Here is a 57,172-nt window from a genome sequence, read left to right as displayed (position 1 = left end):
GGCGAGCGTCGCCGCGTCGCGCACCACCCGCATGCCGGCCCCGCCGGAACCGGTGTCCGGCTTGATCAGCACCGGATAGCCGGGGACCTTGGACGGCTCGGTGAACGTCGGCAGCACCGGCACCCGGGCCTCGGCCACCAGCTCCTTGGTCTCCCGCTTGCTGCGCAGCACGCCCAGCGTCTTGGCGGGCGCGCCCACCCAGATCATCCCGGCGTCGGCGACGGCGGCCGCGAAGTCGGCGTCCTCGGCGAGCAGGCCGTTGCCCGGGTGGATGGCGTTCGCGCCGGTGCGCTGGGCGGCCGTGATGATCAGGTCGCCGCGCAGATACGCCGCCGCGGGGGTGCCGCCGTCCAGGCGTACGGCGTAGTCGGCCTCGGCCACGTGCGGCGCGTCGGAATCGGCGTCCGAGTAGACGGCGACCGTCTCGATGCCGACCAGGCGGCAGGTGGCGAACACCCGGCGGGCGGTCTCCCCACGGTCTGCCACCAAGAGACGTCGGATCACTGGTCTACCTTTCCGGGTCGGAACACGCCGACGTGCCCGGCGCCCTCGACAACCGCGCTGTGCGCGGCGGAAAGGCACAGACCGAGGACGGTACGGGTGTCGCGGGGGTCGATGACACCGTCGTCGTCACCGCAGGACGGCTCGTCGGCCGGCCAGCTGAACACGAAGCGGGGGTCGCCGGCGCGGCCGGTGTCCAGGGCCAGGTGCGGCACCGAGGACAGGGCCAGCGCCTCGATCTCGGCCGAGCCGAACCGCGTGGCCAGGAACAGCAACGCGGTGTCGGTGGCGTTGGCGAGCTGGATGAAATGGACGGCCTTCTGCGCCTCGGCCGGGCCGTGCGGCGCGCCGGTGCCGGCCAGCACGCCGACCGGGTAGCCGTGCAGCTCGCCCCAACCGGCCACGAGCGCCGGGCCGTGCGCGGGCTTGAACTCGTCGAAGTCGCTGCCGTCCAGGACCCGGGCGAGGATCTCGCGCGGATCGTCGTCCTTGGTCAGCGAGAGCAGATCCTCGGCGTCATACTTGGGTGGCTCGGGCGGGAACGTGCGCGGCCCCGGGCCGCGCTTGCGCCAGTTGAGCCGGCGCAGGCACTGGCGGGCCAGGCGCAGCCCGTCCCGCTCGTCCTCGGCCAGCTGGTCGGCCGGGCCGGTGCCGCCGGCGTGCCCGCGCACGAGGATGGTGTAGTCGGAGAGCTGCGGCAGGTAGGCGTCGTCGCCGCTCACGGGTCCGAACACGACGCAGATGGTGGGTATCCGCTCGGCGGCGAGCCGGCTCAGCTCGCGGGCCAGGCCGCCGGAGCGGCGCCGGCCGGCCTTGGCCTCGCCGGGCGACTCCACCAGGTTGACCAGCGGCAGGCGGTTGGCCGCGGCGATCCGCGCGGCCCGGCGGATCTTCTCGAGCGGGTACGGGTCGACGGTGTTGCGCTCGACGGTCGGGTCAACCGCGATGATCACGCACTCGACGCCCTCGACCACGCCCACGCCGGTGACCACGCCCGCGCCGACCGGGAACTCGGTGCCCCAGGCCGCCTCCGCCGACAGCTCGAGGAACGGGCTGTCCTGGTCGAGGAGCATCTCGACGCGTTCCCGGGGCAGCAGCTTGCCCCGGGCGTGGTGCCGGGTCACCGCCTTCTCGCCGCCGCCGGCCCGCGCCTCGTCCAGCGCCGCCTCGAGCCGGGCGAGCCGCGCCATGGCGACCCCGCGGCACTCCAGGTAGGCGGGGGTCCGCGGGTCGATCGCCGTGTCGAGCACGGTCACGTCGGGACCCCGATGCGGTGTACGCCCCCCACCATGTTCAAAGCCGCGCCCTCTCGTGTTCGCCGGTGCCTCTCGACCACCTCCGTAACGAGCGGCCAAGCGGGTGCGACACGGATTCGAAAGTTACGGCTTTGTCCCCTTTTCAGGGGTAATTCGGGCGTTAGCTAGACGCGCCTTCCTTAGACGCGGGCGCGGCGGGCGAGGCGCTCCGGATCAAGGATGATCACGCTCTTGCCGTCCAGCCGCAGCCAGGCGCGGGAGGCGAAGTCGGCCAGCGCCTTGTTGACCGTCTCGCGCGAGGCGCCGACCAGCTGAGCCAGCTCTTCCTGGGTGAGGTCGTGCGTGACGCGCAACACACCGCCGTCGCGGGTGCCGAAGCGGCCGGCCATCTGGAGCAGGTTTTTCGCCACGCGACCGGGCACGTCCGTGAAGATCAGGTCGGCCAGCGCGTCGTTCGTACGGCGCAGGCGGCGGGCCAGCACGCGCAGCAGCTGCTCGGCGATCTCGGGGCGGTTGTTGAGCCACGGGCGCAGCGACGTCTTCTTGAGGCGGGCCAGGCGGGCGTCGGTCACCGCGGTCGCCGTCGCCGTGCGCGGACCCGGGTCGAACAGCGAGAGCTCGCCGACCATGTCGGACGGGCCCATGATCGAAACCAGGTTCTGCCGGCCGTCCGCGGCGCGGCGTCCCAGCTTGATCTTGCCGGACAGCACGATGTACAGGCTGTCACCGGCCTCGCCCTCGTTGAACAGGACGTCGCCCTTGCGGACCTCGACCGTGTCCATCTCCTTGGCGAGCGCCTCGGCGGCCTCCGGGTCCACGCCCTGGAAGATCCCGCTCCGCGCCAGCACCTCATCCATGCCGCACCTCCGAACACGCGCAACGCCTGCGCTCGATCAGTCTAGGCGCACGCGGGCGGGAATCGGGCAGGCACCCCTTGATCCAGATACTGCAGGGTAACCATTCCGACCGTGACGGGCAGTGTTTATCGTCGCTCACGCATGCGCGACAACAAGCCATTCGACGGAACGTCCGCGGTGCAACCCGAAGGTATCGTCGCCGTCGATGAATTCCCACCCCCCGTCCCACAGCCCGGGCCTTTTCGGGCGACCTGTCCTTACTATCACGATTGTCCTGGCGGTTCTGGCCGGTGTCGGCGCCGGTAGCGTCGCTTTCGCCAACCGTGGAGGCGGCCCTGCGCCGCAATGGCAGCAGCCCGCCGCCGCGCCTTCGCGGGTCCTCGAGGCCACGCCCGCCGCCACCACGTCAACCCCCTCCGACGTGGAAACGATCACGCTCTCGGCGACCGGCGACATCATGATGAGCAACGCGCCGAACAAGATGCCGCCCAACGACGGCGACGGCTTCTTCGACTCGGTGCGGGAAGGCCTCCAGTCGGATCTGGTGATGGGCAACCTCGAACAGCCGCTCACCACCGACACCGGCGCCTCCAAGTGCGGCTCCCCGCCCGAGCCGAACTGCTTCGCCTTCCGCTCGCCGCCCGGCTACTCCAAGCACCTCAAGGACGCCGGCTTCCAGTTGATGAACCTGGCGAACAACCACACCAAGGACTTCGGCTCGCAGGGCGCGACCAACACCCGCGCCGCCCTGGACGACGCCGGCATCAAATACACCGGCAACAAAGACGAGATCACCGTCGTCGAGGTCAAGGGGATCAAGGTCGCGGTCGTGGGCTTCTCCGGGTACGCCGGAGCGAACAACCTCAACGATCTGGAGCACTCCAAGGCCGTCATCCAGGAGGCCAAGCAGCAGGCCGACCTGGTCGTCGTGCAGGTGCACATGGGCGCCGAGGGCGCGACCATGCAGCACGTCAAGCCCGGCAACGAGATCTTCCACGGGGAGAACCGCGGCGATCCGATCAAGTTCAGCCACGCGGTCATCGACGCGGGCGCCGACCTGGTCGTCGGCCACAGCCCGCACGTGCTGCGCGGGATGGAGTTCTACCAGGGCAAGCTGATCGCCTACAGCCTCGGGAACTTCGCGGGCGGCGGCAAGACGCTGTCGAGTCAGGGCGTGCTCAAGTACGGCGGGATCCTGCGGGTCACGCTCGGCAAGGACGGCTCGTACGCGGGTGGGAAGTTCCTTTCGACGTACATGAGCTCTGTCGGCCTCCCGACCCGGGACACCGGGCAGGAGATGGGCCGGAAGCTGGTGTCCCAGCTCAGCGAGGAGGACTTCGGGGACACGGCGGCGGCGCTTGGCAAGGACGGATCGATCAAGCCACCGGCGTAACGATTCCTGTCGTACCCGCGACGTACTCTTTAGCGGTGACTCTGGTGGTGCGGTCGGTCAAGCGATTCGCGGGCGAGACGCCTATCGGGCGCAAGCGGCGCGCCCGCAAGATGGCAAAGGCTCTTGCCGAGACCCATCCCGACGCGCATTGCGAGCTCGACTTCACCACCCCGCTGGAGCTGGCGATCGCCACCATCCTGTCGGCCCAGACCACCGACGTCCGGGTCAACCAGGTGACGCCGACCCTCTTCAAGCGGTATGTGACGGCCGCCGACTACGCCGGGGCCGACCGCGGCCAGCTCGAGGAGCTGCTGCGCCCCACCGGCTTCTTCCGGGCGAAAACCGACTCGCTGATGAAGCTGGGCCAGGTCCTGGTCGAGCAGTACGACGGCGTTCTGCCCAACAAGCTCGACCAGCTGGTCAAGCTCCCCGGCATCGGCCGCAAGACGGCCAACGTGATCCTCGGCAACGCGTTCGGCGTCCCCGGCATCACGGTCGACACCCACTTCCGCCGCCTGACCAACCGCTTCGGCTGGGTCAACGAGGAAGACCCAGTCAAGATCGAGTTCCAGGTCGCCGAGCTGATCGAGAAGCGCGACTGGACCATGCTGTCGCACCGCGTGATCTTCCACGGCCGCCGGGTCTGCCACGCCCGCAAGCCGGCCTGCGGCGCCTGCACCCTGGCCGCGATGTGCCCTTCGTACGGCACCGGCCCGACCGAGGCGGCCGCCGCGGCCAAGCTCCTCAAGGGCCCGCGCGCCCGCGAGCTGGCAGTCGCCGCCGGCGTCGACCCCGACCTGGTCCCGGCCGCCGCCGTGACCGCCCCGGAGGCCCCGTGAGGTCCTCCCGCGGCGCCGGCGCCTTAAGACCCTCGCCGGGCGACGGCGCCTTACGGCCCTTGCTTGGCGTTCGTGCTGTGCGGGCGGCGTTTCTCGCCCCCGCCCTGGCGCTCGCGCTCGTCGTCGCCGGGTGCACTGCCTCGGCGGAGGATTCCAAGACCCCGTCGCCGTTCGCGGCCTGCGCCGCGCTGGTGGGCGGCGCGCCGGCATCGTCGGCCGGGTCGACATCCTCGGGCTCGCCCGCCTCGGCTGCGTCCGCCTCAGGCCCGCCCGCCTCAGCTGCGTCCGCCTCGGCTGGGTCTTCGTCCGGGGCGGGTTCCTCCGTGGTTCCTGATGTGACGCTGCCGTGCTTCACCGGTGGGGAGAAGGTGGCGCTGCGCTCGGTGCGCGGGCCTGCCGTGATCAACCTGTGGGCGTCCTGGTGCGGTCCCTGCCGCCAGGAGCTGCCGGTCATGCAGCAGCTGGCCGACAAGGCGGCCGGCAAAGTCGCCGTGGTCGGTGTTGACACCGGGGATGGGCGCGAGGCCGGCGCCTCGTTCGCCGCGGCCAAGGGCGTGACGTTTCCGACGCTGTTCGACCCCGACAAGAAGCTGCTCAACGCCGTGTCCAAGATCAACTTGCCGGTCACCATCTTCGTGGACGCGGCCGGCACGGCGTACGTGAATATTTTGCCTCTCGACGCCGCGAAACTCACCGACATGGTCCGCGAGCACGCCGGTGTGGCGGTGGCCCTGTGAGTCAGGGGCGGGTGCTGGCGCGCCCCGACGATCTGCCGTCCTGGTTCGACCCGCTGCTGACGCGGGTCGCCACGTGCCGTACCGAAGACTTCACGCCCTTGCGCCCGCCGGCCAACGGCGGCCGGCCCAGCGCGGTGCTGGTGCTGCTGGGCGAGGAGACCCCCGGCGAGCCCGACCTGTTGATCCTCCAGCGGGCCGCCACCATGCGAAACCACGCCGGCCAGCCCGCCTTCCCCGGCGGCGGCACCGACCCCGAGGACGCCGACGCCATCGCCACCGCGCTGCGCGAGGCACAGGAAGAGGTCGGGCTCGAGCCGGCCAGCGCCGAAGTGCTGGCCTTGCTGCCCGACCTGTTCATCCCGGTTAGCTCGTTCGTGGTGACGCCGGTGCTGGCCTGGTGGCGTCGCCCGCATCCGGTGTCCCCACGCCAGCCGGCCGAGGTCGCGCACGTGGCCCGACTGCCGATCAATGAACTCGTGGACCCGGAAAACCGTATCCGGGTGCGACACCCCAGCGGTTGGGTCGGGCCCGCCTTCCAGGTCCGCGGATTGCTGGTCTGGGGCTTCACGGCGGGGGTGATCTCGGCATTGCTCGACATGGGTGGCTGGTCGCGGTCGTGGCAGCCGGGTCGCATAGTGGAGTTGCCGGAAGCGTCCGCTCCGGTCCCGGCGGCACGCGGCGGTGCGCCGGACGAGGTTCTGCCATGATCTCCGACTGGCCCGCCGCCTCTACGCTGAGTGAGTGTTCGTGGTCGATGCCATCCTGATCCTGCTCATGCTGGTCTTCGCGATTAGCGGCTACCGCCAGGGCTTCGTCATCGGCGCGCTCTCCTTCGGTGGCTTCTTCAGCGGCGTGCTCATCGGCCTGCAGATCGGTCCGCTGATCGCGGACAAGTTCTCCGACCCGACCGCCCGGCTCGTGGTGTCGCTCGCCTCGATCTTCGCGCTCGCCGTGCTGGGGCAGACCCTGGCCGGCTGGCTCGGCACGCACCTGCGCCGGCAGATCTCCAGCAAGCCGCTCCAGCGCGTGGACGACGCCGGCGGCGCGCTGATCTCGCTCGTCGCGGTGCTGCTGGTGGCATGGCTGATCGCGGTGCCGCTCGGCTCCACCCCGTTCGAGGGGCTCAACCGCGAGGTCCGCAGCAGCGCCATCCTCGGCGGCATCGACAGCCTGATGCCCGAGCAGGCGCAGGCGCTCTCGTCGGCGCTGCGCGAGACGCTCGACACCAACGGCTTCCCGGACGTCTTCGGCGGCCTCGCGCCCACCAAGACCAAGGAGGTCGCGGCGCCCGACCCGGCGCTCAAGGGCTCCCAGATCGTGCAGAAGTCGAAGAAGTCGGTGATCAAGGTGCTCGGCACCGCGCCGAGCTGCTCGCGGCGCATCGAGGGTTCCGGCTTCGTGTATTCGACCGAGCGGGTCATGACGAACGCCCACGTGGTCGCCGGCACGCGGGAGGTCGCGGTCGAGGTCGACGGCGAGCGCCTGCAGGGCAAGGTCGTCGTGTACGACCCGGAGCGCGACCTCGCGGTGGTCTACGTCCCCGGCTTGAAGGCTCCGGTGATGCCGTTCGTCGCGAAGCAGGCCGCGAGCGGCGCCAGCGCGATCGTGCTGGGCTACCCGCAGGACGGACCGTACGACGCCCAGTCGGCCCGGGTCAGCGACGTCAGCCGGATCACCGGCCCCGACATCTACGACTCCGGCGACGTGACCCGCGAGATCTACACGATTCGCTCGCTGGTACGCAGCGGCAACTCCGGCGGCCCGCTGATCACCCCCAACGGCCAGGTCCTGGGCGTCATCTTCGCCGCCGCGGCCGACGACAAGAACACGGGCTTCGCCCTGACCGCGAGCGAGGCGGCCCCGGTGGCCCAGCAGGGCCTGAGCCGAACCCGCGGCGTCTCCACCGACGACTGCGCGTAACGACCCGCCCCGCGTCAACCACGCAGAGTGAGCGTCGCGCCAACCCGGCCGGTGACGGCTGCCCAGGGGCGAGGACGAAGGTCCGCTCGCGCGTCGGTAGTCCCCGCGGACCGGCGCGCAAAGGTCGAAGGCTCTGCTTGATGGCAGGCGCCGGTGTGGCGGGGCGGGCGTGGGCGGCCGCCGGCGCTGAGCGTTGATGAGTTCCGGCCGGTTCCGCGCGGCAAGTCTTCAAGGTCGCGAACGGACGGGCGGAGATTGCGTGCGCGGGGTTGCCGCGGCTGCTGGGCGTTGGTGAGTTGCGGTTGGTTTCGTGCGGGAAGTCATCAAGGTCGCGAGCGAGCGGGCGGGGGTGCGTGCGCGGGGTGGCGGCGGCTGCTGGGCGTTGGTGAGTTGCGGTTGGTTTCGTGCGGGAAGTCATCAAGGTCGCGAGCGAGCGGGCGCGCGGGCGAGCGGGCGCGCGGGCGAGCGGGCGCGCGGGCGAGCGGGCGCGCGGGTGAGGGGCGCGCGGGCGAGGGGTGTGGGCGTGCGCGGGCGGCGGTCGCTGGAGGCGCTCGCGAGTGTGTGCGGGGCGGGGCGGGCTATGTCGTGTAGGCGAAGCGGCGGACTGTCAGCAGGGCCGCTACCGCTGAGATCAGCAGGAGGGCGCCGGCCAGCCACCAGGTGCGGGTTGCGGGTCTCTCGGTGACCGTGGCGGGGGAGGCTGCCTGGCCGGCGGCGACCCGGGGGGCGACCGTTGAGGCGTCGTCGGGGGCGGACTGGGCCTGGCCTGGCACGGGAGCGGAGCCGAAGCGGGCTATGCCCGGGGACGGTGACGTGTCCAGGGGGTTGTCGAAGACTGCCGGCACCGAAGCGGTCAAGGCGCCGGTCGGGTCGACCATGCCGAAGCCGAACGTGGTGTCGCGGCCGCTGGGGCCCTCGTCGTGGGCCGTCCGGATGATGCGGTTGATGACCTCGCCGGCCGGCATCGTGGGCCAGCGGGAGCGGATCAGGGCGGCGGTGCCGGTGACCATGGGGGCGGCGAAGCTGGTGCCCTGCACCTTCCAGTAGCCGCCGCCGGCCTGGGCGCCGACGAGCTGGGTGGCGGGAGCCGTCACCACCGTCTCCTTGCCGGTGATCGAGCCGGACCAGAGCGAGGTGCTGTCCTTCTCCATCCCGGCCACGGCGATCACGCCGGGCTCGCGAGCCGGATACCAGACTTCGGAGTCCGACGACGCGCTGGTGTTGCCGGTGCAGGCGACCACCACGACGTCCTTGGCGAACGCGTAGTCGAGGGCGGCGGCCAGGGTGGCGCTGCTGCCGTTGCCGCCCAGCGACAGGTTGACCACCCGGGCGCCGTGGTCGACCGCCCAGCGCACGCCCTGGGCCACGATGATCGCGTCGTCGTAGCGGTTTTCCTCGTCGAGCACGCGTACGGGAAGGATCTTGGCTTTGGGGGCTATGCCGATGACGCCGGCGGGATCGTCGCCGCGGCCCGCGATGATGGCCGAGACCGTGGTGCCGTGGCCGACCAGGTCGGTGTCGCCGTCGCCCTTGGGATCGACCAGGTCGAGGCCGGGCAGGACCTGGCCGGTCAGGTCGGGGTGGGTGGAGTCGACGCCGGAGTCGATGACGGCGACCGTGACGCCGGCGCCGCTCGAGTAGGTCCAGGCGCCGGCGATGTTCAGGGTCTTCAGATACCACTGGTCGTCGCGGACCGAGTCGCCCACCAGAGGACTGGGCGGCTCGGCGAAAACAGGCGCAGAGACGGGGGCGGGCGCGGCAAGAGCGAGGGCGGGCGTGACGGGCACGGCGAGCGTGAACACCCCGGCGAGCGCGGCCGAGGCCAGCCGGCAACGGCTCAGCAACGGGCACCACCAGGAGCAACGTCGGGGCCGGCGGCGGGTACGCGGCAGTGCGCCCTGGCGGGCCAAGGGCCGGCGCTCGCAGCACTCACGGGTCGCATCGCCTATCCGATCCTGGATGGTCGATGCAGATTACTCCGAAACGGGGCCTTATTGGTGGGGTCCGTCGATGGATATCGCACTGGCAGTGTGTTAAATCGGTCGCTTTCACGCAAAGGGCGGCAGGTGGGCCAGCTGGACCAGGCGAATGCCCTCACGACGGGTGAGGAGGCGGCCACGTCCGGGGGGCATCAGCGTGGGCTTGACCGCGCCGATCAAAGCGCCCTCATCGGACGGACCGGACATCACCATGCCGGGCGCCGACAGTTCGCGCAGCCGCTGGATCACCGGCTCGTAGAGGGCTCGGCTGGCGCCGCCGGCCCGCCTTGTGAGCACCAGGTGCAGGCCGACGTCGCGGGCCTGTGGCAGATATTCGAGCAATGGGGTGAGCGGGTTGGTCGGGCCGGCCACCACCAGGTCGTAGTCGTCGACCAGGACGAACAGCTCGGGGCCGGTCCACCAGGAACGGTCGCGCAGCTGCTGGGCAGTGACGTCGGGGCCGGGCAGGCGGCGCTCCATGTAGCCGGCGACCGACTGCATCAGCTCCAGCGTCTTCTGTGCCTGGATGCCGTACCCGATGCGGTGTTCCGACTCGGGCAGGTCCATCAGGCTGCGCCGGTAGTCGACCAGGATGATCCGGGCCTGCTCGGGGGAGAACCGCCGGATCACCGAGGTCGCGAGCGCCCGCAGGAACGAGCTCTTGCCGCACTCGGCGTCGCCGAAGAGCAGGAAGTGCGGGTCGGAGGCGAAGTCGATCTCGACCGGCTGGAGGTCGGCCTCGGAGATGCCGATCGGCAGGCGCAGCCCGGCGCTGCGGTTGAGGTCGAGCTCGGCGTACGGGACCGAGGACGGCAGCATCCGTACGCGCGGCGCGAGCGGGCCGTGCCAGTTGGTGGCCACCGCCTTGACCAGCGCGTTGGTGTCGGCCATGGTGCTCAGCTCGGGCCGCACGGTGAGCAGGTGGAGGAATTTGTTCTTGTCGGTCGGGTGCTCGACTATGCCGCGGCCGGGCTTCTCCGGCACCGTCATCGCGGCCCGCCGGTTGATCGTGGAGTCGCTCGGGTCGCCGAGGCGCAGCTCCAGACGCGAGCCGAACAGGTCGCGGATCGCCGGGCGGAAGTCCATCCAGCGCGAGGACGACGCGACCACGTGGATGCCGTACGACAGGCCGCGGGTGGCGATGTCGGTGATGACCGGCTCGAGCTCCTCGTATTCCTTGCGCAATGTGGACCAGCCGTCGACCACGAGGAACACGTCGCCGAACGGGTCGGCGTCGGCCGCGCCGCCGGCCGGGTTGGCGCGCCGGCGCCGGTAGGAGGCCATCGAGTCGATGCCCATCGACGCGAACCGGGACTCGCGCTCGGTGAGCAGCGTCGAGATCTCGCCGACCGTGCGCCGCACGCCGACCGTGTCGAGCCGGCCCGAGACGCCGCCGACGTGCGGCAGGTCCCGGACCGAGTTGAGCGAGCCGCCGCCGAAGTCGAGGCAGTAGACCTGCACCTCGGCCGGGGTGTGGGTCAGCGCGAGGCCGCAGATCATCGAGCGCAGCGCGGTGGACTTGCCGGAGAGCGTCGAGCCGACGATCGCCACGTGCCCGGCCGCGCCGGCCAGCTGCAGCCACATCACGTCGCGCAGCTGCTCGCGCGGCTTGTCGACCATCGCGATCGGCACCTGCAGGGCGCCGTGCAGCTCGGGGTTGGCGAACGCGAGTCCGCGGGTGGGGGCGGCGACCACCGGGCCGAGCAGCTCGTCGAGGGCCGGCGACTGGTTGAGCGGCGGCAGCCACACCTGGTGCGCCGGCGGGCCCTGGCCGTTGAGCCGGTCGACCATCACGTCGAGCACGCTCTCGCCGGCCGGGATCTCTTCCGGTTTGGGCTGGACCGGCTTCGCCGGCTTGGGCGCCGGGACGTAGCGGGTCGAATACTCCAGGACCTGCGGGACGGCGTTGGCGCCACCGGCCGCGGCGCGCGCGCCCGCCTTGCGCATCGGGCCCGACACGTACGCGGCCTTGAAGCGCAGCAGCGGCTCGGTGCCGAACTTGAGGTAGCCGTGGCCGGGGGAACGGGGCAGCTCGTACGCGTCGGGCACGCCCAGCACGGCTCGGGACTCCAGTGCCGAGAAGGTCCGCAGACCCACCCTGTACGACAAGTGCGTGTCCAGGCCGCGCAGCCGGCCCTCCTCGAGCCGCTGGCTGGCGAGCAGCAGGTGCACGCCGAGCGACCGGCCCAACCGTCCGATCTGGACGAACAGGTCGATGAAGTCGGGCTTGGCGCTGAGCAGCTCGGAGAACTCGTCGCAGATGACCAGCAGCGACGGCAGCGGTGGCAGCGCCGCGCCGCCGGCTCGGGCCTTCTCGTAGTCGCGCAGGCTGGCGTAGTTGCCGGCCTTGCGGAGCAGCTCCTGGCGCCGGATCATCTCGCCGTCGATCGCGTCGACCATGCGGTCGACCAGGACGAGCTCGTCGGCCAGGTTGGTGATCACGGCGGCGGTGTGCGGCAGGCGGTCCAGCGAGGAGAAGGTCGCGCCGCCCTTGAAGTCGATCAGCACGAAGTTCAGCGACTCGGACGAATGCGTCGCGGCGAGCGCCATCACCAGCGTGCGCAGCAGCTCGGACTTGCCGGAGCCGGTCGCGCCGATCAGCAGGCCGTGCGGGCCCATGCCGTCCTGCGCCGACTCCTTGAGGTCGAGCTCGATCGGGCTGCCGTCGGCGCCCACCCCGATCGGCACCCGCAGCTTGTCGCGGTTGGGGCGCGGCGTCCAGCTCTGCGCCACGCTGAAGGTCTCGGGATCGCCGAGCCCGAGCAGCTCGGACAGGCCCATCTCGGTGGCCAGCGGGGTGTCCGACGACTTCGACATCGCGGCCAGCCGCAGCGGGGACAGCCGTCGCGCGACCGCCTCGGCCTGCTCGACGGTCAGCTCGTCGGGCGTGCCGACCTCGGCCTCGTGGTCCATCGAGTACGTGTTCAGCACCCGGCGGCCGCCCACGTGCGCGGTCTCGAGCACCAGCAGCGACCGGTCGAGCAGGCGCGGCGGCAGCTCGTCGAGGTCGAGCACGGTCACGCCGTCGATGCCGTCGTCGAGCTGGGTGGCGCCCTTGAGGTCGATGCCGTCCAGCACGATCACGACGTGCGGCGAGCTCGCGCCGGCGCCCATCGGGTTGAACCGCGGCCGGTTGCCGATCACGTCCTCGAGGAGGCGCTCGAGGTCGGGGCCGGTGCTCGCGACCAGCCGCACGTGGCCGAGCGCGTCGGTGCGCGACGGGTGCAGGTTGTGGGGAAGCCATTTCACCCACTCCCACTCGGCGCGCCGGTCCGGGCCGGCGCAGATCGCGACGATCATGTCGTCGGGCGCGTGGAACGTGGCGAGCTGGCAGATCACGGCCCGGCTCAGCGCGCGGGCGTCCGGCTCGCCGGTGGGGCCGGCGCCGCGCAGGAAGACCCGCGCGAAGCCGCGCAGCGACGCCGCGACCGGGAGGTCGGGGACCACCGAGTACGCGTCGAGGAAGCGCCGCAGCGCGCCCGCGGTCATCGGCTCGAGCTCGTCGAGCGGCCGGGTCTCCGGCGGGATCAGCGGCGTGGCCAGGGTCTGCGGGCCGACCGCGAGCCGCACGACGCCGAAGTCGGGGTCGGCCGGGCGGCGCTCCCACACCCGATGGCTGCTCGCGGTGGACCAGAGCTGGTGCGGGTCGGGATGGCGGTAGAGCATGCCGACGCGCTGCCTGGTCGCGGTCTCGCGGACCCGGCGGCGCAGCCCGGACAGATGGCGCAAATACTCCCGGCGGGCGGCCATCATCTCGGCCTTCTTGGGTGAGCCGCTCGCGCCCATGCTGGTGGTGAGCATGGCGATCGAGGACACCCCGAAAAGACCACCGATAACGTACGAGTACGCCCCGCCCCGGCCCTGGCCCATCATCATCGCCATGGCCACCGAGCCGCCCAGCATGGGCAGCGCCATCAGGGCCTGCTGCCAGCGACCGCCGGCTGCCTGCGGAATTTCCGGCGGCGGCTCGACGGCGATCTCACCAGTCGGTATCTCCGGCGCCGGGCGCCGGGCCGACCGTTTGATCACCACCGTGCTCATGCCTGGAATGTCTCCTTCGTCCACAAGGGTGTGTGGTCACTCCCCCGTCGCGCGCGCCGTCTTCCGGACATCGCGACGCGCCTATGGTAGGTAAGGTGCGGTTCGTTCCGCAGCCTCCCTCCATCGATGGGAAAAGAAGTCACCGTGAGCGTCGGCCTGGCCCGAGTCACCATCAGCGCGCCGAACCGCCGCGTCGACGTCGCGCTGCCGGAACACGTGCCGCTGGCCGAGCTGCTGCCGGAGGTGCTGCGGCACGCCGGCGAGGGACTCGCCGACGACGGCGAGAAACACGGTGGGTGGGTGCTGCGGCGGACCGATGGCGTCGCGCTGGTCACGTCCCAAGGTCTTTTCCCCCAGGGCGTACGCGACGGGGAAGTGCTCCATCTCGTGCCCGCGCACAACGACTGGCCCGAGCTCGAGTACGACGATGTGGTCGAGGCGATCGCCGAGGGCGCCCGCCGTCGGGGCAGCGCCTGGACGGCGGCCTCCACCCGGACGACGACCCTGGCCGCGGCCGGGGTGCTGCTCGGCGTCGGCCTGATCGCGATCCTGCTCGCCGGTCCGGCGTGGACCGGCGCGGCCGTCGCGGGCCTGGGGGTCGCGATCGTGCTCGCGGTGGCCGGGGTGACCGCCTCCCGGGCGTACAACGACGGCCGGGCCGGCGCGGCGCTCGGCGGCTACGCGATGCCGTACGCGTTCGCCGGTGGCGCGGTGCTGGTGGCCTCCAACGACCGGGTCGGCGCGCTGCCGCTCCTGTCCTGGCTGGGCGACTCCGAGCTGCTCGCCGGTTCGGTGGCGCTGCTGATCGTGGCCGCTCTCGGCGGCGTCGGGGTGGCGGCCTCGCTGCGGCTGTTCACGGCCGGCGTGGTCACCGGGCTGCTCGGCGCGATGGCGGCGCTGGTCAGCATGTTCACGACGGCGGCCGGGGCGGCGGCGGTGCTGATCTCGGTGCTGGTGTGCGGGATCGGGGCGATGCCGCTGCTGGCGATCCGGTTCGGCAAGATGCCGACGCCACCGGTCACCCTGCCGACCGGCAGCGCCGGCGCGGCGGGCTTCACCGGCGCCAGCGCCGCCGGCGCGCTCGACGTGGCGCGGGAGCGGCCCGACCGCGAGACGGTGTTCGCGGCGGTCACCCGCACCGAAGAGCTGCTCGCCGGCATGCTGCTGGGCCACGCGGTGCTCGCCGCCGGCGCGTTCCTGGTGCTGGCGACCTCGGGGTCGCTGTCGTCGCGGATCCTGATCGCCGTGTCGGCCGCCGCTCTGCTGCTGCGGTCCCGGCTCTTCGTGACGCTGCGCCAGCGGGTGCCGCTGGTCGCCGGCGGGCTGGCCGGGGTGTTCGCGCTCGGCGTCGACCTGATGCGATCGGCCGACGCGACCGTGCTGGTGGCGCTGACCGTCGGCGTGCTGCTGCTCGCGATCGTGACCGTGGTCGCGGGCGCGACCTACTCGGCGCGGCCGCCGTCGCCGTACATGGGACGGGCGGCGGACATCGTCGACACCCTGGTGGTGGTCTCGGTGATTCCGGTGGCCTGCGCCGTGGTGGGGCTCTACGACGCGGTCGGAAGCATCAGTCTCTAGCGGGTCCCACCGCGGCCCGGGAGGCAAGCCGCGGCTGGGATCCGGGGGTGACCGTGGCGCGCGGCCACGGGTGCGTCAGTGGTGGTCTTCGCCCTCGACCTCGGCGCGCTTGAACGAGGCGCGGATCTCCTCCTCGGCCTCGACCCGGCCGACCCAGGTCGCGCCCTCGACCGACTTGCCCGGCTCGAGGTCCTTGTAGACCGTGAAGAAGTGCTGGATCTCCATGCGGTCGAACTCGCCCAGGTGGTGGATGTCGCGCAGGTGCTCCTGACGCGGGTCCTCGTAGGGGACGCAGAGGACCTTGTCGTCGCGGCCCTTCTCGTCGCTCATCCGGAACATGCCGATCGCGCGGGCGCGGATCAGGCAGCCCGGGAACGTCGGCTCCTGCACCAGGACCAGGGCGTCGAGCGGGTCGCCGTCCTGGCCGAGAGTGCCCTCGATGAAGCCGTAGTCCGCGGGGTACTGCGTCGCGGTGAAGAGGGTCCGGTCGAGACGGATACGGCCCGTCTTGTGATCGACCTCGTACTTGTTCCGCTGGCCCTTGGGGATCTCAACCAGAACGTCGAAATCCATCGTTATGCTCCCTTGACTCGCCCACCGAAAATGCCGGTCACGACGGGCGGGGAACCGAGGCGGGATATCAGTGCCCACAGGATCCGCGCGCAACGATGTGCCGGATGTCGCTAGTCTCCCCTAAGTCTGGCGCGACGGGCGAGGAGGGGCGCGTGGGGAGGCAAGATTCACACAACGGGCCCGTTTACGACGGCGCGCCCGAGCCCCATCATGCCTCCGGTTACGGTAACCCATCCGTGGCGCCTCCTTCGCGCGAATCGCGTCAAGAACAACGTGTCGGCGCGAATGGGGCGGAAGATCGGCAAATGCAGCCCCAGCACCCGGACACCCATCCCGAAACCATGCGGCCCGATTCGCCGGAGCGCGCTTTCGGAGCCTGGTCCTCGCCGCCGGGAACAACGTATGGGCCTTCGGCGCCGCCGGAGGGTGAGTTGGCAGCTCAGCCCGGCGGTGGCGGCAATGGCGTGAGCAACGACGGCGCCGGGCCGGAAGCGGCGGGTGCCGGTGCTCGGCCTCGTACGTATAAAAAGCTTTTGATTTTGCTTTCCTCGATTTTGATTTTGATTGCCGGCGTTGCCGTCGTCGGGCTGGTGAAGCCGTTCGAGGACGAGACCAGCGTCGTGCCGACCAAGGCGCCGGTCACGCCGGACCCGACGCCCACGCCGGTGCTGGCGGCGGCGTCGGGGGGAGGCAAGGCGCCGGGCGTCGCGCAGGTGAAGGTGGCGCTCGATCCGCTGGTGAGCTCGGCGGCGCTGGGAACGACGGTCAATGTGTCGGTGGTCGATGTGGCGACCGGGCAGCCGCTGTACGAGCGGGACGCCGACGTGCCGAACACGCCCGCGTCGACGACGAAGCTGCTCACCGCGGCGACCGTGCTGGCGGCTCGCGGGCCGGCCTATCGGCTGCGCACGACGGCGGTGGCGGGAAGCGCGCCGGGCGAGGTGGTGCTGGTGGGCGGCGGCGATCCGACGCTGTCGGTGGACGCGAAGGCGCTGTTCCCGGGGGCGGCGCGGCTCGACCAGCTCGCGAGCCAGGTCAAGAAGGCGCTCGGTGGCGCCAAGCCGACGAAGTTGCTGGTGGACACGTCGCTGTTCAGCGGGCCGGAGACAGGCACGGGCTGGTCGCCGGACGACGTCTCGCCGCTGGGGCAGGTGGCCCGGATCCAGCCGCTGATGACCAACGGCGGGCGGGTCAAGCCGATCCACAACGAGCGCGGCGGCGATCCCCGGTTCGCGGATCCGGCGATCGGGGCGGGACGCGCGTTCGCGAAGCTGCTCGGGGCGCCGGTCGCGACGGTCAAGCGAGGCAAAGCGCCCGCGGTTGCGCCGTCGGCCGCTACCGGCGTCGCCCCGGGCACGCGGCTGGGTGAGGTGCAGTCGCCGCCGCTGGTGCAGGTCACCGACTGGATGCTCGAGCAGAGCGACAACACCATCGCGGACGTGCTGGCCCGGCAGGTGGCCTTGGCGGCCGGCAAGCCGGCCACCTTCGACGGCGCGACCGACGCGATCATCGTGAAGCTGCGGGAGCTGGGACTTCCGGGTGACGAGGCCGACCTGTACGACGGCAGCGGGCTCTCCCGGCACAACGGGATCAGCCCGGCCCTGCTCACCCAGCTGCTCACGCTGGCGGCGAGCGGGAAGCAGCCGGCGATCACCGGGATCTTCGGCGGGCTGCCGGTCGCGGGCTGGTCGGGGACGCTAGAGAAGCGTTTCGCCTCGCCGGCGCCGAACCGGGCCGCCTACGGCGTCGTGCGGGCCAAGACGGGCACGCTGAGCGGCGTCAACGCGATGGCCGGCCAGCTGGTCACGAAGGACGGCCGGCTGCTGGTCTTCGCGATCATGGCAAGCGGATCGGCGAACGCGACCGCGGCCAAGGCGGCCCTGGATCGGGTGCCGGCGCGCCTGGTTTCATGTGGGTGCTGAGCCTTTCGCGTCAGGGTTTCACCTGAGTTCGGGCTGGAATTCCGCGGGTACGGTGGGTGCATGGCGCAGTTCGTAGACTGGGATCTGGCCGCCGCGACCGCCGGCGCCCTCTCCAAATCCGGGCCCGCGGTCTCCTACGACGACGCGATGGCGGTGGTGACCGAGCTACGCGCGCTGACCGACGAGGCGGCCGGCCACGTCGCCGCCTACACGGGACTCCAGTCGCAGGTCGAGGTGCCGCCGGTGCGCGTCGTCGACCGCAAGGACTGGGCCGCCGTCAACATCCAGGGCCTCAAGCAGGTGATCATCCCGCTGGTCAGCCGGCTGAGCGGCGACAAGCCGCCGGGCGGCCTCGCCGACGCGATCGGCTCCCGGATCACCGGCGTGCAGGCCGGCACGATCCTGGCCTATCTGTCCGGCCGCGTCCTGGGTCAGTACGAAGTGTTCTCCGGCAACCCCGGCCAACTGCTGCTGAACGCGCCCAACATCGTCGAGGTGGAGCGCAAGCTCGGCGCCGACCCGCGCGACTTCCGGCTCTGGGTCTGCCTGCACGAGGTCACCCACCGCACCCAGTTCACCGCCGTCCCCTGGATGCGGGGGTACTTCCTGGGCGAGGTGCAGGCGTTCGTCGACGCGTCGCAGAGCGGGGAGCACATCCTCGAGCGGCTGCGCCGGGGCGTCGCCACCCTCTCCGACGCGCTGCGCGACCCGGAGAGCCGCTCCTCGGTGATCGACATCGTGCAGACCCCGGCGCAGAAGGCGGTGCTCGACCGGCTGACCGCGCTGATGACGCTGCTCGAGGGGCACGCCGAGTTCGTGATGGACGGGGTCGGCCCCGACGTGATCCCGAGCGTCGAGTCGATCCGCGCCAAGTTCAACCGGCGGCGCGAGAGCGGCAACCCGCTGGAAAAGGCGATCCGCCGGCTGCTCGGCATCGAGGTCAAGATGCGGCAGTACGCGGAGGGCCGCAAGTTCGTGCACGGCGTGGTGGAGCGGGTCGGCATGGAGGGCTTCAACAAGGTCTTCGACTCGCCGCTGACGCTGCCCCGGCTCGACGAGCTGGGCGACCCCGACGCCTGGGTGACCCGGGTGCACGGGTCGCAGCCCGCGATCGGGGGGTAGGTGGCGCGCATCCCGGCGGCGGTCGCGGTCGTGCGGCAGGCCGTGCGTCGGTCGCTCCCGGACGACGGGCTCGTGCTCGTGGCCTGCTCGGGCGGGGCGGACTCGCTGGCGCTCGCGTCGGCTGCCCGATTTGTCCGGCGCGGCGCCGTGGGGCTGGTGACCGTTGATCACGGTCTGCAGGAGGGGTCGGCCGCGCGGGCTTCGTCGGTCGCTTCGTGGGCCCTGGACGCCGGATTTGACCCGGTCGAGGTGGCGACCGTCTCCGTGGCCGGGCTTCCCGGCGGCCCCGAGGCGGCGGCTCGTGAGGCGCGATATGAGGCGCTGTCGGCCGTTGCCTCGCAGGTCGGGGCCGTGGCGGTGCTGCTCGGGCACACCCGGGACGATCAGGCCGAGACGGTGTTGCTGGCGCTCGCCCGGGGGGCGGGGCCGCGGGGGATCGCGGGGATGCCGGCCGTGCGGGGGATTTTCCTGCGGCCGCTGCTGGACGTGGGGCGGGCGGACACCCGCAAGGCCTGCGCGGCTCAGGGGCTGGTGCCGTGGGACGACCCGCACAATGTGGATCCGGCCTATGCGCGATCCCGGGTGCGCGGTGATGCGTTGCCGGCGTTGGTGGAGGCGCTGGGGCCCGCGGTGGTGGGCAACCTCGCTCGGACCGCGGGGCAGATCGCTGCGGACAACACCGCGCTGGACGCGCTCGCCCGGGATGCGCTGCTTTCCGCGTACGATGGCCCGGGCCTTGATATTTCCGTTTTATCGGCATTGGTCGGCGCGATTCGGACGCGGGTGCTGCATGCCTGGGCTCGCGAGCTCGGCGCCTCGGGGTCGGCGCTGTCGCATCGGCACGTCGAGGCGCTCGACGCGCTGATCACGGATTGGCGTGGTCAGGGGCCGGTGCACCTGCCGGGGGCGATTCGGGTGGCCCGGGTGCGGGGAAGACTCGTTCGGGTGGCCTGACCGCCTGTGAGAACTGTCACTCGCCGTGCCTGATTCGCCGGGCTTGGTGGGCGGAAAGGGCATCTTTCCAGCGGTTCTTCAGGAACGGACTACAGACCCGTGCGACGAGCGGCAACCTTCATGCGGCAGTCTTACCGTCATGGCTGACGGCTCCTGGTACGACGCCGACATCGATCACGTGATCATCTCCGAGGAGCAGATCCGCGACAAGATCGCCGAACTGGCGAAGCAGGTCTCCGCCGACCATGACGGCGCCGAGGGCGGCATCCTGCTGGTCTGCGTGCTCAAGGGCGCGGTCATGTTCATGGCCGACTTCGCCCGCGCGCTCGGCAAGCAGGGTCCCTCCGCCGAGATGGAGTTCATGGCGGTCTCCTCCTACGGGCAGGGCACGACCTCGTCGGGCGTCGTGCGCATCCTCAAGGACCTGGATCGCGACATCACCGGGCGGCACGTCGTGGTCGTCGAGGACATCGTCGACTCCGGCCTGACCCTCTCCTGGCTGATGAAATACCTCCAGTCGCGCTCGGCCGCGAGCGTCGAGGTGGTGGCGCTGTTCCGCAAGCCGGACGCGGTGAAGGTCCAGGTGCCGGTGAAGTACGTGGGCTTCGACATCCCCAACGAGTTCGTGGTCGGCTACGGCCTGGACTTCGCCGAGAGGTACCGCGAGCTGCCGTACGTGGGCGTGCTCAAGCCCGAGGTGTACGCCCGTAGCTGAACCACTTTCTCAGCCTCTTCTCAGAATTCGTCTTTATGGGTGGATTTGGCACGAAAGCAGGCTGAACGGACGAGGGCGCAGGGGTGTCCGGCCAGCGGGCTCACGGGTTCGCGGGCGGCACGTACGGTGTACCGTCGAGTGACCGATGGCGCAGTGTCACTAACGCCGTCGGGGCCGCCCGTGGCGGCGACGTTGAAGTGACCAGGACGCCGATCAGGAGGGTCCGGGCGCTCGCCGCCCGACAACAGCATGGAGCGTACGCGTTTCTTCCGCCGCCCGGTGGTCTGGATCATTCTGGTGATCATCGGCGTTATCGCGCTGAGCTCGTTCTTCACCAGTGGTCCGAGCTACCAGCGCGTCGATACATCGGTGGCGCTCGAGCGCCTTTCCCAGCCGGGCATCAAGAAGGTCGTCCAGAAGGACAAGGAGCAGACGCTCCAGATCGACTTGGCCCAGCCGGAGAAGTTCGAGGGCAAGACCACCGACAAGATCGAGACCCAATATCCGTACGAGGTCACGAGCGAGGTCTGGCAGGACGTCCAGGACGCCAAGACCGCCGGCCGGATCACCGGGACCGTCAACACCACGGTCTCCGGCGACAACATCCTCTTCAGCCTGCTGATCAACCTGCTGCCGATCGCCATCCTGGTGGTCCTGCTGCTGCTGTTCATGTCGCAGATGCAGGGTGGCGGCTCCCGGGTGCTGAACTTCGGCAAGTCCAAGGCGAAGATGATCACCAAGGACACGCCGAAGACCACGTTCGCCGACGTGGCCGGCGCCGACGAGGCGGTCGAGGAGCTCCACGAGATCAAGGACTTCCTGCAGAACCCCGCGAAGTACCAGGCTCTCGGCGCCAAGATCCCGAAGGGTGTGCTGCTGTTCGGCCCGCCCGGAACGGGTAAGACGCTGCTGGCCCGCGCGGTTGCCGGCGAGGCGGGTGTCCCGTTCTACTCGATCTCCGGCTCCGACTTCGTCGAGATGTTCGTGGGTGTCGGCGCGAGCCGCGTCCGCGACCTGTTCGAGCAGGCCAAGTCCAACGCCCCGGCGATCGTCTTCGTCGACGAGATCGACGCCGTCGGCCGGCACCGCGGCGCCGGCATGGGCGGCGGTCACGACGAGCGCGAGCAGACGCTCAACCAGCTGCTCGTCGAGATGGACGGCTTCGACACCAAGGGCGGGGTCATCCTGATCGCGGCCACCAACCGGCCCGACATCCTCGACCCGGCGCTGCTGCGCCCGGGCCGCTTCGACCGGCAGATCCCGGTCGACAACCCCGACATGGAGGGTCGCAAGATGATCCTCCGGGTGCACGCCAAGGGCAAGCCGTTCACGCCCGACGTCGACCTCGACTCGGTGGCCCGCCGCACGCCCGGCTTCTCCGGCGCCGACCTGGCCAACGTGATCAACGAGGCGGCCCTGCTCACCGCGCGCAACGAGAAGCGGGCGATCTCCAACGAGTTCCTCGAGGAGTCGATCGACCGGGTCATCGCGGGCCCCGAGCGCCGCACCCGGGCGATGAGCGACAACGAAAAGAAGATCACGGCCTACCACGAGGGCGGTCACGCGCTGGTGGCGTACGCGCTGCCGCACTCCGCCCCGGTGCACAAGGTGACGATCCTGCCGCGCGGCCGCTCGCTGGGCCACACGCTGGTGCTGCCGACCGAGGACAAGTACACCCAGACCCGCGCCGAGATGATCGACACCTTGGCGTACGCGCTGGGTGGCCGGGCCGCCGAGGAGCTCGTCTTCCACGAGCCCACCACCGGCGCCGGCAACGACATCGAGAAGGCGTCCGGCCTGGCCCGCGCCATGGTCACCCAGTACGGCATGAGCTCCAAGCTCGGCGCCGTGAAGTACGGGACCAGCGGGGACGAGCCGTTCCTGGGCCGCAGCATGGGCCACGAGCGGGACTACTCCGACTCGGTCGCGGCCGACATCGACTCCGAGGTGCGGGCGCTCATCGAGCTCGCGCACGACGAGGCGTGGGAGATCCTGGTCGAGTACCGCGACGTCCTCGACAGCATGGTCCTCGAGCTGATGGAGAAGGAAACCATCACCCGCGAGGACATGGACAGGATCTGTGCCCGTGTCGTCAAGCGGCCGCCGATGTCGCCGTTCAACGGCTTCGGCAAGCGGCTGCCCTCCGAGGCGCCCCCGGTGCTCACCCCCGCCGAGCGGGACAAGCTCAAGGCGCAGGCCGAGGCGGACGGGCAGATCGCGGTCGGCCCGAACCCGAACGGCACGGTGGAAGGCAGCAACTGATCAGCGACGACGATCCTCTCGACTATCTCGCCGCGCGCCTGGTCGACGGCAAGCTCACCGGCGCACCGGTGGAGCAGGCCGTCGACCTGGCCCGGATAGAGAAGGCGGTCCGCGAGATCCTCATCGCGATCGGTGAGGATCCGGACCGTGACGGGCTGGAACGCACGCCCGCCCGGGTCGCCCGCGCCTACGCCGAGCTCTTCGCCGGCCTGCGGGTCGACCCGGCGCAGGTGCTCACCACCACGTTCGAGGCCGACCACGAGGAGTTCGTGCTCGTCCGCGACATCGAGGTGATGAGCATGTGCGAGCATCACCTGCTGCCGTTCAAGGGCGTCGCGCACGTCGGATACATCCCGGGCACGCACGGCCGCATCACCGGCCTGTCCAAGCTGGCCCGGCTGGTCGAGGTCTACGCCCGCCGGCCCCAGGTGCAGGAAAGGCTCACCTCGCAGATCGCCGACCTGCTGCTGGAAAAGCTGGAGGCGCGCGGGGTGATCGTGGTGCTCGAGTGCGAGCACCTCTGCATGGAGATGCGCGGCATCCGCAAGGTCGGCGCCCGCACGGTGACCAGCGCGGTGCGCGGGGCCTTCCAGACCGACGGCAAGGTCCGCGCCGAGGCGATGGCGCTGATCAACGCCCGTTAGGCTTGGGCATGATCGAGAAGCTCAACCCGCCGGGCGTCCACGAAACGGCCGGTTACAGCCACATCACCATCTCATCGGCAGGGCGGCTCGCCCACCTGGCCGGCCAGTGCCCGCTGGATCTCGCCGGCAACGTGGTCGGTGAGCCCGGCGACTATGACGCGCAGACCGACCAGGTCATCGCCAACTGCCTGGCGGTGCTGGCCGCGGCCGGCGCGGCACCCGGCGACGTGGTGCGCTCGGTCATCTACGTGGTGAGCCCGGATAGCGGGGTGCTCGCCGGTGTCTGGCAGCGGCTCAACGCCTCGCCACTCGCGCCCGCCTTCACCACGGCCAGCACGCTGGTCGGGGTGGCGTCGCTCGGCTATCAGGGCCAGCTGATCGAACTCGACCTGACGGCGGCGCTCTAGATCACCGTGCGGAAGGCGTCGGCGGCGTCCATCGCGGCACGGGTCAGCTGGGCGGCCTCGTCGAGTCGCATGCGGGCCTGCTCCAGCTGAGCGATCGCCGACGCCACCGACGGGTGGAACGAGCCGACGGCGGTCATCCGCAGCAGCGCCAGGGAGTCTTCCAGCTGGTTGGTGACCTGCTGCATGCCGGTCACGGCCCGGCCGGCGCCGTCGACCGACGCGGCTACGTGGGCCTTGACCTCTTCGACGCTGGCCATCGGTCTCCTCTATCTGAAGAAGGCCAAGAGTCCTACACCCATACAGGTGAGGAGGACCGGGGTGAGGCAGATGACGGCGCCGAGGATCGGGGTGCGGTCGACCTTGACCCCGCCGCCGCCGTAGACGAAGCCGATCGTCACCCAGCCGAGGCCGAACGCCAGCACCGGCATGCTCAGGCCGCAGAGCAGGGCATAAGTCGGCACCGAGCCTTGCGGGGCGACCAGGTAGAGGACGATCTGCACGATCAGCACCGCGGCGGCGAACGGGCCGTAGATCAGCAGGTTGCGCGCCCACGGGCGCAGCGGGGCGGCCTTCGAGGTGTCGAGCAGGGTGGCGTCCGCGGCGTCGGCGGTCCGCCGGGCCTGCTGCAGCGCGGCCAGCACGGCGGTGGGGCCGCCGGCCATGGCCAGCGACGCCGACTCCAGTTCCGCCGGCCGCGGGGTCAGCTCCATTTCGGGTACGCCGAAGTCGCGCACCAGCCTCGCGTGCTGGGGAGCTAGCCGGGCGCGTACGTCGGCGAACTCTTTGTGTGCGGCCGTGACCGTCGCTTGTTGCTCGCTCGCCGCCGCGCTCGCGGCGCGGCGGACGGCGTCCAGGCGCTGGGCCGCGGCCAAATAGTCCGCCCACGGACCCGGCGCCGCCGGCGTTCCCTGCTGAGCCGCTTGGGCCGGGATGCCGCCCGTCGTTTCCTGCTCCTGCTGATCCGTCATAGCTCGTCGCTCTCGGGCTGCAGGAACGGGACCACCGTCACCGTGCGGTCGGCGTGGCGGTCGTGCAGCAGCGCCCTGTTCGGCCGGGGGTGCCAGTCGACCGGGCGGCCCAGCATCAGCGCCACATCGGACTGCGGGCAATTGAGGAAGAGCAGGCCGGCGACGTCCTCACGGCCGGCGCTGCCACCCGTCTCGTCGGTGAATCGGCGCATGCCCCGCCACCAGGACAGCAGGTGCACACCTCGGCCCGGGCCCTCGCGGAGCAGGCGGCGCAGTCCGGGCAGGCTGCCGGGGCTCGCCGCGTCCATGCCGAACACCACCAGGTAGCCCGGACGCTCCAGATCCATCGCCGCGGCCAGGCCCGCCGCGTCGACCAACTCGACCTCCTGCTGCCGGCCGATCTCCCCGGCCAGCGCCTCGGCGAGCCGGTCACCCTCGGCGACCAGCGAGGAGATGACGAAGCGGGTGGTGCGCGGCGGGTGGAACGCGGCCACGCTGCGGGCGGCGGCGTCGAGCACCTCGGAGCCGGACGCCGACGAGCCGAAGATCGCCAGATGCCGGCCCGGGGACGCGTCGAGCGGGAACGCGGCCGTGGACAGGCTCACGTCGATGACGCGGCCGACCAGAGCGGCCGGGCGCGCGGCGCGGCCGGCCAGAGCGGAGCGGTAGGTCGGGTCGTCGGCCAGATGCTGGTGCGCGTAGCCGGCGAAGATGCGCGGCGGGATCGCCTCGGGGTCGCGGGCGCCCCACAGCTTGTGCCGCAGGGCGCTGAGCACCTCGCGGTCGGCGTGCGGGTCGGGGAAACGGACCACCCGCTCGTGCCCGCGAGTGGCGCCGCGCGGGCCGCCCAGGCCGCCCGCCGTGTTCACCACGGCGGTGCCGAGCGGGAGACCGGCGGCCGAGTCGTTGGTCGGCTCCAGCACGTCGCCGCCGCCTGGCAGGGCTATCCGCACCGGGAACTGGCCGAAGATCGAGTCACGCTTGGCGTACAGGGCCTCGACGCCGAGGACGGTCTGGCTGGCCAGGATCAGATGGATGCCGTACGAGCGGCCCTTGCGGGCCAGCGACTCGAGCAGGCCCACCGCCTCGGTGGCGATCGGGTCGTTGCCGGCCAGGAGCACCTGGAACTCGTCGATGACACAGAGGATCCGCGGCAGGGCTTTTTTCGGGGTGCCGGCTGCTTCCTCGGCCACCACTTGGCGCAAGTCGGCGAAGCGGGTCACGCCGGCGTTCTTGTACGCCACCGAGCGGCGGGTCATCTCGGCGTCCAGCTCGCGGAGCACGGCCAGGCCGTACTCCCGGTCGGACTCGACACCGACGGCACGGGCATGCGGCAGCCAGGTGCGGTCGCGCCGGGTCGGCACGAACTCGGCGAACGACACGCCCTCCTTGAAGTCGAGCAGGTACAACGCCATCTCATCCGGGCTGTACCGGGCGCCGAGGCCGTAGAGCACGTTGATCAGATACGCCGTCTTGCCGGCGCCGGAACGACCGCCGACCAGCCAGTGCGGGGTCAGGTCGTTGAAGCGCAGCACCAGCGGGGTGTCGCCGTCATGGCCGACCACCGTACTGAGGCCGTCGGCCGCGTCGCCGCCCCACAGCGCCTCACCCGGCTCGGGCAGGAGGTCGGCCAGGCCCACCTGAGAGGCGGCAGACGAATGCGCGGCCAGCTCGCGGCAGACCTGATCGATCAGATGCGGCGGCGGATCCTCGTCGAAGTAGGCCGGGGCGTTGAGCCAGCGGGCGTCGGGCATCGAGCCGTAGGTAGCGCCGGGCGGGTCGCCCACCACCACATACGGATCTCGGACCGACACCGTGGTGGTGCGCGGCAGCGGCGCCTGGGTCGTCTCGGCGGTCAGCGGCGGCGGCGGCCAGCCGGCCACGATAAGGTGCAGGCCGGAATCGGGCCCCTGCTGGGCGAGGGCCGCGATGCGCCGCAACTCCTCACCCTCGGTCATGTGTGGCAAGCCGGCGATGACAACCAGCATCATGCGGTCCCGCCGGCTGCGGCGCGGCGCGGCGCCACGGCCCGGGCGCAGCCACTTGTCGGCCTCGGCGAGCACATCGAGCAGGCCCTGCCGGTCGGTGACGGGAGGTGACATCAGGCCGGCGTCATAAAGGTCGGCGAACGGGGCGAAAACGGCGCCACCGCCGACGCCATCGACGGCCCGGACGAGAAGGGACCCGGCCGGGGCGGCGGCGAGCAGGCGCAGCAGCAGGCAACGCAGAAGACCGAAGACCCGGGGGTCGGTGGCGTTGGCGTCGACGGTGAGGTGACCGGTGCCGAGCAGCGGCACGATCACCGGGAAGCGAGCGTCATCGAGCGGCTGAGCGACGCCCAGGCGCACGAACTGGGGTGGGTAGACGCCGCCCAGCGGCGTGTTGGCGGACTGGGCGTCCAACGGGGAGCCCAGCCAGCCCGGCGCGAGCAGCCCCGCGGCGGCCCGCAGCTGCTCGGCGAGCGAGTGCTGCTCCATCGGGTCCGTCGCCGGCCGCGCCTCGGACTCCAGCGCCGCAGCGGCGGCGTCCACCGCCGCGGCCGCCTGCCGATGCAGGGCAGCAGCCTGCTGGACCCGCAAAGCTGAATCCGCCACTGCCCTCACCTCCTGTGTGCGGATAAAACTTATCCCAGACCGGGCCCGGCATCGTGCTCCCGGGGGCCAGCGGGTTCCGTGCCGCGGCATTCACGGCCTTGGGTGGTGTGGCACGGTTCGGGTGGCGGGAGGCACTACTGTCGTATGTGTGCAGCCGCAGGAGCCCGTGACCGGAGCACCACCCCCGCCCCCGGCGGCGGTGCCACCCACGCCCGCGGTGCCCCCTGGTCGCAAGCCCCCCAACCGCCGCATGCGCCTGATCCTGGCCATGGTGGGCGGCGTGATGGCGTTGCTCTGCCTGGGCGTGGCAGGCGTCGTGGTTTCCCTCTACGACGAGGCCACCAAGATTGACCGCAGCGAGCCCGATGTGGTCACCGACAGCTTCCTTATCGCCTACCTTGTGAACCGCGACGACAAGACTGCCCAACTCTTCACCTGCAAAAACACTGATCTCACCGAGATTAGTGCCCTTCGCGAGCAGTTGGTGGCACGCGAGAAGCAGTTCAACGTGAAGGTGTCGGTCAGTTGGGGAGCACTGACTCGCCAGGCTGTTGGCTCCGGCCAGGAGGACGTGACCACCCAGCTGACGATCTCCGGGTCCGCGAATGGCCAAATCAGTAGTAGCCGAAACGAGGACTGGCGATTCCACGTAATCGAGGAGAGCGACAGCTGGCGACTTTGCACCGGCACTAAGGTCGGCTAGCCCTTACTCCACCCATAGCAGGTGAACCGGCACCTCGAGAGTTTTCGGCGCCTTTCCGCTCCACGCCCAGCGATACCAATCGAGCTCGCTAGCCACGCGCGCACAGATGTCACCGACGTCGTTGGTGTGCAACTCGGTCACCGCACGGAGGTCTCGACGCTCGCCGCCATCCTCTAGCAGCTCAGCGACCCTCCTGCCAGTGATGACGCCAGCCTCGAGCGCCGCAACAGGCACCTTTCGCGGCGGTTCGTCCAGTGACACGAGACGCGACGTGACGCCCTGATCCGTCGAGAAGCCGGCCATGCCGAACTCCTCGACCCAGACCCGCTCGATCGGCACCAGCGGAGCGAAGACCTCAGTTTGCTCGGCCTCGGCGCGGTACCACTCGGACTCGACCATGACCGGAACGTAGGTGCGGCTGCCCTGTACGACCTTTTCATCGGCCCGCAGGTCGGCCCGCCAGCCGTGGCCCGGCAGCCCGATGATGACTCGCCGCCCACGAAGCTGTCCGCTCATGTTCGCCGGCGTGGGAACAATCGAGCGGGGCGGGTCCAGCGCCCAGTCGGGATGCCCCGCGAACGGATCTGGCACAGCTCCTCCGGTCATCCCTCACCTCCCAGCGGGGCTCCCTGCTGCCGCATGAACGGCACAGGATCGATCGCCCCCGCGCTCGACCGATCATTGTTCAGGTGTACCTCGAAATGAAGGTGCGGCCCGGATGAATTGCCGCTCGTGCCTACTCGGCCGATGATCTCACCCGCCGTGACCTCCTGGCCCTCCTTCACGAACGGCCGCTGCACCATGTGGCAGTACCTGGTCATGACGTTACCGGCGCTCTGAATCTCCACCATCCACCCGCAGCCGCCCTTGCCCGGGTAGCCGTCGACGTTGCAGGTCTGGCGCCCGCTGTGGTCCTCGTCGCACTTCACTTTGGAGACGATGCCGCTCGCTGCCGCCGCAATCGGCGTGTAGCGACCGACGATCAGGTCGACCCCCTGGTGGGTCGGTCGATCGGCGGTGCGGAAGCCCGAACCGACGCTCGCCTTGACCGGGTTGGTCCAGCCAGAGGCCGCAATCTGACCCCCGGACGCGCAGACCATGCTGACCGAGTTGCCGACGGCACCGGCTGCGCCATCGGCGAGCTCGTTCACAATCTGTGTGGCAACGGGCTCATGCTTCGCGTACGCATCGGGATAAGCGCTGATCTGCACCCGCTGGGCCGCCTCGGTGAGCGGCATGTTCTCCCAGCCCTCGACCGCCTTGAGCTTGTTGTAGAACTTGGTGCTCGCGTAGACCGGATCCGTGACCTGCGCCGGAGTGCCCCACCCGGCGCTCGGCCGCTGTTGGAACAGGCCAAGCGAGTCGTGATCGTTCTTGGACCCCAGGTTGCCGAGGTTGGTGAGCCGGGACTCCTGCATTGCCGTGGCTACGGCGATGACCCAGGCTCGCGGTGGCATCTTGAGGTCCGCCCCGACATTGATGATGACGGCGGCATTCCGGATCTGCGCGGCGCCGTACTGCCGTACCCGGGGAAGCTTTGAATCCGGATCGACCGGGCCACCTTTGCCGCAGCCGAGTGCCGCGTTGAGCTTGTTGTTCTGACCGTCGGTGAGCCCACCGAGCAGCACCGCGGTGACGCTTCCGCCGCAGCACAGCAAGGCGAGCGTCGCGACGAGGGCGACCAGGAGGACTATCCGGCGAGGGCGGGGGACACTCATGACCCGTCCCAGTCGATGCCGTCGACGAGCCAATGGCCGTCGGGCGCGACCAGGCGCAGGTTGAGCTTGCCGGAGTCCATCGTGACGATTGCGTTCACGACGGTCCCGCTGACCGGCACGAGCGACGGCCGTCCGATCACCCGGTCGGCGGGGACGCCGGCCGGGTCGACGCCGTTGAGCTCGTCGGCGAGGTTCTTGGTGGAGTTGGGCAGAAGCCGGTTACGCCACGTTGTCGGGGTGACCTTGTTGTGGTTGCACCAGGCTGAGGCGAAGGCGTAGGCGACTTCCTCGGGCTGGGCCCGGCCCGGAACCGTGGACGGGCTCGGCGGCGGGGCCGAGTCGATGACGCTGTCGTCGTCCTTGGGATCGATGCTGATCGCAGCCTCGGGCGATGACGCCACCACCGGCGGCCGCGCATCGTCGCCATCGGCGAAGATCCGGCCGAGGCCAACTACGGCCGCCACGATCGCCACGATGACGATCGCGACGCCGAGCCGGGAACGGAAGATTCGGTTGAGGCCTAGTTCGAGAATTCGGGGCATGCGATCACTTGGCCTCGGAGCGCACCCGCGGCGTGGCCGGCTCCCGGGTCGTGTTCCCGGTCTCTGGCCGGTAGATGGCGTAGGAAGCGGGTTGCTCGGCGACGTCCGGCTCGGTCCAGGTAGTGGCGCGGCGTGTCCGGGCCGGCGCGGCGGAATCGTGGCGCGGCTTGTCCCCGACGGGGGCCGGCGGGTTGTCGTGCACCGACTCGCTGCCGTCCGGGCGGGTCGGCGCGGGAACGAGCTCGCGTCCTCCGGTCCTTGCCGGCTCGAGCTCGCCACGGTTTGCCGCCGAGTGCGCCGGGTCCTCGAGGCGTGCCTCGGGACGAAGGTTGCTCTGATCGACGTAAACGGTCCGGCCGTTCTTGCCCATCGTCGGCTCGCGGGTCCCGCCGCCTTCGACGACGTCAAGCTTGGCCGCTTCCCGCATGTCCCGGAAGAACCTCCGGTGCCACTGTCCGGCCGACGCGATCGCACGCGTGCTGTCCTTGCCGCCCAGCTGCGTGATCCGCCGGTATGGACGCAGCAGCAACCACCCGACCACGCCACAAAGCCACACAAGCACGACCTGCAGCCAGCCAGGCAGGCTCGGCGTATTCATAATCAAGTCGACTGCGAACAGGTAGACGGCCGCGCCTGTTCCGAAGATTGCGATGTTGAAGATGGCGGCGACGACGGCATTGCCCAGTCGCCGGATTCCTGCGCTAGCCGGGCGGAGTAGACCCACTGTGCCTAGGATCGGAGCAGCGATTACCGCCCAACGGAAGATCAGGAATCCGAGCAGCACCAGGACCGACGCGGTGAGATCAAACATCGCGAACATGATCGAAGCCAGCACGGAAATGAAACCCGCACCAATGCGGTCCATGCCGTTTACGCCCTGCAGGTACTGATACGCCTCAGGGTCTTCTTGCTTGATCTGCTCGGCGACTTTCTCCCACTGGGTGTTCTTCTGCTTGATCAGGGCGTCCCGTGTTTGCGGATTGGCGCGCAGCTTTTCGGCTTCCTGCCACGAGATCGACTTGGCGTCATAGAGAGCGAGGCCGTATTTCTTGGCGGTTTCACTGTCGGCCGAGCCGAGTAGACCGCGAAGGAAGTTCCGGTAGAGAATCGTTTCGGTTGCCGTGTCGCTTGCCCTGACCGCAGGCGGCCGGTTGTCATCGCATGCCCCAGGTGTCGGGTCGTCACACTGACCTGGCGGCGTGTCATGAGCGCGAGGGCCGACGGCATCATGAACAACGCCGAGACTTGTGATGAGGGTCTGGTCTGCCAAGTTGGCAGACCGCACGGGCCATGCCGCGATCGCGGTCACGGCGACCATCACAAGAATGGCCCAGCCCGCAGTCGTCGTCGCTGCGCCCATGTCGGCCTGCCGCGATCGCCAGAGCAGATACAAGCCGACAACGGCCAGGGTGATAACTCCGAAAACGCTGAAGACCTTTTCGTAGACAGCCTTGGTGGCTTGATCTACTAGTGGATCGGCCCAGCCCCAAAGTGTCTGCGGATCCCATGCGCGCTCACGAAGCGCATTCGATGCACCGATAACCGCCGTAGCGATCATGAATTCGCCGTTGGCGACAGTTGTTTCGAACTTGTAGTCCGGATCTATAAGCGTGGATGCGCAGCCACTGTCCAGATCGTATGTGGTGTAGCTGTAGCCGGCGTAGCCGTATTTGCTGTAAAGGCCGTCGTAGCCCAGCCCGTCAGCTGATGCCGGTCGTTCCGCGAACCATCCAGCGAGGCCCGAGTCCGGTGTGCTGGGAGTGGGCGGCAGGAGACACTGAGCGCGGCTCGCGCTGACATCAGTCAGTCGGCTTACGCACGCCTTGAAGTCGGCTTGCCACTCCTCGGTGCTGCAAGCGCCCCCAGGCGCCTTCAACACCCCACCACCCACCGCAGCCCCCGCAGGCGCAGGCGCCGCCACCGCCCAAACGATCGACGCCACCACCGTGACGAACATCGTCATGGCCAGCGCCAACGCCCGCCGCACCATTCTCAATCCTCCATGTCCGACGCAGACATCGGAATCGCCGCCGGCGGTGCCTTCGTCGCCGCAGGCGTGGTGTCCAGGTGCTCCAGCAGGCCCTCGACGTACGACACGTCCACGCGCACCTTCTGCACGCGCCCGTCCACGTCGCGCATCACGAACTCGCGGAACCCGAGACGGTTCGACGATGAGGTGTCGACCTGGGACAGCGAGGCCAGCGTCGCCTCGTACCCGTCGTGGACCGGCACCCGCAGGAGGCGTAGCGCCTCCGACGCGATTTCCTGGTCCTCCGCGATGCGACCCACGAAGACCGTGGAGACGAGGTTTTGCACGTCCAAGCCGAGGATGTCGCGCGGGTTCTGCGACGCCACGAGCGCCGCCAAGTTCCACTTCCGGGAGTCGCGGGCGAGTCGTACCAGGAAGGAGCGGCCGGACCGCCAGCCCTCCATGAAGTGCGCCTCGTCGAGGCCGACCATCTTGCGGGACGACATCGAGCCGCCGTAGCAGCGCCGCACCGCGAGCCGGTGGGCCGTGTGCAGCATCGGCAGCGCCAGTGCTTCTTCCGCCGACCAGTACTCCCGCTCGATCTTCAGGTCGGGCAGGCGCAGGCCGGCCATCGTGATGACCGTCAGCGCCGCGTCGGCGCCCAGCAGGTGCTGCGGCGGCGAGCCGAAGAACAACAGCGCCAGCGGCATCTCGGCGGTGTCGAGCAGCAGGTTGGCGAGTTCCTGTCCGTCGTGGTCGAGGCCCTGCAGGGTGCGGACCACGTCGTCGAGGGTGGACGACTCCTCGGCGGGTACCTGCCGGACCGCGTGCCGGAGCAGTGTCGCCGTCGAGGCTTCCTTGGCGACCTGCGGCGGCACCAGCATCGAGCAGATGTCCTGCACCAGCATGCGGCGCTCGGCGCGGGCGTTGGAGACGGCGATCTCGAACTCGCGGTCGCCGCCGGGGCCGGTCGGGAACTCGGAGCGCACCGGGGTCGGGATCAGCGCGTAGGGCGCCAGGGTTCCCTGTTCCGATCCGGTCAAGTTCAAGACCCGGGAGTACGGCCGCAGCTCCGGCATCTGGCACAGCCGGGCGAGCGGGCCGGACGGGTCGAGCAGGGTCACCTGGACGCCACGGCGGGCGTTCAGGTACCCGAGCGCGCCCATCAGCGTCGACTTGCCACCGCCGGGCTCGGCCACGAACACCCCGAGGCCGGAGCGCTCCCGCACCTCCATCGGGAAGTGCAGGTCGAGGAAGACCGGACGGCGGCAGGTCCCCGAAGTACGCCCGATCAGGTCGCCACGTCGGTCGCCGACGGTCGATGCCGCTTGCGGCAGCGCCGCGGCCAGCAGCTTGACCGGCATGCGTCGGACGTAGCCGGTGTTGGCGATCGGCTCGCCGGGGATGAACTCGCGGGCCAGCTGGTCCTGGTTCTTCGGGTGCTGCAGCGAGATCCGCAGCTCGCGCGAGTACAGCTGGATCAGCCGGCGGGCCCGCTCGAGGCATTCCTCGCGGGTGGCGCCGCTGACCGCGATCCGGTGCCAGCCGTGCGCCCGGGCCGACTCGACCGGCAGGCCGGTGGTCATCTCGTCGCCGATCACCAGCGCTCGCTTGGCCAGGCGCTCCAGCTCGGGCGGGGCGTCGATGCCGTGCTCGGCGTAGTCGAGCTGCTGCGACCGGATCATGCGGAGCCGGTGCTCGAGGTTCTTGAACGAGCTGTTGGAGCCGAGGATGTCGATCCGCGAGGACAGCTCCATCGGCCACGGCAGCCGCTCGTGGAAGTGCAGCCACGGCTCGTGCTTCTCGGGGATCTCGAGCGGCTCCATCCGGCCGACGGAGAGCACGGCGACGTGCCGCTCCTCGCCGGTCATCCGGTTGACCAGCTTGACCGTGGACCCGTACGGCGTCCGGTAGCGCTCGACCTGCTCGGTGAGCGCGAGCAGGTCGCCGGCCTCCCACTGCCCGTTGGTGATCGGCGAGAGCATCGTGGGTGGCGCCATGCCGAGCGCCACCGAGCGGTACATCAGCCATTCCAGCTCGGCGGGGACGACCCGGCGGCCGCGCATGCCGAACGCGTTGAGCACCTCGTCGAACTGCTCGACGGTGCGGCCGAGCTTGCGCCGCTCGCCGTCCGAGGTGCCCTTGCCGAACATGCGCAGGATCCGCTCGCTGAACGTGTCGCCGAGCGAGCGCCGCGCGAACGTCACCCCGAGGTACGTCTGTCCCTCGGCGTGGTTGACCGAGAGCAGGTGGCGCTGGGCGGCGACGAGGTGGTCGGACCAGGAGGTGGCGCCGCGCACGTCGGGCAGCGGCTTGGCGGTGAACGAGTCGACCGTGCGGGCCCACTCGTCGGCCGGGAAGGGCCGGTTGGTCCGCCGCAGGTGCAGGCGGAAGCCGGCGAGGCCCGCGTACTGCTCGGAGATCGCCGACAGCAGCGCCTCCCGCTCGGCGTCGGGCCGGAACGCCCAGCGCACCTCGGGCAGCGAGTACCAGGCCGTGACCGTGCTCTGCGTGAAGGTCAGGTGCCCGGCGATCTCGCTGATCGCGAGCTCCATGGCCGGGTCGCGGTCGTTGAACTTGAGCTTGTGCGGGCGCAGCTGCGCGGCCTTGACGTCCTTCTTCGAAGGACGAGCGGGAAGGTTTTCCTTCTTCTTGGCCGGGGACTTCTCCTTGCGCTTCGCGGGCGGCTTCGCCGGAGAGGGTACGGGTAGAGCAGCGTCCGGTTCGGTCTGCGCCGGCGGAGCGTACGGCTGCACGGCCGCCGCCGGAGCGGGCCGGGAACCAACCGTCTGCCACAGGGGAGTCGGGGTCTCCGGCGGAGCGATGGCGACCGGCGGTGCCGCCGGCCAGTCGTCGAGGTCGGGCCACTGATCGCCGGCCTGGCCGCCGTTGTCCTGATAGAAGTCGGCCTGGGGACCGACCGGCGCCCGGCTGATCGGCGAGACCGTCTCGGGCACGCCCCAGGCCCCGTCGGGCCCGTCAGCCACACCGGCCGGAGGAACGGACGCAGGCGGAGCAAAACCGGGCGGCGCGGAGGCAGGCGGCGCGGAGGCAGGCGGCGCGGAGGCAGGCGGCGCGGAAGCGGGCGGCGCGGAAGCGGGCGGAGCCGAGGCAGGCGAAGGCGGCGCGGAGGCCTGCGGTGGCGGCGAGGGCGGCAGCGTCTTCAAACTCGCCGCCGTTTCCGGGGAGTCGAAATCGAACCCGAAGTCGAAGTCGGGATCGGACTCCGCCGGCGGAGCGGGCGCCGGCGCGGGCGAGCTCACCGGGGCCGCCGAGACCGGCGTCCCGCCGAACAGGTCGAGGAACGGCGAGTCGATGTCAAGCGTGGTGTCGACGGCTCCGCCGCGCGGCCGGACCGGCTGCGGCGCCTGGAAGACGCCGACCGCGCCATGGCCCGGCGCGGCAACGAGCTCTTCGGGATTCGTATCAGCGGAATCCGCCGCAGAGTAGTGGTCCGAACGCATACCGTTACTCTGCCTGCCCTGCGTGGCTGCGTCCGCGCGGGGTTGCCCGTGCGGTAGTGATCCGGTCATGCGCCAACCCCGAGGGAGCGTGCGGCAAAACTGGTCATACCAACTCCTCCCGAACCCGGATGCGAGTGGCGACAAGTCTCGGATCGCGTTGTTCCACGGCCGGCTCGCGCGTACGGCGCCAGTCGGTGAGCGCGGTGCGGATGACGACCCGGGCCGGCCGGTCGGGGTCGACGTGCCGGAACACGTAGGACGTCGTGACCATGGCGAGGGCGATCTCCCACGCCGGGAACACGTCGAAGTCGAACGTGATCAGGTAGTGCCCGAGCATGAACAGGGGGACCAGCGCGACGAACATGCCGTACTGCGCGTACGGCAGATGGATGGGCAGCGTGTATCCGGGCGGACCCAGATAGACCAAGCGCGCCCGGTAGATGTCGTCGTCGGTACGAAGCCGCATCTCAGCTGAAGATCAGATCGATGAGGTAGTCGCCGACGAAGAACAACGTCGCCGCGCCCGCGATGAACGCGAGACCGACGATGGCGATGGCCGAACTGGTCAGCACCTTCGAGATCTCACCGCGGCTGGCCCGCCCGATGAAGATCACGCCGAGCACCGCGAGAAGGATCGGTGCGATGTTGCTGGCGAAGAAAGTGACGATGCCTTGGGTGTTGATGCCCTTGGGCTCGGGTGCGGCCAGCGTTCCCTGCTGGACGGCTGCCACGACATGCGTGACGAGCTCGGTGGCGATCATTGGTAAACCTCCCCGTGTCCGGTTAGGGGGGTCCGGACACGTCGCAGTTGTGAAGCCGCACGGCGACGCCCATATCGTGCTACTTCCAGCTCACCGCGTCGAGTGAGCTGTTCGGGCACTGCCATGCTCGTCTGCTCTCTTCGGTTCCTTCATGATGCCCAGATCCGAAGAGTACGGCGCGTTTTTCCTGGCTTCAAGCGGCCCATTCGTTACGCAAGGTAAACGCATGCGTGAAAATGAGTCACCAGACATCGTACATACGTGCCACAACCCGCCCGTCCTACCCTCGTTCCGTGACGAGTCAGGCAAGGGATGCGCAGCTCACGGGCGGGGAAACATACCGACGAGATCACCCGGTCGTGATGGGGATCGTCAACGTCACCCCGGACTCCTTCTCGGACGGCGGCCGGTACACCGACGTGGACGCCGCGATAGAACATGGCATGGCGTTGCGCCGCGCCGGGGCGGACATCGTGGACATCGGCGGCGAGTCGACCCGGCCCGGCGCCGAGCGGGTGGACGCCGGGACCGAGACGGCGCGGGTCGTCCCGGTGATCACCGAACTGGCCGCCGCGGGCGTGCCGATCAGCATCGACACCACCCGGGCCGCGGTCGCGGCGGCCGCGCTCGAGGCCGGCGCCACCGTGATCAACGACGTCTCGGGCGGCCTGGCCGACAAGTCGATGGCCTCGGTGGCCCGCGACGCCGGCTGCCCGTGGATTCTCATGCACTGGCGCGGGCACTCCCGTGACATGAACAAACTCGCCGTGTACCACGATGTGGTCGCCGAGGTGCGGGCCGAGCTGCTCGAGCGGGTGGACGACGCGGTCGGCGCCGGCGTCGACCCGGGACAGATCATTCTCGACCCGGGTCTGGGCTTCGCCAAGAACGCCGAGCACAACTGGGAGCTGACCCGCCGGCTGGACGTGTTCATCGACCTCGGCTATCCGGTGTTGTTCGCGGCAAGCAGAAAGACCTACCTGGGCCGGCTGCTGGCCGACGCCGAGGGCCATCCCCGCCCGGTCGACCAACGCGAGGCCGCGACGCTCGCGACCTCGGTGCTGGCGGTGGCGGCCGGCGCCTGGGGCGTACGCGTCCACGACGTCCGCGGCACGGCGGACGCCCTAGCCGTCTGGCGGGCCTCCGGCTCGCCGGAATTGAAGAGGTGAACGTGACCGGGAAGATCACGCTGAGCGGCCTCAAGGCGCGCGGGTTCCACGGCGTCTTCGACTTCGAGCGCCGGGAAGGCCAGGACTTCGTCGTCGACGTCGTCCTCGAGCTCGACCTGAGCAAGGCCGCTGCCAGCGACGACGTGACCGACACCGTGCACTACGGCGAGCTCGCCGAGCGCCTGATCGCGGTGATCACCGGCGAGCCGGTCAACCTCATCGAGACGCTGGCCGACCGGCTGTTGGCGGTCTGCCTGGCCGACGACCGGGTGGCAGCGGCCGAGGTGACCGTCCACAAGCCGCAGGCGCCCATCCCGCACGAGTTCACCGACGTGGCCGTCACTCTGCGCCGGAGCCGGTCGTGACCCGGGCCGTGCTGTCCGTCGGCAGCAACCTGGGCGACCGCTACCGCCACCTCCAGCAGGCGGTCCGCCTGCTCGGCGAGAGCGTGGCCGTGGCGTCCGGCGTCTATGAGACACCACCGTGGGGCGATACCGAGCAACCCTCGTACCTCAATGCCGTGGTCCTTGTCGTTGACCCGAAGGCCGGACCGCATGACTGGCTAGAGCGGGCGCGCGCGTGCGAGGCGGCGGCCGGCCGGGTGCGCGATCCGGAGCGCCGGTTCGGCCCGCGCACGCTCGACGTGGACGTGATCGCGGTCTGGGATGCCGACGACCAGCCGGTGATCATCGACGATCCGGAGCTGACGCTCCCACACCCCCGGGCCCACCAGCGGGCGTTCGTGTTGCGGCCGTGGATCGACATTCAGCCGTACGGGCAATTGCCCGGCCACGGCTGGCTCACCGACCTGCTCAACGATCCCGCCCTCGCCGACGACCTCGCCGGTATGACCCCGCGGCCCGATCTGCCGTTAGAGTCGAGGTTGTGAGCAGCAACCCCCAGGCGCCCAAGTCGGACCCGTCGATGCGGCCGACGAGCATCTCGGTGCTGATCGTCGCGGGCCTGGCCGCGGCCGCGCTCGGCTGGCTGCTGCTCAGCTTCTCCTACTCGTCGCTGCCCGACCTGCCCTGGTCCCCGGTGATAGTGCTGGTCGTGCTCGCGATCGCCGAGGGCCTGCTCGCGCAGAACACGAGTGCCCGCATCCAGCGCAAGCCGGGCACGCTGCCGGTCGACCCGCTCGCCGTCGCCCGTTACGTCGCGCTCGCCAAGGCGTCGTCACTCGTCGGGGCGATTTCGGCGGGGTTCTCGGCGGGTCTGGTGGCCTGGCTCGCGATGGAGCCCACCCAGGCCGCGCACGACGACCTGCCGACCGCCGTGGGCGGCCTGGTCTCCGCGCTGGCCCTGATCGGGGCCGCGCTCTGGCTCGAGCGCGCGTGTCGCATTCCCGAGCAGCCGGACGCCAAGGACGAGGACGACTCCGATCGGCCCACCGGCCGGCGGTGATCCCGCCGCTACCCGCCGTCATCGATCCGGCACTATTTCGGCCTTGAACTGAGACCGACCACTATCCGTATGCTTCGGGGCGCGAGCATCGAGGAGGCGCGAGGATGGCGTACGACGAGACGACCTTCCGTCGGACTGAGGAGCAGCCGACCGATCCGGCCGCCTACCGAGCGAACACCCTGGCCGCGGCCGAGCAGCGCCGCCGGGAGGAGCTGGCCGCCGAGGCGGTGGCCGCGGACACCTCGCCCGACGTGCTGCGCCGCGACGACGACGGGCGTGACCGGCTCGGCATCCATCTCGGCTGGGAGGTCGTGCTGCTGCTGGCGGCCGCGGCCTTCGCCTTCCTGCTCTGGCGGCTCGACCCGGGCAGTCTCAAGCGTCCCGCCCTCGACAACCTGCTGGTGAACGGTGCCGCGATCGGGCTGCTCACGCTCGGCGGCGGGCTGACCCTGCGGGCCGGCGTGCCCAACCTCGCGATCGGCCCGATCGCCCTGGCCGCCGCCCTGCACTACGCCGAGCAGGGCGATCAGGGCCTGCTCAAGGCCGCGATCCCGGCGCTGATCTTCGCGGCGGCCGGCGCGATCGTGATCGGCCTGCTCGTCCTCGTGCTGCACGTGCCCGGCTGGGCGGCGACGCTCGCGGCCGCGCTCGGCGTGATCGTCTACGACCAGCTGCGCATCGCCCCGGTTGTCGTGCAGGGCGATTACGACCCCACCGACCAGGCGTTCTTCCTCTTCGGCGGCTTCGCGCTGCTGGCCGTGGTCGGCGGCGCGCTCGGCACGATCACCCCGGTGCGCCGCTGGCTGGGCGGCATGCGCCCGCACGGCGACCCGGCCCGCCGCCGCGGCGCGGTGGTGGCCGCCCCGGTGATCCTCTCGCTGGTGCTCTCGTCGCTGTTCGCGGTGGCCGCCGGCATCCTGATGGCCGCCCAGTCGGCGGGCCCGATCGTCCCCGGCACCGGCCTCGAGTGGAGTGGCATCGCCCTCGGCCTGGCCATGCTCGCCGGCACCAGCGCGTACGGCCGCCGCGGCGGCATCTTCGGCACGCTGTTCGCGGTCGCGGCCCTCACCCTCTTCCTCGACTGGTCGAGCCGCAAGGGCCTGGACATCGCGCTGTTCGCGACCGCGGCCTGCGTCTTCGGCGGCGGCCTGATCGTGACGCGGCTGGTCGAGACGTACGGCCGGCCGCTCTCGCCGGGCAGCGGCGAGGACTGGAACGCGGCCCCGACGAACGGCGTGACGAACTGGACGCCCGACCTGGAGGCCTGGAACTCGGCGACGACCACGCCGGCCCGCACCGACCGCTGGGACGAGGGACCCTGGGGATCCAGCCGGTAGCCGATCCGGCGGTCCTATGCTTGCCGTCATGACCACTCCGAGCTTCGCCGAGCTGGACTCCCTGCCGACCGAGGAGCTGCGCGAGCGCGCCTTCGCCATGGCGCGCAAGCACCACGACATCAAGTTCTTCTGGACCGTCAGCAAGCACCTGCCCGACTCGGATGACGTCGGCGAGCTCGACGGCGCGCCCAACTCGATCGGCCCGATCATCGACGAGTACGTCGCGCTCTGGCGCGAGTTCCGGGGCCGCGGCGGCTATGCGGAGCACGGTTACGGGGAGTCGGAGCCGCTGCTGCGCGCGGCCTTCATCGATTACCTGCAGAAGCATGAATAAAGGGGCATTTACCCCCGTCGTTTGAAAGACCATTCGCGTTGGGAATTACCGACGCATGGCTCTCGGTAACCGGTTCAAATCCGCAGTCGGTGCGGGCACCCTTGCCGCACTCATACTGGTCCTCGTCTTCGGCAGCACATGGTACGTGGACTGGGTATCCGACAACACCAACCCGAACACCGCCGGCGGCTGGTGGCTGCGGCTGCTGGCCTGGCCGCGCTGGTCGTTCAACTCCAACGACTCACTGCGCGAGATCATCGTGGCCGACCTCCGCGCGATCCTGGTGGTCGTGCTCACCGCGCTGTTCCTGTACATGCTGCCCGGCTCCCAGCTGGCCCGGGCGCGGGGCACGATCAGCCAGTTCTTCGCGGGCTGGGCGTCGTTCATCTTCGCGGGCGGCTTCGCGGCGCTGATCACCACGCTCTTCCTCAACAACCCGTCGTTGATCGGCGCGTTCCAGGTGGCCGGCAGCGGCGCCACCTACGGCCTGTTCGTCGGCTGGATCGTCGGCCTGGCCACGCTCGGCGGCTACCGCGGCACGAGAAGCTGACAGCGCGGGCCGGGGAGCAAACCCCCGGCCCATGCGCTCAGACTTTCGCTTCCGCTTCGGGCACTTCAAATATCGACGTACGGGTGATCACGCCCACCACCTGCTCGTCCTCCACGACCAGCACCTCGGTCGCGTCCACCGCGAGCATGGCCGCCAGCGCGTCGTAGAGCGTGCCGTCGGCGCCCACGGTCGGCCGGTCGCCCACCGTGGCGCCCGGCCCGGCCGGGCTCATCGCCTGCTCGAGCGGGGTCACGGCCAGCCGGCGGATGCCGCGGTCGGCGCCCACGAAGTCACTGACCGCCCTCGAGTCGGGCCTGCTCAGCAGCTCGGCCGGCGGCGCGTACTGGAGCAGCCGTCCGCCCTCGGCCAGCACCGCGATCCGGTCGCCGAGCCGCACCGCCTCGTCGATGTCGTGGGTGACCAGCACGATCGTCTTGCGCACCGTGGCCTGCAGCCGCAGGAACTCCTCCTGGAGCCGGCCGCGGGCGATCGGGTCGACCGCCGAGAACGGCTCGTCCATCAGCAGCACCAGCGGGTCCGCGGCGAGCGCCCGGGCCACCCCGACCCGCTGCCGCTGGCCGCCGGAGAGCTCGTGCGGGTACCGCTTGGCGTACCGGGAAGGGTCGAGGCCGACCAGCTCGAGCAGTTCGTCGGCGCGTGAGTTGATCTTCGCCTTGTCCCAGCCGAGCAGGCGCGGGACCGTGCCGATGTTGGTGCGGATGTTCTGGTGCGGGAAGAGGCCCACGTTCTGGATCACGTACCCGATGTGCCGGCGCAGCTCGACCGGGTTCCGCTTGAGGATGTCCTCCCCGTCGATGAGGATCCGGCCGTGCGTCGGCTCGATCAGCCGGTTGATCATGCGGAGGATCGTGGACTTCCCACAACCCGACGGCCCGATCAGCACGGTGAGCTCGCCGGCGTGCACCTCGAGGCCGAAATCGCCGACGGCGACAGTCCCGTCCGGGTACGTCTTGCCGACGTCCTCCAGCGTGATCGAGGCCGCGCTCCGGGCGGGCCCGGATCCGTTGATCGCGGTAGCGTCCACGTATGTCCTTCCTGTCGCGGGCGCCGGCGCCCCCGCCGCTGGCCGCACCCGCCGGTGACGGGCCCGGGAATCCGTGGTTCTCCTGGCAGTACGTCCAGGACAACGCGGACACCATCGTGTCCAAGCTCGGCTTCCACGTCGGGATCACCCTGGAGACCGTGGTGATCGCGCTGCTGGTCGCCGTGCCCCTCGCCGTCCTCGCGTACTGGATCAGACCGTTGACCGGCCCGATTCTCGCACTCTCCGGCGTGCTCTACACGATTCCGTCGCTGGCGCTGCTCGCGCTGCTGGCCCCGCTGCTCGGAGCGACGAGCCGGGTGACGGTATTGATCGCGCTCGTGCTGTACGCCCTGCTGCTGGTCGTTCGTAACGCCTTGACCGGTCTGACCCAGGTCCCGGCCGACGTCAAGGACGCCGCGGCCGGCATGGGATACGGACGATTCGGGCGGCTCTGGCACGTCGAGCTGCCGCTCGCGCTGCCGGGCATCGTGACCGGCCTGCGGCTGGCCACGGTCTCGACCGTGGCGTTGGTCACGATCGGCGCGATCATCGGGCAGGGCGGTCTCGGCGACCTGATCATGGGCGGCTTCTGGAACAACTTCTACAAGGCCGAGATCATGACCGGCACGGTGCTCTGCGTCGGGCTGGCGCTGGTGCTCGACCTCGCCCTGATCGGCCTCGGCCGCGTGCTGACGCCGTGGAGCCGGAGGCGCCTCGCATGAGCTACTTCCGCGACGGCATCGTCTGGCTCAACGACCCGCTCAACTGGACCAACCCGGGAGGTCTGCTCGACCGCCTCCAGGAACACCTGATCATCACGTTCTGGGCGGTGCTGCTCGGCTGCGTGGTCGGGCTGCCGCTGGGCATCTGGCTCGGGCACCGCGGCCGGGGCGGCGGCGCCGTGGTCACCGTGGCCAATCTCACCCGCGCGCTGCCGACGCTGGCCCTGCTCACGATCCTGCCGCTCACCCCGATCGGCTTCGGCAAGCTCCCGGTGATCCTCGCGCTGGCCGTCTTCGCGGTGCCGCCGCTGCTGGCGAACGCGTACACCGGGCTGCGCTCGGTCGACCCGGAGACCAAGGACGCGGCGACCGGCATGGGCCTGTCCGGCGGGCAGTTGTTGCGGCGGGTCGAGCTGCCGCTGGCGGTGCCGTACATCGCCGGCGGCCTGCGTACGGCGGTCGTGCAGGTCGTGGCCACCGCCACACTCGCGACCTTCGTGAACGGCGGCGGCCTCGGAACGATCATCACGGCCGGATTCGGACTGGGCATCAACGTGGGCGGCGCCCAGATTGTGGCCGGCGGCATAGCTGTGGTGCTCCTCGCACTTCTGGCCGAAGCGCTGTTCGCCGGCGTAGAACGCCTGGTCACGCCCCGTCCGCTGCGTTCAATCCGGCGCCGCCGTGTCGCCCGGGCGGCTACGACCGCGTAACGGACCAGCATCTTTCCCTGAAGTTGTCATACCCAGCGGGTAGACCTAGGCACTGCATACATACGGGCATCGCACTTCGGGCTGCCCGTCGGACACGCGGCACGGCCACACGGCCGCGCCGGGACACAGAAGGCGGCAGTATGCGTCGACACCTGCTCCTGATGGCCACGAGCGCCACAGCGGCCATCGTCACTCTCGCCGGCTGTGGCAGCGCCGGCTCCTCCGGCACGGAGGCACCCCCTTCGTCGGCCACCGGCCAGGGTTGCGCCCCGGTCGCGGGCAACGACCTGGTCGTCCTCACCGACGACAAGCACCTGCAGAACACCGACAACGTGATCCCCGCGATCAACAAGAAGGCGTCCTCGCCGCAGCTCATCGCCGCTCTGGACAAGGTCTCCGCGGCGCTGGACACGACCAAGCTGATCGCGCTGAACAAGGCGGTCGACATCGACCGCAAGTCCTCCAAGGACGCGGCCGCCGGGTTCATCTCCTCCAACAACATCACCGCGGGCCTCGAGAAGGGCTCCGGCAACATCACCGTCGGCGCGGCGAACTTCAGCGAGAGCGCCACCCTCGGCGAGATCTACGGCCAGGTCCTGACCGCGGCCGGGTTCAAGGTCAAGGTTCAGCAGATCGGCAACCGCGAGCTGTACGAGCCGGCCCTGGAGAAGGGCGAGATCTCGGTCGTCCCCGAGTACGCGGCCACCCTCGCCACCTTCCTGCAGGGCAAGGTCGACAAGACCGGCAAGGACCCGTCCTCGTCCGACCTGACCACCACGGTGACCAACCTGACCGCCCTCGGCGAGAAGGTCGGCCTGGTCTTCGGCAAGCCGTCCGAGGCGCAGGACCAGAACGCGTTCGCGACCACGACCGCGTTCTCCGACAAGTACGGCGTCAAGACGCTGTCCGACCTGGCCGCCAAGTGCTCCGGCGCGGCGACCGTGCTCGGCGGCCCGGCGGAGTGCCCGCAGCGGCCGAAGTGCCAGCAGGGCCTCGTCGACGTCTACAACTTCCAGGCCGGTAAGTTCTCCAGCCTGGACGCGGGTGGCCCGCTGACCAAGACGGCCCTCAAGCAGGGCACGATCAGCGTCGGCCTGGTCTTCAGCTCGGACGGCGCGCTCGCCGCCGGGTGACCTATTTCACCCAGAATTAACCGTTTGTAGGGTAAGCGCCGGGTTTCCTGCGAAGCCCGGCGCTTGACCGTTCCGATCCTGGCGCACTCTGGGTAACATCGGCGGCCATGCCGGAGAGGGACCCCGAGACTGGAAACAGCTCGCGACTGCTCCGCGGCCTCATCTGGGCGGGCGTGCTGCTCGCCCCCGTGGCCGCGGCGATCGTGCTGCTCGGCGACAGCTCAGGCTCGGTGCGCTTCGCCGTCCTGCTGGTCGCCGTGAGCGTCGTGCTGATCGGCGCCTCGGTGCTCATCCGCAGCGACCCGGTGCTCCAGCGCATGCACGTTGAGGACCGTGTCGCCGAGGAGGTCGAGGCCCTGCGCCGCGACCTGCGAGCCGAGTTCGGCCGTGGCGCCGCTCCGGCTCCCGCCTTCGCCTCCGCCCCGCCCGACGGCTTCGCGCCCGGCCCGGCCCCCGCTTTCGCGCCCGCCCCGGCCTCCGGCCGCGCGTCCAGCCCGGCCCCCGGGTTCGCGCCTGTCCAAGCCAATGGCTTCGCGTCCGCCCCGGCTCCCGGCCGCGCGCCCAGCCCGGCCCCGGGTTACGCGCCCGGCCCCGGCCCTGGCGGCTCAGGCATGGCTTCCGACTTCGACGATGCCGACAATTCCGGATTCTTCGGGGATGAACCGATCTCGCCCGAGGACGACCCGTTCCCAGCAGCACCGCGGCGGGCCCCCGGCTTCGCCGGCGGCGGCCGAGCCAGCGTCCCCGCCCCCGCCGCAGCAGCCAGCGCCGCCGTCCGGCCCGCTGCCGCCTCGGCTTCGGCAGGCATCCCGCAGCCACGGGGCTCGGCATCGGTCCCGGCCTCCGCGCCCCCACGCGCCTCGGCCGCCGTCCGCCCCGGCAGCGTCCCGCCCGGCGGGACCTCTTACGGCCGCGCGGAGTCGCTCGACGGCGACTTCGGCGCGAGCAACGGCTACGCCGACGTCCCCGCCGCCAACGGCTATCCCGCCCCGGGCGGCACCTACGGCTCAGCGAGGGTCAGCGGGCCCAGCTACGAGGAGCCCAACGACTACCCCGCCGACGATTACGGCTACGACCCCGCCAACGGCCACGCGAGCGACGGCTACCCCGAGGTCGACAACGGCTACGGCCCGCCGCCCGGCAACGGCCGCGCATCGGTCAACGGCTACGCCCCAGACGGCCGCGCGCCGGTCAACGGCTACTCCCCGGACGGCGGCGGCTCCGCCCGCGCATCGGTCAACGGCTACGGCGGAGACGGCGGCCGCGCCGCGGTCAACGGCTACGGCCCTTCGAACGGCTATGCCGAGCCCGCCGGCGGCTACGGCTCGTCCCCAGCCAACGGCTCGAGCAACGGCCGGGCCTCCGTGAACGGAGGCGTCCCGGCGAACGACTACGGCGCGGCCCCGACCGGCTACGACGACTACGACCCCACCGGTTACGAGCTCGACGGCGGCTACGACGGCCCCGGCCAGCAGCCCTCCGGCGATCCCCAGTACAAGGCCCGCCGCCACCGCCCGTCGGCCAACGACACCAACGTCGGCACCCTCGCCGACTTCGCGTCCTACCCCGGCTGGGACAACGAGCCGCAGCCCGACGAGCGCTACGTCCAGGGATACGGCCGGCGCTAGCTCACTTGTCGATGTCCCCGACCACGAAGAACATCGACCCGAGAATCGCGATCAGGTCGGGTACGAGACAACCCGGGATCAGCGTCGCCAGCGCCTGTACGTTCGCGTACGAGGCCGTCCGCAGCTTGAGCCGCCAGGGAGTCTTCTCGCCCCGCGACACCAGGTAGTAGCCGTTCACCCCGAGCGGGTTCTCGGTCCACGCGTACGTGTGCCCCTCCGGCGCCTTCACCACCTTGGGCAATCGCACGTTGACCGGCCCCGAGATCTTGTCGACCCGGTCCAGGCACTCTTCGGCGAGGTCCAATGACACGTACGCCTGATCGAGCAGCACCTCGAACCGTGAGTGACAGTCGCCGTTCTTCTTCGTCACGACCGGCACGGTCAGCTGGTCGTACGCCAGGTACGGCTCGTCACGCCGCAGGTCGAAGTCGAGCCCGCTGGCCCGCGCCACCGGCCCCGACGCCCCGTAGGCCGCCGCCTGCGCCGCCGTGAGCACACCGACCCCGACCGTGCGGGCCAGGAAGATGTCGTTGTGCCGGATGACCCGGTCGAGATCGGGGAGCCGCGACCGGACCAGTCCGATCGCCTGCCGCGCGCGACGCGTCCAGCCGGCCGGCACCTCTTCCTTGATGCCGCCGACCCGGTTGAACATGTAGTGCATCCGCCCGCCGGTGGCCTCCTCCATCACCGCCTGGAGGGTCTCCCGCTCGCGGAACGCGTAGAACATCGGCGTGATCGCGCCGATCTCCAGCGGGTAGGAGCCGAGAAACATCAGGTGGTTGAGCACCCGGTTGAGCTCGGCCATCGCGGTGCGCAGCCAGATCGCCCGCTCCGGCACCTCGATGCCCATCAGTCGCTCGACCGCGAGCGCGACGCCCAGCTCGTTGGCGAACGCGGACAGCCAGTCGTGCCGGTTCGCCAGCATGATGATCTGCCGGTAGTCGCGCACCTCGAACAGCTTCTCGGCGCCGCGATGCATGTACCCCACGATCGGCTCGCACGCGACGACCCGCTCGCCGTCGAGGGTGAGCTTGAGCCGCAGCACGCCATGCGTGGACGGATGCTGCGGCCCGATGTTGAGCACCATGTCGGCCGTGTCGAGCCCCGCACCGGTCCCAACCGTCATCTCACGCAGCGCGTCCGTCACAGGAGCATGCTCCCACGTCCGTCCACACCCACCGTATGCAGAAGCCACCAGTGCCCGCCGAGTCCCGCCGGTTCCAGCAGCTCGGCGGCCTCGCCCGCGGCCGAGAGACGCCGGAGATAGGCCGCCGGGTCGCTGCGCGCAAGATCAAGCGGTGGTCGCGCGCCGTCGATCCCCAGCGCTTTCAGCGCCTCACGCTGGCGGGTCATCTCGTACGGCGTCCCGGCCGCCGCCGCAATCGAGTCCATGGCCACGTGCGCGGTCACGTCGCAGCTCCCGTCCGGCACCGGCGCCACCTGCCGACCGTCCCGGAATCCCGTGAGAGTCCCCCACGCCGGCCTCTCGTCCCGGAGATGTCCGTAGTCGACGGCCAGCGCGCACCCCCGCCGCACCCGGCTCACCGCGTCCGCCCAGGCCGTGTCCCGAGGCCACCCGATCTCCACCCGCCCGGCCGAGGGCCACCACCGCCTCAGCCAGAACAGATCCGCCGCGTCCACCGCTTCGCCCAGCGACTCGTCCCCGGTAGCGGGGTCGACCAGCACCTTCCGCAGCCGTCCGTGATCGTCGAGGTCCGCGACGTCCAGTGGCACGTTGTCGAGCCATTCCGTTGCGATCAGCAGCCCGACGATCCCGTCCGGCACCTCCCGGACCCAGGCGATCTCCTCCTCGAGCCGGGAGGGCCGCGGCGCCACCTCGACCGCCGTGAGCCGCGCCCGCCGGGCGAGGTCCTCCGGCAGCATCGCGCGCACCGTGGCCAGCAGCTCACCCCGCCCGGCCCCCACGTCGACCAGGTCAAACGCCTTGGGATGGCCGAGCGCCGCGTCGACCCGCTCGACCAGCCGCACCACCGCCCCCGCAAACAACGCCGACGCATGAGCACTTGTCCGGAAATGTTGTGACGGACCGCTAGCGGCGTCGGTGAAGAACCCTGTGGGCCCGTAAAGCCCCTCGGCCATCGCGTTCCGCCACGTCGTCACGGGGAAAAGATAGGCGGTGCAGTTGACCACACGCTGTTGTCACGGGCGTGTTACCGCAGCGCATACTTCAGCTCGACCGGTACCCCTTCTCGAGGACTGGATCCTGATATGAGCGCAATGTCGCGCGGCCGCACGGGCGCGCGTCCCCTCAGCGTCGGCGTCGTCGGCGCCGGCCGCGTAGGGGCCGTGCTGGGCGCCGCTCTGAATGCCGCGGGCCACCACGTGGTCGCCGCTGCGGCCGTTTCCGCAGCTTCCCGCGATCGCGCGCGCCGGCTCCTGCCCGATGCCGCGATCCTCCCGGCCGACGACGTCGCCCGGGCCGCCGACGATCTCCTGCTGCTGGCCGTCCCCGACGACGCGCTCGGCGCCGTGGTCGCCGGCCTGGCCGCCACCGGCGCGCTGCGCCCCGGCCAGATAGTGGCGCACACCTCCGGCGCTCACGGACTAGCCGTTCTGGGCGATGTGAACGGCATGGCCCTGCACCCCGCGATGACCTTCACGGGCGCCGACGCGGATCTCGACCGGCTCCCCGGCATCGCCTGGGGCGTCACCACCCGCGACCGCGCCTTCGCCACCCGCCTGGTCGCCGACCTGGGCGGCGTGCCCGAGTGGATCGCCGAGCAGTCCCGCCCGCTCTACCACGCGGCGCTGGCCCACGGCGCGAACCACCTGGTCACCCTCGTCAACGAGGCCGCCGACCTGCTACGCGCCGCCGGCGTCGAGGAGCCCCGCCGCGTGCTCGAGCCGCTGCTGCGGGCCGCCCTCGACAACGCCCTGCGCCTAGGCGACGCGGCCCTGACCGGCCCGGTCTCCCGCGGCGACGCCGGCACCGTCGCCAAACACCTCGACCGGATGCCCCCCGAGTCCCTCACCGCGTACCTCGCCCTGGCCCGCCGCACCGCCGACCGCGCGATCGCCTCCGGTCGCCTGCGCCCTCAGGACGCCGCACCCCTGCTCGATGTCCTGTCCCGCGCCGCCCAGCTCGGCGCCGCCCCATCCAAGGCCTCCCCATCCAAGGCCGCCCAGTCCGACGCAGCCCGGTCTCACGCCGCCGTAGGGAGCACGCAGTGACCGAGCCGATTCACACCCAGCTGATCCACACCCGGGCCGAGCTGGCCGCCGCGGTCGGCGCCGCCCCCGACAAGGTCGCCGTGGTGATGACCATGGGCGCCCTGCACGAGGGGCACCGCACGCTCATGCGGGCGGCCCGCGAGCGCTCGAAGTTCGTATTGGTCACGATCTTCGTGAACCCGCTGCAGTTCGGGCCGAACGAGGACTTCGACAAGTACCCGCGCACCCTGGAGGCCGACCTCGAGGCGTGCCGCACCGAGGGTGTGAGCGTCGTCTTCGCGCCGAGCCGCGACGAGATGTACCCCGACGGCGCGCCGTCGATCACGATGAACGCCGGCCCGCTGGGCGAGATCCTCGAGGGCGCCAGCCGCCCCGGCCACTTCGCCGGCATGCTCACCGTCGTCGAGAAGCTGCTGCTGCTCACCCGCGCCGACGTGGCCTTCTTCGGCGAGAAGGACTTCCAGCAGCTCGCGCTGATCCGCCGCATGGCGCGCGACCTGGAGCTCGGCGTCGAGATCCTCGGCGTGCCCACAGTCCGCGAGCCGGACGGCCTGGCCATGTCCAGCCGCAACCGCTTCCTGTTGCCCGACGAGCGAACCGCCGCCCTGGCCCTCTCCCGCGCCCTGCGCGAGGGCGCCACCCACACCGACGGCGACACGGCCCTGGCCGCCGCCACCAAGATCCTCGACGACGAGCCAATGGTCCGCGTCGACTACCTCGCGCTGACCGCTCCAGATCTAGGTCCCGCACCGCAGGAGGGCCCAGCCCGCCTTCTCGTAGCCGCCCGCGTAGGCAGCACCCGCCTGATCGACAACGTCCCGCTCCACCTGAAGGGCCGCTGATGCTCCGCACCATGCTCAAGTCCAAGATCCATCGAGCCACCGTGACCCAGGCGGACCTGCACTACGTAGGCTCGGTGACGGTAGACCTGGACCTCATGGAAGCCGCCGACCTCCTGCCCGGCGAGCAGGTAGCCATCGTCGACGTGACCAACGGCGCCCGCCTGGAGACGTACGTGATCCCCGGCAGCCGAGGCTCCGGCGTCATCGGCATCAACGGCGCCGCCGCCCACCTGATCCACCCCGGCGACCTGGTCATCCTCATAGCCTACGCCCAGATGGACAACGCCGAGGCCCGCACCTACCAGCCCCGAGTAGTCCACGTGAACGCCGACAACCAGATCATCGAACTAGGCGCCGACCCAGCAGCCGCAGCCCCCGGCATGGCCGGCAACCTCCGGAGAGGCGATCTGACACTCCCCGTCTGACCAGGGCATCTCCCGCCGCACGTTTTCCACAATCGCGCCCTGTCCACAGCCGACCCCGCCGCGCCAAACGATCGAGCCCTTCCACCCGCGATAATGACCAGCGGGGGCACCCCAGGGAGGGCGGGGGTCGGCGCGGGAAGCGTTTTCATTTTCGGTGCCGCCGGCCTTCGACGAACCCAGGTGCGCCGTGCGATCGGCCAGGTGCCGTGGCGGGGCCAGCAGCAATGTGTGCGCCAGCCGCGCTGGTTTGGATGGGGTGCCGCCCGTCGCGCTGGTTTGGATGGGGTGCCGCCCGTCGCGCTGGTTCGAATGGGGTGCCGCCCTTCCCGCTGGTTCGAATGGGGGTGCCGTCGGCCGCGCTGGTTGTGAGGTGCGCTGGCATCCCGCTATATGGCGGCGGCTATCGGATGGCGGGACGGCGTCTCGCATGTCGGCGGCCGTCCTGGTAACTGGGCGCGTGGGTCGCATCGTGGGAAGCCACCGGTGTATCCGCCGCAAATAAAGGGATATTTCTGGCAGCGGTCCAGGGCGTGCTGCGAGGGATGAAGAGTTGCCGTGCGCGCCGAACAGCAACTCTTCAAGATCTGCCGGCGGCGGCGCGGGGCGGCGATGGGGTGGCGCTGGGGGGCTACGGCGGTGCGGCGGTGCGGTGGCGGCCGTGCGGCAGTGCGGTGGCGGCCGTGCGGCGGTGCGACGGCGGTGCGGCGGGGGCGGCGGCGGTGCGGCGGTGCGGCGGCGGCGGTGCGGCGGTGCGGCGGCGGTGCGGCGGCGGTGCGGCGGCGGTGCGGCGGGGGCGGCGGCGGTGCGGCGGTGCGGCGGCGGCGGTGCGGCGGCGGTGCGGCGGTGCGGCGGGGCGGCGATGCGGCGGTGCGGCGCCGGCGGTGCGCGGGGCGGCGCAGCGCGCGGACGGCGGAGTGGGGTGGCGCCTTCGGCGGAGTGGTGTGGATGTGCGGAGTCGAAACGATGGGTGCGACCCGGCCGCGTTTCTGGCGGCCCGTGGGGATTGCCGCTCTCTCGTCTTCGCTCGTCGGAGCCGTGCACCTCCGTCATGGCGGCCAGGTCGGGCGCCGATCACCGTGGCTGGCTAGGTCGGCCGTCGGGGCCGTTGCCGTCGCCTTGCGCGAGAGGCGCGCTGCGGCCCTGCGTTGCAGGTGGTCGCGTTGCGCGGCGGGGGCGGCGTGGGTCGGCGGGGAGGCGCTGCCCCGTACTCGATATGGGGTTTCTGTTTTGGGCTTCTGATCGCCATTTGTCGCTATATGATCGGCAAATGCACGTCCGCATGGGGGTCCTGGCTGCGCTGTGCCTGATGCTGCTCGGGGCCTGTGCCATGCCCGGCGGCGTCGATGGTGATCTCACGAACGGGTGGGCGGCCATGGAGCCGGCCGGTGGGTTCGAGCCGACGCCGGGGACCTGCCACTCGGCGAATTTTGACGCCGTGGGCGCGCGCAGCACCTACGAGGAGATCGACTGCGGGCTGCGGCATCGGACGGAGACCGTTTATGTCGGGACGTATGCGTCGCCGGCCGCGGATGCTGACGAGCCGCCCGCCGAAGGGTCTGCGGGGGCCAAGGCCGCCTATCGCACGTGCGACGAGAAGACGACCACCTACCTGGGGGGATCGTGGCGTACGGCGCGTATCTGGATCGGCGTCACCCATCCGACCACGGCGGCCTGGGGTGGCGGGTCGCGCTGGTTTCGGTGTGAGGTGCTGGAGCTCAGCTCGGTCGAGGACGACGGCGCGCTGGTGCAGCGGGTCGGCACGCTGCAGAACGCGCTTGCGGACGGCTCTTCCGACCTGCTGCTGAGCTGCTACGCGGTGGCGATGGACAGCTCGGGGGCGATCGCCGGCATGCCGGGCGTCGCGTGCTCAGCAAAGCACAACGCCGAGTTCGTCGGCATCTGGTACGCCAAGGATCTCGCCTATCCGAAGGACGACAAGGCCTGGCGGGCCTTTCACGACGGCTGCCGGTCGCTGGTCGCGGCCTATGCCGCGATTCCGGACGACAAAGACCTTCAATATCGTACGGGTGTGATCTCGTTGCCCGGCAACGACGATGTGTGGCAGCTGGGCGATTACGGCGTGCGCTGCTATCTCTGGCTGGACGGCGCCGACCTGACCGCGACCCTCAAGGGCAAGGGCGCCAAGAGCCTGCCCGTCCAGTACAAGTAACGCCTGCCACTGTGATGCCGCCCCCGCGTGACTTGCATCGCGGCGGCGGAGTGTACTGAGCAGATGTCAATTCTGGCCGATCTTCCGGGGCTGCCGCGCCGGCTCGCCGCCGCCGAGCCGGGCTGGAGCGAGACCACCGATGTGCTGGTCGTGGGCTCCGGCGTCGCGGGGCTGACCGCCGCACTGCACCTGCGGGAGCAGGGCCTGCACGTCACGGTGGTCACCAAGGTGAACATCGACGACGGTTCCACCCGCTGGGCGCAGGGCGGGATCGCCGCCGTGCTCGATCCGCTCGACACCCCGGCCGCGCACGCCAACGACACCGAGATCGCCGGCGTCGGGCTCTGCGACCCGGCGGCGGTGCGGGTGCTGGTCGAGGAGGGTCCGGCCCGGGTGCGCGAGCTGATGCGGGTGGGCGCCCAGTTCGACCGGCATCCGGATGGCACGCTGATGCTGACCCGCGAGGGCGGCCACCGCGCCGACCGGATCGTGCACGCGGGCGGCGACGCGACCGGCGCCGAGGTGCAGCGCGCGCTGCACGAGGCGGTCCACCGCGACCCGTGGATCAAGCTGGTCGAGCACGCGCTCGTGCTCGACCTGCTGCGCAGCGCCGACGGCCGGGCCTGCGGGCTCACCCTGCACGTGCTCGGCGAGGGCAGCGAGGACGGCGTGGGCGCGATCCTGGCCCGCGCGGTGGTGCTGGCCACCGGCGGAATGGGCCAGATCTACTCGTCGACCACGAACCCGTCGGTCTCCACCGGCGACGGCGTCGCGCTGGCGATGCGGGCCGGCGCGACCGTCACCGACGTCGAGTTCGTGCAGTTCCACCCGACCTCGTTCGTGAGCGCCGCGGTCACCTCGGTGCAGCGGCCGCTGATCTCCGAGGCGCTGCGCGGTGAGGGCGCCCACCTGGTCGACGAGGCCGGCAAGCGGTTCATGGTCGGCCAGCACGAGCTCGCCGAGCTGGCGCCGCGCGACGTGGTGGCCAAGGGCATCCATCGCGTGCTGCTGGCCACCGGCGCGGATCACGTCTACCTCGACGCGCGCCACCTGGGCGCCGAGTTCCTCGAGCACCGGTTCCCGACGATCGTGGCGTCCACCCGGGCGGCCGGCGTCGACCCGGCCACCGACCTCATCCCGGTCGCCCCGGCCGCGCATTACGCCTCCGGCGGCGTCCGCACCGACCTGCACGGCCGCACCACGATCCCGGGCCTGTACGCGTGCGGCGAGGTCGCCTGCACCGGCGTGCACGGCGCCAACCGGCTGGCCAGCAACTCGCTGCTGGAGGGCCTGGTGTTCGCGCGGCGGATCGCCGACGACATCGCCCGTGAGCTGCCGCCGCAGGCCGACCCGGCGGCTTTGGAAAAGGGCCCGACCTGGGTGGCCGATCCGGCGATCCGCGGCGAGATCCAGCGGGCCATGACCCGCGGCGCCGGCGTGCTGCGCTCGGCCGACTCGCTGGCCGGCACCGCCCAGGAGCTGACCCGCCTGGCCGCGCTGTGCACCACCCCGCGTAACGCGGCGTGGGAGGCGACCAACCTGCTGACGGTGGCGTCGGCGCTGGTCGCGTCGGCGTCGACCCGGCGCGAGACGCGGGGCTGCCACTGGCGGGAGGACTTCCCGGTGGCCGAGGACGAGTGGCGCGGTCACCTGCTCGACGGCCTGTCGGGCACGGGCGCGCTGACGCAGAGCTTCGAGGAGATGGCGTGAGTCTCGATCTTGAAGAGGTCCGGCGGATCGTCTACACCGCGCTCGGCGAGGACCTCGGCGATCCGCCGCGCGACGTGACCAGCGAGGCGACCATCCCGGTCGAGCAGGTGGACACGGCCGAGCTGGTGGCCCGGGCCGACGGCGTGGTGGCCGGGCTGGTGGTCGCCGCCGAGGTGTTCGCCGCGACCTCGGCCGGGTCGGCGACCTTCGAGGCAAGGGTCAAAGACGGTGATCGCGTACGCCGGGGCGATGTGCTCGCCGTGGTGACGGGCCGGACCCGGACGCTGCTGACCGCCGAGCGCACCGCGCTGAACCTGCTGTGCCGGATGTCCGGCGTGGCCACGCATACCCGCAAGTGGGCCGACGCGCTGGCCGGGACCAAGGCGACCGTGCTCGACACCCGCAAGACCACGCCGGGCCTGCGGCACCTGGAGAAGTACGCGGTGCGGGCCGGCGGGGGCACCAACAAGCGCATGGGCCTCTACGACGTCGCCATGATCAAGGACAACCACAAGCTGGCGGCCGGGAGCATCACGGCGGCCTATCAGGCTGTTGTCACGAAATTTCCGGACATTCCCGTGCAGGTGGAGGTCACCACGCTGGCCGAGGCGATGGAGGCCGTTTCGGCGGGGGCGACGTTTCTCCTCTGCGACAACATGACACCCGCCTTGCTTGCGTCCGTCGTGGAGGCGGTCGGGGATCGGGCCGAGCTGGAGGCCACGGGTAATCTCACCTTGGCCACTGTGGAGGCCTACGCCGCGACCGGGGTCGACCACCTGTCGGTGGGTGGGCTGACGCACTCGTCGCCGATCCTCGACATCGCCATGGACCTGAGGCCTTAGATGCTGCTCTGTATCGACATCGGTAACACCAACACCGTTCTCGCGACCTTCGACGGCGACAAACTGGTGCACAACTGGCGGGTCAAGACCGACGCCCGCAACACCGCCGACGAGCTGGGCCTGATGTTCCGCGGGCTGCTCGCCGGCGACGCCGTGGAGATCACCGGCGTGGCCGCCTGCTCGACCGTGCCGGCCGCCCTGCGCAGCCTGCGCACGATGCTCGGCCGCTACTACGGCGAGCTGCCCAACGTGGTGGTCGAGCCGGGGGTGAAGACCGGCGTGCAGCTGGCCATCGACAACCCCAAGGAGGTCGGCGCCGACCGGGTGGTCAACACCCTGGCCGCGCACGCCCTCTACGGCGGACCGTCGATCGTGGTCGACTTCGGCACCACCACCAACTTCGACGTGATCAGCGCGAAGGGCGAGTTCCTCGGCGGCGCGTTCGCGCCCGGCATCGAGATCTCCTTCGACGCGCTCGCCGCCCGCGCCGCCCAGCTGCGCAAGGTCGAGCCGGCCCAGCCGCGCTCGGTGATCGGCAAGAACACCGTCGAGTGCCTGCAGTCGGGCATGTACTACGGCTTCGCCGGCCAGGTCGACCGCATCGTCGAGCGGATGATCGAGGAGATCGGGCCGGTCAAGGCCGTCATCGCCACCGGCGGGCTGGCCGGGCTGGTCAAGGACGAGTGCCGCACGCTGACCGTGCACGAGCCGATGATCACGCTGATCGGGCTGCGGATGGTATATGAGCGGAACGTCTGAGAGCCGCTGAGTACGCTTGTTTTTCCTTTCCTGATTTCACAGAGAGTCGTGCCGTGACCGCTCAAAACGTCCCGCCCGCCGACGACGCTCCGCCGACTGATAGTCCAGGCTTGGGTAGCGACACAGATCTTCCCGAGCAGATGCGGGTCCGCCGGGCCAAGCGGGAGCGGTTCCTCGCCGAGGGCGTCCCGCCGTACCCGGTCAACCTGCCCCGCACCGCGACCCTCAAGGAGATCCGGGAGAAGTACGCGGAGCTGGCGACCGACACCGCCAGCGGCGACACCGTCTCGATCACCGGCCGGGTGATCTTCATCCGCAACGGCGGCAAGCTGTGCTTCGCCACCCTGCGCGACGGCGACGGCACCGAGCTGCAAGCCATGCTCTCTTTGGATCGGGTGGGCGCGCAGGCGCTGGCCGACTGGAAGCACCTGATCGACCTCGGCGACCTGGTCGGCATCACCGGCGAGGTGATCACCAGCCGCCGCGGCGAGCTGTCCGTGCTCGCCGACTCCTGGTCGGTGAGCGCCAAGGCGCTGCGCCCGCTGCCGGTCGCGCACAAGCCGCTCTCCGAGGAGACGCGGATCCGCCAGCGGTACGTCGACCTGATCGTGCGCCCGCAGGCCCGCGAGGTCGTCCGCACCCGCGCCACCGTGGTGCGCAGCCTGCGCGACTCGCTGTTCCGCCGCAATTTCATCGAGGTCGAAACGCCAATGTTGCAGTTGCTGCACGGCGGCGCGGCGGCCCGCCCGTTTGTGACGCACAGCAACGCGCTCGACACGGA

52 protein-coding genes (2 of these 52 running past the window's edge) are annotated in these 57,172 nt (G+C 70.7%); 33 read left to right on the top strand and 19 right to left on the bottom strand.

All coding sequences use genetic code 11. The features are described from left to right. The 3 genes from ACQPZX_RS47965 to ACQPZX_RS47955 form a co-directional block, all read right to left on the bottom strand. Positions 1-504, bottom strand: the 5' portion of a protein-coding gene (locus ACQPZX_RS47965; RefSeq protein ID WP_433371684.1) for a biotin carboxylase N-terminal domain-containing protein. Its footprint begins 1,503 nt before the window's first position; 504 of the gene's 2,007 nt are visible here — the first part of the coding sequence; it begins with the start codon at positions 502-504; its stop codon lies off the left edge, out of view. Further along, entirely contained in the window at positions 501-1,757 is a 1,257-nt protein-coding gene (locus tag ACQPZX_RS47960; protein ID WP_433371681.1) for a carboxyl transferase domain-containing protein, read from the bottom strand. The genes ACQPZX_RS47965 and ACQPZX_RS47960 overlap by 4 nt, the downstream gene beginning before the upstream one ends. Before the next feature lie 179 nt (positions 1,758-1,936). After that, on the bottom strand, positions 1,937-2,614 hold the full coding sequence (locus ACQPZX_RS47955) for a Crp/Fnr family transcriptional regulator (RefSeq protein WP_020515203.1): 678 nt from the start codon (positions 2,612-2,614) through the stop codon (positions 1,937-1,939). 205 nt (positions 2,615-2,819) lie between these two features. Between ACQPZX_RS47955 and ACQPZX_RS47950 the strand changes: the two genes are divergently transcribed. The 5 genes from ACQPZX_RS47950 to ACQPZX_RS47930 all read left to right on the top strand — a co-directional run bounded on the left by ACQPZX_RS47950 (position 2,820) and on the right by ACQPZX_RS47930 (position 7,503). Continuing rightward, a complete protein-coding gene (locus tag ACQPZX_RS47950; protein WP_433371678.1) occupies positions 2,820-4,007 on the top strand; it encodes a CapA family protein in 1,188 nt (395 codons plus the stop codon). Positions 4,008-4,048: 41 nt separating this feature from the next. Further along, on the top strand, positions 4,049-4,846 hold the full coding sequence (nth, locus tag ACQPZX_RS47945) for an endonuclease III (protein ID WP_433385960.1): 798 nt from the start codon (positions 4,049-4,051) through the stop codon (positions 4,844-4,846). A gap of 323 nt (positions 4,847-5,169) precedes the next feature. Beyond that, positions 5,170-5,583, top strand: a complete 414-nt coding sequence (locus ACQPZX_RS47940; protein ID WP_433371675.1) for a TlpA family protein disulfide reductase — start codon at positions 5,170-5,172, stop codon at positions 5,581-5,583. Further along, positions 5,580-6,290 (top strand): NUDIX hydrolase, encoded by a 711-nt coding sequence (locus tag ACQPZX_RS47935; protein WP_433371672.1) that lies wholly within the window; start codon positions 5,580-5,582, stop codon positions 6,288-6,290. Before ACQPZX_RS47940 ends, ACQPZX_RS47935 begins: the two co-directional genes overlap by 4 nt. Positions 6,291-6,324: 34 nt before the next feature. Continuing rightward, positions 6,325-7,503, top strand: coding sequence for a MarP family serine protease (locus ACQPZX_RS47930; protein ID WP_433371669.1), 1,179 nt, complete (start codon positions 6,325-6,327; stop codon positions 7,501-7,503). 578 nt (positions 7,504-8,081) lie between these two features. Here ACQPZX_RS47930 and mycP read toward each other — a convergent pair. Both mycP and eccCa read right to left on the bottom strand, forming a co-directional pair. Then, entirely contained in the window at positions 8,082-9,347 is a 1,266-nt protein-coding gene (mycP, locus tag ACQPZX_RS47925; protein ID WP_433371666.1) for a type VII secretion-associated serine protease mycosin, read from the bottom strand. A 204-nt stretch (positions 9,348-9,551) separates the two neighbouring features. Beyond that, on the bottom strand, positions 9,552-13,523 hold the full coding sequence (eccCa, locus tag ACQPZX_RS47920; RefSeq protein ID WP_433371663.1) for a type VII secretion protein EccCa: 3,972 nt from the start codon (positions 13,521-13,523) through the stop codon (positions 9,552-9,554). A gap of 144 nt (positions 13,524-13,667) precedes the next feature. Here eccCa and eccD point away from each other — a divergent pair, with 144 nt between their 5' ends. After that, complete coding sequence (gene eccD, locus ACQPZX_RS47915) at positions 13,668-15,101, top strand: type VII secretion integral membrane protein EccD (protein ID WP_433371660.1); 1,434 nt, start codon at positions 13,668-13,670, stop codon at positions 15,099-15,101. A 75-nt stretch (positions 15,102-15,176) separates the two neighbouring features. Here eccD and ACQPZX_RS47910 read toward each other — a convergent pair whose 3' ends face one another. After that, the gene (locus ACQPZX_RS47910; RefSeq protein ID WP_433371657.1) at positions 15,177-15,674 is read right to left on the bottom strand and encodes an inorganic diphosphatase; all 498 of its coding nucleotides are present in this window, start codon (positions 15,672-15,674) and stop codon (positions 15,177-15,179) included. Positions 15,675-16,234: 560 nt separating this feature from the next. Between ACQPZX_RS47910 and dacB the strand changes: the two genes are divergently transcribed. The 7 genes from dacB to ACQPZX_RS47875 all read left to right on the top strand — a co-directional run bounded on the left by dacB (position 16,235) and on the right by ACQPZX_RS47875 (position 23,700). After that, positions 16,235-17,596: a D-alanyl-D-alanine carboxypeptidase/D-alanyl-D-alanine endopeptidase gene (gene dacB / locus ACQPZX_RS47905; protein WP_433371654.1), complete on the top strand. Its 1,362-nt coding sequence runs from the start codon at positions 16,235-16,237 to the stop codon at positions 17,594-17,596. A 60-nt stretch (positions 17,597-17,656) separates the two neighbouring features. Beyond that, positions 17,657-18,718 (top strand): zinc-dependent metalloprotease, encoded by a 1,062-nt coding sequence (locus tag ACQPZX_RS47900; protein ID WP_433371651.1) that lies wholly within the window; start codon positions 17,657-17,659, stop codon positions 18,716-18,718. Next, positions 18,719-19,672, top strand: a complete 954-nt coding sequence (gene tilS, locus ACQPZX_RS47895) for a tRNA lysidine(34) synthetase TilS (RefSeq protein ID WP_433371648.1) — start codon at positions 18,719-18,721, stop codon at positions 19,670-19,672. Between the two features lie 139 nt (positions 19,673-19,811). Further along, a complete protein-coding gene (gene hpt, locus ACQPZX_RS47890; RefSeq protein WP_433371645.1) occupies positions 19,812-20,387 on the top strand; it encodes a hypoxanthine phosphoribosyltransferase in 576 nt (191 codons plus the stop codon). Between the two features lie 249 nt (positions 20,388-20,636). Next, positions 20,637-22,649, top strand: a complete 2,013-nt coding sequence (gene ftsH, locus ACQPZX_RS47885; protein WP_433371642.1) for an ATP-dependent zinc metalloprotease FtsH — start codon at positions 20,637-20,639, stop codon at positions 22,647-22,649. Beyond that, entirely contained in the window at positions 22,646-23,293 is a 648-nt protein-coding gene (gene folE, locus ACQPZX_RS47880; protein ID WP_433385957.1) for a GTP cyclohydrolase I FolE, read from the top strand. Before ftsH ends, folE begins: the two co-directional genes overlap by 4 nt. Before the next feature lie 8 nt (positions 23,294-23,301). Then, the gene (locus ACQPZX_RS47875; protein ID WP_433371640.1) at positions 23,302-23,700 is read left to right on the top strand and encodes a RidA family protein; all 399 of its coding nucleotides are present in this window, start codon (positions 23,302-23,304) and stop codon (positions 23,698-23,700) included. Here ACQPZX_RS47875 and ACQPZX_RS47870 read toward each other — a convergent pair. The 3 genes from ACQPZX_RS47870 to ACQPZX_RS47860 are packed head-to-tail and all read right to left on the bottom strand — an operon-like array spanning position 23,697 to position 27,271. After that, a complete protein-coding gene (locus ACQPZX_RS47870) occupies positions 23,697-23,957 on the bottom strand; it encodes a hypothetical protein (RefSeq protein WP_433371637.1) in 261 nt (86 codons plus the stop codon). The genes ACQPZX_RS47875 and ACQPZX_RS47870 overlap by 4 nt on opposite strands. 9 nt (positions 23,958-23,966) lie before the next feature. Further along, complete coding sequence (locus tag ACQPZX_RS47865; protein WP_433371634.1) at positions 23,967-24,668, bottom strand: hypothetical protein; 702 nt, start codon at positions 24,666-24,668, stop codon at positions 23,967-23,969. After that, a complete protein-coding gene (locus ACQPZX_RS47860) occupies positions 24,665-27,271 on the bottom strand; it encodes an FtsK/SpoIIIE domain-containing protein (RefSeq protein WP_433371631.1) in 2,607 nt (868 codons plus the stop codon). Before ACQPZX_RS47860 ends, ACQPZX_RS47865 begins: the two co-directional genes overlap by 4 nt. A 241-nt stretch (positions 27,272-27,512) precedes the next feature. On the opposite strand from ACQPZX_RS47860, the gene ACQPZX_RS47855 reads away from it, so the two are divergent. Then, positions 27,513-27,965 (top strand): hypothetical protein, encoded by a 453-nt coding sequence (locus ACQPZX_RS47855; RefSeq protein ID WP_433371628.1) that lies wholly within the window; start codon positions 27,513-27,515, stop codon positions 27,963-27,965. Positions 27,966-27,968: 3 nt separating this feature from the next. Here ACQPZX_RS47855 and ACQPZX_RS47850 read toward each other — a convergent pair whose 3' ends face one another. The 7 genes from ACQPZX_RS47850 to ACQPZX_RS47820 all read right to left on the bottom strand — a co-directional run bounded on the left by ACQPZX_RS47850 (position 27,969) and on the right by ACQPZX_RS47820 (position 36,419). Then, positions 27,969-28,571, bottom strand: a complete 603-nt coding sequence (locus ACQPZX_RS47850; RefSeq protein ID WP_433371625.1) for a hypothetical protein — start codon at positions 28,569-28,571, stop codon at positions 27,969-27,971. Beyond that, positions 28,568-29,683, bottom strand: a complete 1,116-nt coding sequence (locus ACQPZX_RS47845) for a M23 family metallopeptidase (protein ID WP_433371622.1) — start codon at positions 29,681-29,683, stop codon at positions 28,568-28,570. Before ACQPZX_RS47845 ends, ACQPZX_RS47850 begins: the two co-directional genes overlap by 4 nt. Next, entirely contained in the window at positions 29,680-30,225 is a 546-nt protein-coding gene (locus ACQPZX_RS47840; protein WP_433371619.1) for a hypothetical protein, read from the bottom strand. The genes ACQPZX_RS47845 and ACQPZX_RS47840 overlap by 4 nt, the downstream gene beginning before the upstream one ends. Positions 30,226-30,229: 4 nt before the next feature. Continuing rightward, a complete protein-coding gene (locus tag ACQPZX_RS47835) occupies positions 30,230-32,215 on the bottom strand; it encodes an MFS transporter (protein WP_433371616.1) in 1,986 nt (661 codons plus the stop codon). Between the two features lie 2 nt (positions 32,216-32,217). Further along, on the bottom strand, positions 32,218-35,658 hold the full coding sequence (locus ACQPZX_RS47830; RefSeq protein WP_433371613.1) for an ATP-binding protein: 3,441 nt from the start codon (positions 35,656-35,658) through the stop codon (positions 32,218-32,220). A gap of 103 nt (positions 35,659-35,761) precedes the next feature. After that, positions 35,762-36,124 (bottom strand): hypothetical protein, encoded by a 363-nt coding sequence (locus tag ACQPZX_RS47825; protein WP_396037552.1) that lies wholly within the window; start codon positions 36,122-36,124, stop codon positions 35,762-35,764. Between the two features lies 1 nt (position 36,125). Beyond that, on the bottom strand, positions 36,126-36,419 hold the full coding sequence (locus ACQPZX_RS47820; protein WP_433371609.1) for a hypothetical protein: 294 nt from the start codon (positions 36,417-36,419) through the stop codon (positions 36,126-36,128). Between the two features lie 362 nt (positions 36,420-36,781). Between ACQPZX_RS47820 and folP the strand changes: the two genes are divergently transcribed. From folP to ACQPZX_RS47785, 7 genes are all read left to right on the top strand, one after another. Further along, positions 36,782-37,588, top strand: a complete 807-nt coding sequence (gene folP / locus ACQPZX_RS47815) for a dihydropteroate synthase (protein ID WP_433385954.1) — start codon at positions 36,782-36,784, stop codon at positions 37,586-37,588. 2 nt (positions 37,589-37,590) lie between these two features. Then, complete coding sequence (gene folB / locus ACQPZX_RS47810) at positions 37,591-37,953, top strand: dihydroneopterin aldolase (protein ID WP_433371606.1); 363 nt, start codon at positions 37,591-37,593, stop codon at positions 37,951-37,953. Then, entirely contained in the window at positions 37,950-38,477 is a 528-nt protein-coding gene (folK, locus tag ACQPZX_RS47805) for a 2-amino-4-hydroxy-6-hydroxymethyldihydropteridine diphosphokinase (RefSeq protein ID WP_433371603.1), read from the top strand. The genes folB and folK overlap by 4 nt, the downstream gene beginning before the upstream one ends. 35 nt (positions 38,478-38,512) lie before the next feature. Continuing rightward, entirely contained in the window at positions 38,513-38,992 is a 480-nt protein-coding gene (locus ACQPZX_RS47800; protein WP_433385951.1) for a DUF3180 domain-containing protein, read from the top strand. Positions 38,993-39,096: 104 nt separating this feature from the next. After that, positions 39,097-40,329 (top strand): ABC transporter permease, encoded by a 1,233-nt coding sequence (locus ACQPZX_RS47795; protein WP_433371600.1) that lies wholly within the window; start codon positions 39,097-39,099, stop codon positions 40,327-40,329. Positions 40,330-40,357: 28 nt separating this feature from the next. Continuing rightward, on the top strand, positions 40,358-40,663 hold the full coding sequence (locus ACQPZX_RS47790) for a hypothetical protein (RefSeq protein ID WP_433371597.1): 306 nt from the start codon (positions 40,358-40,360) through the stop codon (positions 40,661-40,663). 55 nt (positions 40,664-40,718) lie between these two features. Continuing rightward, on the top strand, positions 40,719-41,213 hold the full coding sequence (locus ACQPZX_RS47785; protein ID WP_433371595.1) for a hypothetical protein: 495 nt from the start codon (positions 40,719-40,721) through the stop codon (positions 41,211-41,213). Between the two features lie 37 nt (positions 41,214-41,250). Here ACQPZX_RS47785 and ACQPZX_RS47780 read toward each other — a convergent pair whose 3' ends face one another. Next, a complete protein-coding gene (locus ACQPZX_RS47780; RefSeq protein ID WP_433371592.1) occupies positions 41,251-42,258 on the bottom strand; it encodes an ABC transporter ATP-binding protein in 1,008 nt (335 codons plus the stop codon). A gap of 2 nt (positions 42,259-42,260) precedes the next feature. On the opposite strand from ACQPZX_RS47780, the gene ACQPZX_RS47775 reads away from it, so the two are divergent. The 4 genes from ACQPZX_RS47775 (at position 42,261) to ACQPZX_RS47760 (ending at position 46,451) form a co-directional block, all read left to right on the top strand. After that, positions 42,261-42,980 (top strand): ABC transporter permease, encoded by a 720-nt coding sequence (locus ACQPZX_RS47775; protein ID WP_433371589.1) that lies wholly within the window; start codon positions 42,261-42,263, stop codon positions 42,978-42,980. Then, entirely contained in the window at positions 42,977-43,690 is a 714-nt protein-coding gene (locus ACQPZX_RS47770) for an ABC transporter permease (RefSeq protein ID WP_433371586.1), read from the top strand. The genes ACQPZX_RS47775 and ACQPZX_RS47770 overlap by 4 nt, the downstream gene beginning before the upstream one ends. Before the next feature lie 140 nt (positions 43,691-43,830). Then, a complete protein-coding gene (locus ACQPZX_RS47765; protein ID WP_433371583.1) occupies positions 43,831-44,823 on the top strand; it encodes a glycine betaine ABC transporter substrate-binding protein in 993 nt (330 codons plus the stop codon). A gap of 107 nt (positions 44,824-44,930) precedes the next feature. Continuing rightward, positions 44,931-46,451: a hypothetical protein gene (locus tag ACQPZX_RS47760; RefSeq protein WP_433371580.1), complete on the top strand. Its 1,521-nt coding sequence runs from the start codon at positions 44,931-44,933 to the stop codon at positions 46,449-46,451. Between the two features lies 1 nt (position 46,452). Here the strand turns inward: ACQPZX_RS47760 and ACQPZX_RS47755 are convergent, their stop codons facing one another. Beyond that, positions 46,453-47,577, bottom strand: a complete 1,125-nt coding sequence (locus ACQPZX_RS47755) for an NADH-quinone oxidoreductase subunit D (protein ID WP_433385948.1) — start codon at positions 47,575-47,577, stop codon at positions 46,453-46,455. 17 nt (positions 47,578-47,594) lie between these two features. Then, complete coding sequence (locus ACQPZX_RS47750; RefSeq protein ID WP_433385945.1) at positions 47,595-48,551, bottom strand: SAM-dependent methyltransferase; 957 nt, start codon at positions 48,549-48,551, stop codon at positions 47,595-47,597. A 129-nt stretch (positions 48,552-48,680) separates the two neighbouring features. Here ACQPZX_RS47750 and ACQPZX_RS47745 point away from each other — a divergent pair, with 129 nt between their 5' ends. The 8 genes from ACQPZX_RS47745 to lysS all read left to right on the top strand — a co-directional run. Further along, positions 48,681-49,643, top strand: coding sequence for a Rossmann-like and DUF2520 domain-containing protein (locus ACQPZX_RS47745; RefSeq protein ID WP_433371577.1), 963 nt, complete (start codon positions 48,681-48,683; stop codon positions 49,641-49,643). Then, positions 49,640-50,485 (top strand): pantoate--beta-alanine ligase, encoded by an 846-nt coding sequence (gene panC, locus ACQPZX_RS47740; protein ID WP_433371574.1) that lies wholly within the window; start codon positions 49,640-49,642, stop codon positions 50,483-50,485. Before ACQPZX_RS47745 ends, panC begins: the two co-directional genes overlap by 4 nt. Further along, complete coding sequence (panD, locus tag ACQPZX_RS47735; RefSeq protein WP_433371571.1) at positions 50,485-50,910, top strand: aspartate 1-decarboxylase; 426 nt, start codon at positions 50,485-50,487, stop codon at positions 50,908-50,910. Before panC ends, panD begins: the two co-directional genes overlap by 1 nt. A 1,267-nt stretch (positions 50,911-52,177) precedes the next feature. Continuing rightward, on the top strand, positions 52,178-53,080 hold the full coding sequence (locus ACQPZX_RS47730) for a septum formation family protein (protein ID WP_433371568.1): 903 nt from the start codon (positions 52,178-52,180) through the stop codon (positions 53,078-53,080). Between the two features lie 63 nt (positions 53,081-53,143). Beyond that, positions 53,144-54,790, top strand: a complete 1,647-nt coding sequence (locus ACQPZX_RS47725) for an L-aspartate oxidase (RefSeq protein WP_433371565.1) — start codon at positions 53,144-53,146, stop codon at positions 54,788-54,790. Next, the gene (gene nadC, locus ACQPZX_RS47720; RefSeq protein ID WP_433371563.1) at positions 54,787-55,632 is read left to right on the top strand and encodes a carboxylating nicotinate-nucleotide diphosphorylase; all 846 of its coding nucleotides are present in this window, start codon (positions 54,787-54,789) and stop codon (positions 55,630-55,632) included. The genes ACQPZX_RS47725 and nadC overlap by 4 nt, the downstream gene beginning before the upstream one ends. Beyond that, entirely contained in the window at positions 55,633-56,391 is a 759-nt protein-coding gene (locus ACQPZX_RS47715) for a type III pantothenate kinase (RefSeq protein WP_433371560.1), read from the top strand. It begins immediately after the preceding gene. A 53-nt stretch (positions 56,392-56,444) separates the two neighbouring features. Further along, positions 56,445-57,172 carry the 5' end (the start) of a lysine--tRNA ligase gene (lysS, locus tag ACQPZX_RS47710; protein WP_433371558.1) on the top strand. The gene runs 814 nt beyond the window's last position, so the window shows 728 of its 1,542 coding nt (coding positions 1-728); its start codon is at positions 56,445-56,447; the stop codon falls past the right edge of the window.

This window comes from Actinoplanes sp. CA-142083 (genome assembly GCF_050942195.1).
Lineage (GTDB): Bacteria > Actinomycetota > Actinomycetes > Mycobacteriales > Micromonosporaceae > Actinoplanes.
Note: the sequence above shows the minus strand (reverse complement) of the source record. Positions and strands in the feature narration are given on the sequence as shown.

Bases quoted from the DNA above. Each gene is read 5' to 3' on its own strand.
- ACQPZX_RS47775 (WP_433371589.1), top strand. From the start codon at position 42,261: ATGTCCTTCCTGTCGCGGGCGCCGGCGCCCCCGCCGCTGGCCGCACCC.
- eccCa (WP_433371663.1), bottom strand. From the start codon at position 13,523: ATGAGCACGGTGGTGATCAAACGGTCGGCCCGGCGCCCGGCGCCGGAG.
- ACQPZX_RS47795 (WP_433371600.1), top strand. From the start codon at position 39,097: ATGGCGTACGACGAGACGACCTTCCGTCGGACTGAGGAGCAGCCGACC.
- ACQPZX_RS47745 (WP_433371577.1), top strand. From the start codon at position 48,681: ATGAGCGCAATGTCGCGCGGCCGCACGGGCGCGCGTCCCCTCAGCGTC.
- ACQPZX_RS47715 (WP_433371560.1), top strand. From the start codon at position 55,633: ATGCTGCTCTGTATCGACATCGGTAACACCAACACCGTTCTCGCGACC.
- ACQPZX_RS47770 (WP_433371586.1), top strand. From the start codon at position 42,977: ATGAGCTACTTCCGCGACGGCATCGTCTGGCTCAACGACCCGCTCAAC.
- ACQPZX_RS47845 (WP_433371622.1), bottom strand. From the start codon at position 29,683: ATGAGTGTCCCCCGCCCTCGCCGGATAGTCCTCCTGGTCGCCCTCGTC.
- ACQPZX_RS47865 (WP_433371634.1), bottom strand. From the start codon at position 24,668: ATGACGGATCAGCAGGAGCAGGAAACGACGGGCGGCATCCCGGCCCAA.
- ACQPZX_RS47760 (WP_433371580.1), top strand. From the start codon at position 44,931: ATGCCGGAGAGGGACCCCGAGACTGGAAACAGCTCGCGACTGCTCCGC.
- ACQPZX_RS47725 (WP_433371565.1), top strand. From the start codon at position 53,144: ATGTCAATTCTGGCCGATCTTCCGGGGCTGCCGCGCCGGCTCGCCGCC.
- ACQPZX_RS47820 (WP_433371609.1), bottom strand. From the start codon at position 36,419: ATGATCGCCACCGAGCTCGTCACGCATGTCGTGGCAGCCGTCCAGCAG.
- folP (WP_433385954.1), top strand. From the start codon at position 36,782: ATGGGGATCGTCAACGTCACCCCGGACTCCTTCTCGGACGGCGGCCGG.
- ACQPZX_RS47850 (WP_433371625.1), bottom strand. From the start codon at position 28,571: ATGACCGGAGGAGCTGTGCCAGATCCGTTCGCGGGGCATCCCGACTGG.
- ACQPZX_RS47955 (WP_020515203.1), bottom strand. From the start codon at position 2,614: ATGGATGAGGTGCTGGCGCGGAGCGGGATCTTCCAGGGCGTGGACCCG.
- ACQPZX_RS47855 (WP_433371628.1), top strand. From the start codon at position 27,513: ATGCGCCTGATCCTGGCCATGGTGGGCGGCGTGATGGCGTTGCTCTGC.
- hpt (WP_433371645.1), top strand. From the start codon at position 19,812: ATGGCTGACGGCTCCTGGTACGACGCCGACATCGATCACGTGATCATC.
- ACQPZX_RS47790 (WP_433371597.1), top strand. From the start codon at position 40,358: ATGACCACTCCGAGCTTCGCCGAGCTGGACTCCCTGCCGACCGAGGAG.
- ACQPZX_RS47800 (WP_433385951.1), top strand. From the start codon at position 38,513: ATGCGGCCGACGAGCATCTCGGTGCTGATCGTCGCGGGCCTGGCCGCG.
- ACQPZX_RS47835 (WP_433371616.1), bottom strand. From the start codon at position 32,215: ATGGTGCGGCGGGCGTTGGCGCTGGCCATGACGATGTTCGTCACGGTG.
- ACQPZX_RS47755 (WP_433385948.1), bottom strand. From the start codon at position 47,577: ATGACGGTTGGGACCGGTGCGGGGCTCGACACGGCCGACATGGTGCTC.
- ACQPZX_RS47875 (WP_433371640.1), top strand. From the start codon at position 23,302: ATGATCGAGAAGCTCAACCCGCCGGGCGTCCACGAAACGGCCGGTTAC.
- panD (WP_433371571.1), top strand. From the start codon at position 50,485: ATGCTCCGCACCATGCTCAAGTCCAAGATCCATCGAGCCACCGTGACC.
- ACQPZX_RS47730 (WP_433371568.1), top strand. From the start codon at position 52,178: ATGCACGTCCGCATGGGGGTCCTGGCTGCGCTGTGCCTGATGCTGCTC.
- ACQPZX_RS47950 (WP_433371678.1), top strand. From the start codon at position 2,820: ATGAATTCCCACCCCCCGTCCCACAGCCCGGGCCTTTTCGGGCGACCT.
- ACQPZX_RS47840 (WP_433371619.1), bottom strand. From the start codon at position 30,225: ATGCCCCGAATTCTCGAACTAGGCCTCAACCGAATCTTCCGTTCCCGG.
- ACQPZX_RS47765 (WP_433371583.1), top strand. From the start codon at position 43,831: ATGCGTCGACACCTGCTCCTGATGGCCACGAGCGCCACAGCGGCCATC.
- ACQPZX_RS47785 (WP_433371595.1), top strand. From the start codon at position 40,719: ATGGCTCTCGGTAACCGGTTCAAATCCGCAGTCGGTGCGGGCACCCTT.
- ACQPZX_RS47910 (WP_433371657.1), bottom strand. From the start codon at position 15,674: ATGGATTTCGACGTTCTGGTTGAGATCCCCAAGGGCCAGCGGAACAAG.
- ACQPZX_RS47830 (WP_433371613.1), bottom strand. From the start codon at position 35,658: ATGCGTTCGGACCACTACTCTGCGGCGGATTCCGCTGATACGAATCCC.
- ACQPZX_RS47750 (WP_433385945.1), bottom strand. From the start codon at position 48,551: ATGGCCGAGGGGCTTTACGGGCCCACAGGGTTCTTCACCGACGCCGCT.
- ACQPZX_RS47870 (WP_433371637.1), bottom strand. From the start codon at position 23,957: ATGGCCAGCGTCGAAGAGGTCAAGGCCCACGTAGCCGCGTCGGTCGAC.
- ACQPZX_RS47825 (WP_396037552.1), bottom strand. From the start codon at position 36,124: ATGCGGCTTCGTACCGACGACGACATCTACCGGGCGCGCTTGGTCTAT.
- ACQPZX_RS47900 (WP_433371651.1), top strand. From the start codon at position 17,657: ATGGCGCAGTTCGTAGACTGGGATCTGGCCGCCGCGACCGCCGGCGCC.
- ftsH (WP_433371642.1), top strand. From the start codon at position 20,637: ATGGAGCGTACGCGTTTCTTCCGCCGCCCGGTGGTCTGGATCATTCTG.